A 55,986-nucleotide genomic window follows, 5' to 3' on the forward strand; every position below is an offset into this window, starting at 1 on the left:
GAGGACATGGACGCCTGCCCGGGACCTGCCTACGACGTCGCCCGCACGGCCGTCTCCCACGCCCTGGCGAAGGCCGCCACCGCGTCCTCCTCCGTCTATGCGCTGGCCGCTGCGGAGTCCGAAGCGTGGCTCCTGCTCTTCCCGAAGGCGTTCCCGCTCTACCGTTCCTCGTGGAAGATCCCGGAGAAATGGCGCGGAAAGGACAGCGGGCGTCGGCAGGCCCCCAAAGAGGACCTCGAAGGGCTCTTCTCGAATCCACGCTTCAGAGAGAGCGACGGTCCCCAGATCGCTTCCACGGCCCTGACTCATGGACTGCTTTCGGCGCCTGAGGGTACGAATCGTTCCTACCAGGAGTTCATCTCGGACCTCTCGCAATGGCAGGTTCCGCGTACTCCCAGCCCTTGATGTGCGGGGCCGCTGACCGCGCCGCGGCCTCACTCGTTCACGTCGCCGTGACGGTTGGCCCCGTGCCGGCGCCCCGGGCCGCGGCGGAAGCCGCGAACTTCGCGATCAGCTCGCGGAGCGGTCCGGCTGCATCCTTGGGAGCGAGGCGGGTGTCCAGGCCCAACACCTCGATGACGCCCAGCGGTCCGCGGGGGCCTTCGATCCTCAGGGCGCGTCGGGTGGCGGCGTTCGGTGAGGGGTGGACCACCGAGGCCAGGGCTGAGTTCGGGTCGGTGTAGCCGGCGATGTAGGTGAGGAGCTGGTGCCGGTCCGCGGCTTCGACGTTCTTCTCCCCGTATTTCTTGTACTTCGCGTCCACGACGAGGAAGCGCGTGTCCGCTGGCTGCTCGGCCTGCCGGGGGAAGGCCAGCAACACGTCCGGGACGAACGGCGGATGATTGTTCCCGTGTCCTCCGTGGGTGAAGATGCTGCCTTCCTGCTTTCGCGCGGCCCTGCCGCCCAGGTCGTTCGCCGCGTCGAAGGCCATCCGTTTGACCACCTTCTCCCACAGCACGTTCAGATTGAGCAGCAGGCTCTTGGTGCCGAAGCCGTACGGATCCAGCAGGTCGGACACCCCGCCGCCGCCGAGGACGGATCTGGCCCAGGCGTGGGCGCCCCGGTAGTGGCTGTTCAGCCGGGTGTACTGGCCCCGGGCGAGCAGGGGCACGGCGTCCATCGGCTGGCGGAGGGCGGGGAAGCCGGCCGCCGCGTCGAGCAGCAACCGGGTCAGCTGCGGGTCGGTGGACCGTCGGGCGGCGACGGTCAGCGCGGCTCCGCACACCAGGTTCTCCCAGCCGCCCTCCTCGTACTCGAACGTTCGGAGGTGGAGCCGGTCGACCGCGCCGAAGCACCGTGTCGCCTGTGCTTCGACGTCGAGCCGTCCCCTCAGGACGGTGTCGACGCGGTCGCGGCGCAGGTAGTTTCTGCGCAGTCCGCGCCGGAGCAACAAGCGGCATTCGTGAAGCAGGGCGGTCGGCACCAGCCCCGCGTACCCGTCTGCGCCGAGAGGCCAGTTCCGCAACGTCTCGTCGGGCTCCGGCCGGTTGTTGGCGTAGCAGAGCCAGTCGATCAGCCGCTTTCCTTCGACGGGGAACTTGGGCCGGAGGACCAGGCGGATCCGGTCGAGCTGGAGCACTCCACTGGTGGCCCGCGCCTTCAGCGTGTAGCCGTGGTGGCCGTCGGTGACCGACACCGCCTTGGTCGCCTTCAGCACGTGGAGGTCGTGCGCGGTGAGCCGGGAGTGCGGGACGGTGACGGACGCGTACTCCTCAAGAGCCACGTCCTTCCCGACGGTGCCGTGCTGCCCCGGGCCGCTACGCGGCATCCCAGCCGTCCCCGTGTCCGTCGCCCGCGGCCTCGACGACCACGAACTCGTCCGCCAGCACGCCCGGCAGGTCCTCCGGGCTGGTCTGCACGACCCGGCCCGTCTTGTCGTCCACCAGCGCCCCCAGCACGCTCCGCAGCAGGTCGGGCCGGCCCAGGCAGTAGTCGGCCACCAGCGGCACGATCTCGTGGTGGAAGGCGTTGGAGAGCTGTTCCGCCGTGGCGATGGGCCGGTCCCCAGCCAGCAGGTACGCCTGGCCGAGGAGGTGGTCCTGGTCGAAGGCGGCGTCGAGCTTGGCGTTCAGCCCCTCCAGGAAGGAAGCCAGTCCGAGCCCGCCCACCTCTCCGTCCAACACGTCCGGGTCCGGCTGGACGTCGAGGAAGGCGAACCGCCGCCGGATCGCCGCGTCGATGTGCCCCACGCTGCGGTCGGCGGAGTTCATGGTCCCGATGATGCGGACGTTCGGCGGCACGGTCTGCTGACGGCCGCTGTTGGGCAGGGTGACGTGGACGGAGCCTCGCTTGTCGAGTTCCAGCAGGGTGATCAGCTCGCCCAGGATGCGCGGCAGGTCGCCCCGGTTGATCTCGTCGACGACGATCAGGAAGGTGTCGTCGGGCGTCGCTTCGGCTGCTTTGCAGACGCGCAGGAACAGCCCGTCCGTCATGGCCAGCTTCAGCCCGGCTCCGTCCGCGGCGGTATCGGGCTTGAAGCCCTCGACGAAGTCCTCGTAACCGTAGGACGGATGGAAGGTGACCGCGGTCAGACGGGCCGCCGAGGCCCCGTCCGACACTTTGGACAACTCCGCGAGCACCGCCGCGCGTTCCGCCGGACCCGCCTCGATCTGGTCTGTGCGGCCCGCCAAGGCGAGCGCGACGCTGAACGCCAGCCGCGTCTTGCCGGTGCCGGGCGGCCCCTGCAACACCACCTGGCCCTTGTGGTCGAGGAGGTCGCACACCGCGCGCACGTCGTCGGGCAACTCCGCTTCGGTTGCGGGCGCCGGCTCGACGGCTTCGGAGAGCACCGCCTTCCGGCCCTGCTGGATCTCCCGCCACAGCTTGGGCTTCACCACTGCCAGGGTCGGCTGCCAGGCGTGCCGGGGCGAGTCGAAGTGCTGGGCGTACGCGGTGTCCCAGTCCACCCGCACCGCGTGCCGGTGCGTTTCCACGTCCTCGTCGTACGAGTAGCCGTCGGTGACGGTGCCCACCGCCAGCACCTCCGACTTGCCCCGGTTGGCGACGATCAGATCGCCGGACTGCAGGTCGCGGTAGGCGAGCATCTGCCGGGCGAGCCGGAGGTTTCCACCGGTGCTGTGCGGCCAGTACTGGTCCAGGGTGTCCTTCAGTTCCCGGTCGCTCTCGTACTGGCCGAGGCTGCCGACCTCGTCCCAGGCGATGCGGATGCGGTTGTTCGCGAGGCAGTCGTCCCATAGGTGGGCGCCAGCTCCCGGTGCGACCTTCCAGATCTCGCGGTTCCTCGGCCGCGGATCGTGGAAGGCGTACAGGAACTCCATCACCACGTGCGGGCGCCACCCGGCGAACTCCGGTGTCTGCCGGACGAGGGCGAGTAGTTCGCGGTTCGCGCGCCACGTCCGTACGCCCGACGCGTACTGGTGGGGCAGCCCGCCCAGCAGCGCGGTGAAGTGCCGCACGTGCGAGGCGGAGAACACCGGCAGGAAGTCGCCGGGCGCGTAGACCGTCAGCGTTTTGGTGGTCAGCGCTTGCCCGTAGGAGAGCGACTCCAACTCGTCGATGCGCTCGTACGCGCCCTCGGCTGCCGCTGCGAACGCGGTGTTGAACTCGGTGCGCACCTGCTCCCAGGCCGCGTGCACGTCGATCCCGCGCAGCGCGGCGGGAACCCGCCACTCGCCCGTCCGGTGTTGGAAGATGATGTGCTTCGCCGCGCTGCCGCCGCGAATGCTGCCGATCGCGTTGGTGCCGTACTCCATCAGCCGGCAGAAGGACTGCCGCCGACCGCCGTAGCCCGCCGGCCCCAGGGCGTACCGCTCCAGTGCCAGCTCCGGCCAGTCCTCCAGCGGGAACTCCTTCAGCACCCGCTGCCGTTCTTCCTCGGCACTGTCAGCGCCCTGCTCTGCGGCTTCTCGATCGAAACGGGCGATGCGCTCCGCGAGGCCGTCCCTGAAATCCCCACCCTCAGCCATGGGCGCATTGTTCCGCAGCGCGCGGCGGAGATCACCGCTTTGGGGCAAGCCGTGGAGATCGGTGCTCTGCAAGCCGCCGTGCGACCGGGCGTTCACGACCCGGCCGTCCCCGCCGCCCCCCGCTCCCGCCCCAGGCACTCCTGCCCCCCGCCCCCCTCCGGGACCAGGCAGACGCGGGCCTCGGACGGGTCGACCGCCGAGGACATCGGGGTCACCAGGTAGCGGTCCGCGTCGCGGCGGGCGACTGCCGTGACGTGTTGGTCCTGTTGGCCGGGGACGGACAGGACGACGCGGTCGCCGACCCGGAGGCCGGTCGCCCGCGCCCAGACGGTGCGGCACGTCTCGCCGTAGCGCAGTTGCAGCCGTTGGCCGCCGGACGCGGTGAACGAGCCGAGCGTGGTCATCACGCCGTCCGCGCCGCAGCCCATCAGCGCCGGGTCCTCGCCGGCGCACTGCGGGCCGGTGCAACTGGGCCGGAGCGGGGCGACGATGCTCCATGTCGGGTCGTCCTTGGCGGCGCCGTCGCTGCCGCGCTTCGCTTCGTCGCCGGAGAGCCACCACGCGCCGAGCGCCGTCGCCGCGGTGGCGACGGTCAGCCCGGCGGAGGCGGCGAGCAGGACGGTACGGCGTTTGCCGCGCGGCGCCTCGTCCGGGCCGCCGGCAGGGTTGTCGGCAGGGCTGTCGGCAGGGTCGTCGTCCCGTACGCCCCGGACCTCCGCGTCCGCCGCCGCCCGACCGCTCCACGCCGCGTCCGCCAGCTCCCACAGCGCGAGCAGCCGCGCCGGTGGCTCGCCCGCCAGCGTGCACAGCGCCACCACGGCCTGTCGCGGCAGCGGCTTCGTCCCGTTCAGATAGCGCTGCCAGGACGACTTGCTGTACGGCGTGCGCGCGGCGAGCGCGACCAGGCTCAGGCCCGTGCGGGTACGCAGGGCGCGCAGCTCGCTCGCGAGCCGTTCGCACTCCTCGGCCCGCTGCCCCGCCGCGTCCTCCAACGCGTCGCTCACCTGCGCAGCTCCGCCCAGGTGTCGGGCCCCACGATGCCGTCGGCGACCAGCTTGCGCGCGGTCTGGAACTCCTTCACGGCCGCCTTCGCCCCCGGCCCGTACAGCCCGTCGACCACGCCCGGGTCGAAACCGTGCCGCTTCAGCTGGCACTGCGCCTCGACGACGTGGGGCCCGCTGCCGTTGATGTCGATCAGCGCGTCGGCGGTGGTGCTGTGGCCGGCGTAGGCCGCGTCGTCCTTGCGGCCGTCGTCGCAGTCGTACGTACGGCCGGGCTCGTACGTCACCGCCTTCGCGACCTCGCGCCCGGAGCTTCCGGCGCCGTCTCCGTCCGCGACCAGGAGCCCCGCGGCGAAGGCGAGGGCCGCGGCGGCGAGCGCGCCGGGGAGGGCGTACCGCAGCGGGACCTGGCGCCGGTCGGCGGGCGGCGCGCCCCCGTCCGCGGTGACCGGAGCCGTGTCGGGATCGGCGTACGACGCGTCCGCACCGGCGGCCGGCCGCTCCTCCCGCTCGGCTATCTCGTGCAGCACGAGCAGCTTCGTGGGCTCGGCCCCGCACACCGTTGCCAGCTCCTCGACGGCCTTCCGGGGCACCGGCTGCTTCCCGTTGAGGTACCGCTCCCAGGACGAGCGGCTGTACCCCGTCTTCGCCGCGAGTGCGGTGAGGCCGAGGCCGGAGTGGTCTTTCAGCCGCCGCAGCTGGATCACCAGCTGGCGGTTCTTCTCGGGCAGTCCGGACGGGAGCGATTTCCAACGCGGCATGTCCACCTCATGCGATGCGTGCTTGGGCCTCACCAGGGTTCCACGGCCCTTCCCGTCAACCTTGCTCCCCCCTCGTACCGCCCCCACAACCCTTGGTTCCCCGCGCGTTCACGTGTCGTTGCCATCCGGCCAGCGGTTTCCCACCCCAGCGCGTCCCACGACGTCCCATGGGACGCCGCGTTCCCGCAGGTCAGGGCGGTGTACGTCCCAGAGATGCCCGGTTTCCCGAACTGCTCTGGCGGCGCTCGGAGGTGACGCGGAACAGTCTGTGGTGCACACCGGGCGGCGCGGCCCACCCCGCGCCGCCCCTCCAACACAACGGGGAGCACGAGAAACATGACCATCCACAAGCGCATCGTCCTCGGATCCGCGGCCCTCGCCCTCGGCGGCGGCCTGATGACGGCCCCCGGCGCCTTCGCGTCGCCCCAGGGAGCCGGGAGCGCGCAGACGGCCCAGGCCACCCAGAGCACGTACAAGGCGTCGTGCAGCTATCCCAACGTCTGCTTCATCAAGGGCGGCAAGACGGTCGCGTCGTACAAGGACACGGGCTACCAGAAGCTCGGCGCGAAGGCGCGGTCCGCGACCTCCATCCACAACAGCCGCAAGGACGACGGAGCGAAGCTCTACTACGTCCACAGCAGCGGCAAGAAGGCGACGAGCTGCGCGACGCCGGGTCAGACCCGGAACGTGAACAAGGGCTGGAAGCTGTACGCGCTCGACATCCGCTCCAGCCCGACCTGCAAGTGACCGCGTAGCGGCACCGAAGGGCGTACGGCGGCCCGTCCCCCCACGGGGGAGGGGACGGGCCGCCGTCACCCGTCATGACCCGCTGTTCAGCCCAGTACGTCCTCGATCAGGTCCGCAGCCCGCGGAGTCCCGCCCTCCGCCCGCGCCGCGGCCCGCGCCCGGGCCGAGCGGCCCGCGACCTCCCCGTCCGCGATCAGCTCTTCGAGCGCCGTCCGCAGGGCCTCCGCCGTCGCCGCCTCGGGGTCGACGCGGCGCGCCACGCCCAGCGCCACGAGCTGGTCGGCGTTCATGCCCTGCTCGGAGTTGCGCGGCACCGCGATCATCGGAACGCCCGCCAGCAGGCCCTCGCCGCAGCCGCCCATGCCGGCGTGCGTGACGAACGCGTCCGCGTGTTCCAGGATCGCCCGCTGCGGCACCCAGGGGTGCACCTCGACGTTCGACGGGACGTCCCCCAGCTCCTGCGGATCGGTGTACTTGCCGATCTGGAGCACGACGTGCCAGCCGGGCAGCCCGCCGAACGCGGCCACGCACTGCCGGTAGAACTCCGGATGACGGGTGTCCGCCGACCCCAACGACACCAGCAGCACCTTCTCCGCGCCCGCCGGCCGACTCCAGCCGTCCATGTCCGCGCGCGTGTCGAAGCAGGGGCCGACGAAGGTGACGGCGTCGGTGTCGACGCGGTCGGCGTTCGGCTGCAACGCCCGCGTGATCAGCGCCAACGCCCGCTCCGGCCGCCCCTGGAAGACATCGATGTCGGTCGTGGTCGCCCCGCTGCCGGCGAGCCAGCGCGCGTACTTCTCCCGGTACGCATCCGCCCCCGGCAGCTGCCACACCGCCGCCGCGACCTCCTCCTCGTACCCCTCCCACGCCACGAACGTCGGCGAGAGCTGCACGACGGGCCGCCCCTGCGACTCGGCGAGCGCGCGGGCCGCGTACGCGCCGATGTCGTACAGGTACAGGTCCGCGGGATCGGCGTCGTACGCCGCCCGCAGCTGCGGGAGCGTGCGGATCGCGTCGTCGAGGAAGAGTTCGATCGCGGCGATCGTGTCGCTGGGCCAGTCGTTGTCGGCGACGGGCAGCCCGGAGGTGAGCGGGACGAGTTCGGCGCCGCTCTTCTCGACCAGGTCGGCCACCGCGGGGTCGTTGGCGTACGTCACCCGGTGCCCGCGCGCGACCAGCTCGCGGATCACTTCGAGGCTGGGCAGGACGTGGCTGATGGCGGGGATGCCGACCATGGCGATGTGCGCCGGGCGACGGGTCGTGCTGGACAACTGGTTCACTCGCTTCGGTTGTCGTGGGTGCGGGCGGCGGCTTCGAGGTCGTCGATGCTCCCCGACATGATCGTCCGCACGTGTTCGGTGATGCGCTCCGCGGGCCAGTCCCACCAGGCGACCGCGAGCAGCCGGGCGACGTCCCCGGCGTCGTAACGGGTACGGATGAGACGGGCCGGGTTGCCGCCGACGATTCCGTAGTCCGGCACGTCACCGGTGACCACGGACCCGGCCCCGATGATTGCGCCGTGCCCGATCCGTACCCCCGGCAACACGGTCGAACCGTGCCCGAACCAGACGTCGTTCCCGACGACGGTGTCCCCACGGCTCGGCAACCCGCCCAACAGGTCGAAGTGCTCGGCCCACGACCCGCCCATGGTGGGGAACGGGAACGTGGAGGGCCCGTCCATCCGGTGGTTGGCCCCGTTCATGATGAACCGCACCCCCGTCCCCAGCGCGCAGAACCTGCCGATGACGAGCTTCTCCGGCCCGTAGTGGTACAGCACGTTCCGCGTCTCGAACGCGGTCGGGTCGTCCGGGTCGTCGTAGTACGAGTACTCCCCGACCTCGATCAGCGCCGACGTCACCAACGGCTTGAGCAGCACGACCCGCGGCTGCGCCGGCATGGGGTGCAGGACGGTCGGATCGGCGGGTACTGGCATGGGTGGCGGTTCCTCATCGGTAGCTTCCGGTGTCCGCCCCATGATCACCTCACCCTGATCCGAGGCCCACCGATTTTCCCCGCCGCTGTCGGTGGCACGAACTAACGTGCCGACGGTCCCGCCACCGTGCGGGCGGTCCCGAAGACCTCCGCCCTCCCGAGGAGCCACGATGCCCGGATCCGCGCCCGAACTGCCCGCGAAGGACCTGCGCACCCTGATACCGGAGTACGCGGACCTCGCCCGGGAAACCACCCTCCTCAACCCGGAGCCCGGCGACCCCGACGTACGGGAGAGCTCACTGGGCGGCAGACCGCTGTGGCCCGCGGACGAGCCGTGGCCGTACTGCGCACAGGCAGACCACTGGACGTACGGGCCTGACTGGCGCACCACCACCCCGACCGTCCCGGGCGCGGTCCCGATGGTGCCGATCCTCCAACTGTTCGCCCGGGACGTACCGGGGTTGGAGTTCCCGGAGGGCAAGGACGTGCTCCAGTTGGTGTGGTGCGCGCTGATGCACGAGCAGGACCCCGGACCGGTGATGCCCCGGCTGTACTGGCGCAACGAGGCGGAAGTCGTGGCCGCAGGGCTGCTGTCCGAGATCCCCGAGGCGAGCGGGGGCCAGTACGACGAGGACCATGTGCCGGAACCGTCCACGCTGTCCCCGACCACCGCGGAGGACTTCCCGAGCCGACTCGACCTGCCCGAGGACATGCGGGAAACCTGGGAACCCCGCCTCCGACTGCCTTCGGGCGGCTCCCTGTGGCCACCGGACTCCAACATCATCGCGACCAAGACCGGCGGCTGGCCCGCCTGGACACAGCCGGCCGACTGGCCGAACTGCGAGAGCGGCCACCGCATGGAGCACCTGCTGACCATCACCGGCGACATCCAGCTGGGCGACTGCGGCGGCGTCTACTTCTTCCGCTGCCGCAGCTGCCCCGGCCTTCCGTGGGACTGGCGCTTCGACTGCCACTGACCACCGGGCCCGGCGACATCCCCGGACGAGATGAGCCTTGACACCCCGGTGGTCCGACACCTGCCGGCGCCGGGCCTTCGCCGCAGGAAGATCGCCTCGGTGCTCAAGAGGGGCGGGACGCTCTCCTGCGAGGTGTGCGACGTCGACTTCGGCGAGGTCGACACCGCTGCTCACCCTCCTGACTGGCACGTGGTGGCATGCCCATCCCGGGGTCCGGCCGGGCCGCGGGGCGGCTGGTGCCAGGCCCGCGCTGGTACGGTTGGGGGACGCTTGCAGAGAGCCTGGGCCCGTGCCGGACAAGGTACGGGCCCAGGTCCGTTCAGGGCGCCGAAACGAGGAATCCCCCATGAAGGCGAAGCAATCGGCCTCCGGTCGCTCCGGACCCGGCAGGCCCGACCAGAGGAGGGCCCCGCGGGGCGAGCTCTCGGTGCCGGGGACACGGGCGCCCGACCTCCCGCAGGCCGGCTCCTTCGCGGAGCTGGAGCTGCCGGTCGAGCTGACGGGGGTGCTGGCGGGGCTCGGGATACGGGAGCCGTTCCCGATCCAGGCGGCCACCCTGCCGAGCGCGCTGGCCGGCCGGGACGTCCTCGGCCGCGCGCGGACCGGCTCGGGGAAGACCCTCGCCTTCGGGCTTGCGCTCCTCGCACGTACGGCGGGCCGGCGCGCCGAACCGAAGCGCCCTCTCGCGCTGGTCCTGGTGCCGACGAGGGAACTCGCGCAGCAGGTGAGCGAGGCACTGGCTCCTTATGCGGAGGCGCTCGGGCTCCGCTCGGCGACCGTGGTCGGCGGGCTGGCGATCGGCCGGCAGGTCGCGGCGCTCCGGGCGGGTGCCGAGGTCGTGGTGGCGACGCCGGGACGGCTGGCCGATCTCGTCGACCGGCGGGACTGCCACCTGGACCGGGTGCGGATCGCGGTGCTGGACGAGGCGGACCAGATGTGTGACATGGGTTTCCTGCCGCAGGTCTCGGAGGCCTTGGACCGGACGCCCCCCGGCGGGCAGCGGATGCTGTTCTCCGCGACGCTCGACCGCAACGTCGATCAACTGGTCAGGCAGTATCTGAGTGAGCCGGTGTTCGCCGCGGTCGATCGGGCGGAGGGCTCGGTCGCGACGATGGAGCACCACCTGCTGAACGTCCATCCCGCCGACAAGTACGCGACAGCCACCGAGATCGCGGCCCGGGACGGGCGGGTGCTGATGTTCCTGGACACCAAGCACGGTGTGGACCAGTTCGCCCGCCACCTGCGGAGCAGCGGCATACGGGCGGGTGCTCTGCACAGCGGGAAGTCGCAGCCGCAGCGCACGCACACGTTGGCCCGGTTCAAGGAGGGGGAGATCACGGTGCTGGTCGCCACCAACGTCGCCGCCCGGGGCATCGACGTCGAGCACCTGGACCTCGTGGTCAACGTGGATCCGCCCGCCGATCCCAAGGACTACCTCCACCGAGGCGGGCGCACCGCGCGTGCCGGGGAGTCCGGCAGCGTGGTGACGCTGGTCACGCCCGGCCAGCGCCGGGACGTGAACCGGATGATGTCGGATGCGGGGATCCGGCCCACGGTGGCTCAGGTTCGCTCCGGCGAGGAGAAGCTGACCAGCATCACCGGCGCGAAGCGCCCGCCGGCGCAGGGCGGCGGGACGAAGACCGGGAACGCGGCGTTCCGGGGGCTGGGCACCCGCGCGGGCCGCCCGCCCAAGGAATCCCGCAAGGCCGCGGAGGCGCGCACGATGGCGGAGGCCCGCAAGGCCGCCCGAGCACGCAGGGGCCGCTGACGGGCGGTACGGCCGTCACGGTCGGGAGACACCAGGAGGCACCCACTGCCTCGCACCGAGTGGAGCGTCAAGGAGTGCTGATGGCGAACAGGGTCCAACGAGCCCATGAGGACGCCGAGTTCGAGTTCATCCTGGCGAGGGCGGACGTTCCGGTGCTCGCGTACTTCTCCGGGGTGTGGCCCAAGGCCGCGGCAGCATGCAAGGAAATGGACCCCCTGGTGCAGGAGGCGGCCGACGCCCACCAGGGCCGACTGATCGTCGTGCGGGCCGACATCGCAAGGTGCCCCGGCCCCGTACGGCGGTACGGCGTCACCGGCGCGCCCTCCTTCGTGCTGATCGACCGGGGCGAGGCGATCGCGGCCACGAGCGGCCCGATGTCCAGGACGGCGCTCGGGGAGTTCCTGGACGCCCACCTGTGAGCAGTCCGCATACCGGTCGGCGACGTGGTGCGTGGTCTTTGGATGGGACTGGACAGCAAAGAACCCCCGGGTCGCTGACCTGGGGGTTCATCATGGAGCGGGTGACGAGAATCGAACTCGCGCTCTAAGCTTGGGAATCACCTGGCACTTGAGTGCTCGGATGACCTCTGACCTGCAGGAAGGGCCATAGATCGCAGGATTTCGACCGCCTTTCCGTGCCCGCTGTTGACCGCTGTTCACCGCCCCTACTGGCACGCAGTGGCACGGAACTTCGTCAGCCCTCCTCGTCGCCGGTCGCTGGTGCCCGTCCCACGATGTCGGACAGGGAGCCCTGGTAGGTGGTGCCGAGCTTGTTGACCACACCTACGGTGGGGCCCGGGCCGTTCCTGAGACGGCTCACGTAGTTCTCGGGCAGCAGGACGCGGTCGCCGACTTCGAGCGGATCGCGCCCGCGCCAGCGGTATCCGTACCCGCCGACCTCCACGACCTGGCAGCCGTTGGCCTCGTACACGCGCCGCGTGCTGTCCAACTGCTCCTCAAGCTCCTTGACGCGTCGTTCCAGCCACTCGACGTGAGACTTGGAGAAGCTCGCACCGCTTTCGCTCCCCGCCGTGTAGCCCTCGCTCCACCCGCGCTGGTGGGCCTCGGCCACGGCCTTGTCCTGCTCGGTGGCGTGCGTGCCGCACGCAACGTCCGAACTTGATATCCGGATCTTGCACGGATTGCCTGAGCGGGTCGGTCGTCCACACGTCCGGTTGGGCTGGTAGGTCATGCCTTGCAGTCCTCTCTGGTACCCCTACTGCGTTGCGTCGCAGGTCTGGCAGCGGCTCACGGCCGCCCGCTCGGTGTTGCCCCGCGTGGCGTGGAGCGGGTAGGAGGGCGCGAGGTCACGCCATGCTCCGGGTGAAGGGGTGAGCACCCAGCCGTAGACGGGTGGTCGGATGTCGGCCGGGACGATGTGTCCGCAGCCGGGAAGGTGGGCCTTGCCGCTCTCGTGGATGATGATCGCAGCCGCCGGCCACGCGTCCCATTCGCTGATGGGCGCGCCGCTGCAAGGCGCACGCGGAGTGCAGTCCGCGCAGTTGTGCATCTCGTGGCGTTCGCAGTACTGCATCGTCCGCTCCCCCGTCAGGTCCGACAAGACAGCCTGCGTGTACTGAGTTGGCAGCACGCCGCGGCACGGGCCGAAAGTCTAGTGGCCTCTGTTCGTGGGTGAATGGGGCGAGTCCTGCCGATCCACCGGTAAGCAGCGCAGAGCCCGCGCCAAGGCCGGCCTGCCGGAGGGCTTCCGCTTCTACGACGTCCTCCACACCGACGCACCCCGTCCACCCCGCCCGGCGCAACCATCAGCGTCGGACGAGGCGCGTCCGGACGTGGAAGGCTGACGACTGGTGGGCGGGGCGGACTGGGACGCGGACAAAGTCCGTGACGACGTGCGCCATTACCTGGTCGAGACCATCGGTGACAGACACGGTGTTCTGATCGTTGGCGACACCGGTTTCCTGAAGAAGGGCCTGCGCTCGGCCGGCGTCCAGCGCCACTTTTCCGGCACGGGGTGGGCCGGTCCGGTGTCCGGTCAGCTCGTGGGCATCAGGACGGTGTCGATGATGTAGACGTTGGCGTTGGCGGTCTTGACGTTGCCGCAGACGACCTTGGCTGAGTCCCCGACGGTGTAGGACTCGCCGGAGCCCGAGGTCGTGACCTTCGTCGTTTCCAGGGTGTCGAACGAGCCCTTCGCAAGGTCGGTGGGGGCGAGCTTCTTGCCGACGACGTGGTACGTGAGGATCTTCGTCAGCTGGGCCTTGTCGTTGAGGACCTTGTCCAAGGTGGCCTTGGGAATCTTGGCGAAGGCGTCGTTGGTCGGCGCGAACACGGTGATGTTCTGGGCATTGTTGAGGGTGTCGACGAGTCCGGCCTTCTGGACCGCGGCCACCAGGGTGGACAGGGCGGGGTTGTTGGAGGCGGCGGTGGCAACGGGGTCCTTGGCCATGCCGTCGAAGGAACCGGAGCCCGTTGTGGGCACCGTCGAACAGGCGGGCCCGAAGGGCTTGTCCATGGACGCGGTGCTTTCGGAGCCCGTGCCGGGGTCGTCAGCGGCGGGGGCGGACGCCTCCTGGGCGGAATCGGACTCGTTGGAGTCGCTGCCGTTGTCGGAACAGGCGCTCAGGGCCAGCGGCAGGACGGCCGCGGCGGCCAGGGCGACGGCGGTACGGCGGAGACGGGTGTTCATGGTGTTTCTCCTGTTGGGCCGAGCGGCATGAGCCGCGTTTCGTGGGGGTCGGGTTGGTTGGGCTCGGAGGTCACTGGACGGTGACGACGACGGAGTGCCAGCCACTGGCGCCGTCAGGCACGGTCTTCGTGCGTTCCTGTGTCTGTATGGCTCCGGTGCGGTCGGTGGCGCGCACGGTGAGGGTGTGACCCCCTTTGCTGGCCTGCCAGGGGAAGGACCACTGGCGCCAGGTGTCGGGGCTGTCCTCGGCGGCGAGACGCGCCTGTTGCCAGGGGCCGTCGTCGACGCGGACCTCGACCTTGTCGATGCCGCGGTGCTGGGCCCAGGCAACCCCGGCGACCATCACGGTGCCGGTCTTCGGCCGTGCGAACGGCCTCGGGGTGTCGATCCGTGACTGCGTCTTGATCGGTGCCCGGCGGGCCCAGCCCCGCTTGACCCAGTAGGGGTCGTAGGCGTCGAAGGTGGTCAGCTCGATGTCCTTGATCCATTTGCAGGCGGAGACGAAGCCGTACAGGCCGGGCACGACCATGCGAACGGGGAAGCCGTGGTCGAAGGGGAGGGGCTCGCCGTTCATGCCGAGGGCGAGGAGGGCGTCGCGGCCGTCCATGACGTCCTCGACCGGGCTCCCGAGCGTCATGCCGTCCACGGAACGGGCCACGAGCTGGTCGGCGGGCCCGCCCTTCGACGGCGGTGTCACCCCGCACTCGGCCAGCAGGTCGGCCAGGCGCACGCCGATCCAGCGCGCGTTGCCGACGTAGGGTCCGCCGACCTCGTTGGACACGCAGGTGAGGGTGATGTTCCGCTCGACCAGGTCACGCCGCAGCAGGTCGTCGAAGGTCAGAGTGACCGGCCGGGTGACGCCTTGGCCGTGGATCCGCAGTCGCCAAGCGGTGGCATCCACCTTGGGCACCACCAGGGCGGTGTCGACGCGGTAGAAGGAACCGTTCGACGTGAGGAAGGGGCTTGTGCCGGCGATCCGCAGGTGAGCGCCGCTGGGCACCGGGGCGGCAGGAGATCCGGGCGCCGGCAGGACGATCCGCTCTCGCGAGGCGACCGCGTCCCGGCCGCTGGAACCGTGCAGGAACCGCCCCAGGGCACCGGCTCCGACGGACGCCGTCGCGGCAGCGCTCGCCGCGATGACGAAACCGCGCCGGTCCCAGCCCTCCGTCGGTTCGGCGACGGACTGCGGACCGGCGACCTGGCGCCGTCGGACGAGACGGCCCGTCAGAACGTAAAGTGCAGCCGCTCCGACGGCCGCGCCCAGCAGGGACGGCAGCGCGTCCAGCGTGCTGCTCGAATCGGGCCGCGTGGTGGCGGCCAGCGCCCCGACGAACCCGAAGAGGAGCACGCCCAACGCTCCCACCCGCCGAAACCGCAACGTGACCATTCCCAGGAGCAGCGCGAAGATAGCCAGCACCGCGAGAATCCCGATTTGCAGCACCAGTTTGTCGTTGGTGCCGAAGTTGCGGATCGCCCAGTCCTTGACCGCGGCCGGTGTGCGGTCGATCGCCGCACCGCCGACCGCGACGATCGGACCGGCCTGGGGTCGCACCGCAGGAGAGACCAACTCGGCGGTGGCAAGGGCGGCGAAGCCCGCCAGACCACCGCTCAGCGCGCCAAGCCACAGACCGGCCCCGCAGGCCCGGCCCTGTGCTTTCTGCTCGTCGTCCCTCACACGGGGAATCCGGTTCCGATCGGCTTGCGGATTGGTCTGCCGCCCGATCGGATGAAGTTGCGCTGTTGACCCATCCGAATCGAGTACCCGCTACGGATGCAACCGCCGTGACAGCCTGGGCAGTCCGCCTGGCATGCGGAAGAACGGATAAGCAACGGACGGTGGAAACGACCGGGGGCACGCCGCACATTGCGACGCGCCCCTGCTTTCGTCAGTTCATGCCCCCTCAGGAACCGGCACGTTGCCGACGCCTACCCTTCAGCACCGCCGCTCCCCTCGGATCTCCCGCGGGGCTCGGACCTCTCACGAGGCGAACTTCATCAAGACCAGCGGAGTGGAGGTGGGTTGTGCCGAGCCTCCCTCGGGTTCGACCGTGATCCCCATGCCCGAGGAACGGCTGACGGCGCCCTGCATCAGTACCGTCTGGTCCGTACGGCCGGGGTCGAGCAGACCGGCGGAGCGCATCGCTTCACCGTCGTCGAACCACAGTTGGTACGTCCTCCCGGTGGGAGGGCGAGGCAGACCGGAGGCAACGAACACGGCCCGGTCCCTGCTGCGGGACACGACCACGCTGCCCGTCGCTCCGCCGCCGAGGTCACCGACGTCGACCTTCGCGTCCGGCGCGGACAGCACGGCGGCGACCTCCGACGCTCCCCGTTCCACGGCCTGCGCACGCCTCTCGGCGTCCTCGGCCCTGTCGAACTGCCACCACGCCGTCCCCCCGAGGGCCGCGACGGCGAGACAGGCCGCCAACGCCCAACGCGACAGGAGACGGGCCTGCGTCGCCCCCCTGCCGAGCGGACGCACCGGTCCCGGCGTGCGAGGAGCCTCTTGTCGGACGGTGGTGATCCGGCGCAGCACCTGTTCACGCATCTCATCGCGGGGCACGGCGGAGGCGGCCGACCCCAGGCGGGCCGCGGTGGCGCACAACTCGGCGCTCTCCCGAGCGCAGGGTTCGCACTCCGTCAGGTGCCGCTCGAACGCCTCACGTTCCTCCTCGGGCAGCGCGCCCAGGGCGTGGGCACCCGTGAGCAGGTGCAGATCGTCGGTGGTCACAGCGACACCCCCAGGCAGTCACGCATCCGGATCAGTCCGTCCCGCAGCCGGGTCTTGACCGTCCCCAACGGCAGTTTCAGGGCCTCGGCCACCTGCCGGTAGGTCAGCCCCCGGTAGTAGGCCAACGTCACCGCCTGCCGCTGGATCTCCGTCAGCGTGCGCAGGCAGCGCCGCACCTGCTCCCGCTCCAGCCGTGCCTCGACCTGCTCGACCACCTCGTCGTACTCCGGAGTCCGCGCCAGCAGCGCCGCCTTGTGGTCCCGTACGGCCGCCGCTTCCACGGACCGCACCCGGTCCACCGCCCGGCGATGTGCCAGGGTCAGGACCCAGTTGAGCGCCGTCCCGCGCTCGGGGACGTACCGAGGAGCGGTGCGCCACACCTCCACGAGGACCTCTTGGGCCACCTCCTCGGACTGTGCCCGATCACGCAGCACCGCCCGCACCACCCCCAGCACCCGGCCCGCCACAGCGTCGTACACCTCACCGAACGCCTCCTCGTCCCCCAGGGCCACCCGCCCCACCAACTCCTCCAGGTCCGGCTCGGTCGACGGATTCCTGCCGATGTACACGGCCTCTTCCACACGGTCCTCCGTGGTCAGCACATCTCCAGATGTAATCCGAGCCCCCGCGGCCCAAGGATTGGTCCAAGCGGCCATTCGTCCGGTCCGTAATGAAGGACAAACGGATCGGACGATCCGCGCTGAGAAAACCCGGAGATCGACTCCCTGTCCGCCCGCGCGAACGGCCCGGACGAGGAGTCCAAGGCCGAGTTGGAGCCTTCCAGGGGAGAGGGATCCCAGGTCATCAGATGGGTAACGCGTTGTGCCCGGACGCCTCCGGCAGTGGAGGCCGCGCTGGATCGACGGACAAGGCGTCGCGGCCACCACTGAACAGCTCCACCTGCGGCTCCTCCGCCTCTGTCTGGAGCCGACCTTCGGTTTGGCAGCCAGTACGTCAATGCCATCAGCCCGCCAAGGTCGGGGCCTGGCGAGCGGAACGACAGAAGGTGACCTGTGAGGACGGACCGGATGGCCCCGTCTCCGTGGGCGAGTGGGGCGCCGCCCTGCGTGCACGAGCCTTCGGCCAGAATCGGTGTCCGAGGGCGCTCAACGCCGTGTGGCGGCGTGCTGTGGATCGGGGCGCAATCTGACGCCCCGTTACGGAACTTGTGGCACGTGGATCGGAAAGGTCTAGACGATAAATGAGGCCCAGGTCGAAGACCTGGGCCTCATTCACAGAGCGGGTGACGAGAATCGAACTCGCGCTCTAAGCTTGGGAATCACCGTCGCTCAGTTCGATCATCTGGTGCCTGACCTGCAAAAATGGCATTTGCAGCGGCGTCTCTCGTTACCCCCCAGGACACCTGTGTTACCGCTGTTTACCGCCCTGAAGGGCACGGATGGGGCACGTCCGGAAGCAACTGAGGCGTTGGCGGATTTTGTGGCGGTCGTCGTGAAGTCGGGACCCCGTGCGGCTGCGGTCCCTTCCGCCGCTTGCAGGCGAGACCGGGCATCGAGCGCGGCATTGGGCGGTCCACTCCCCTACGCGCGGGTGAGACGGGTCCGGTGGGCGTACGCGTCTCCGACCGTCCCGCTCGGACCTGGCGTTACCCGAACAGGGTGGCTACGGCGGCGGTGAGGCCCTGAAGGATGGTGACGACGGCGGCTGCCGGCCCGATGGCGAGACCGAGGTCTTCGAGGTTCTCCCTGACCCGGCGCTCGTCGGGCCTGGGGCTGTTCAGCTCCTCGCCGATGCGCGTGGCCGTGCGTCGTGCCAGATCGGGGTTGCTCAGTTCCCCCGAGTGCTCCTCCAGGGCCGTGTCGAGTTCCGAGAGCTTCGCCAGCGCGGCCTGGAGACCGCTGGCGTCCTGGCCCGTGCCGATATACGACTGCTGCTGGTTCCCGCCGACCCGGCCGGTGTTGACCTGGTTGTTGTTGCCTGTGACGTGCATGCCGCCACTCGTCTCGCGGCCTCGCCAGATGCTCAATGGTCATCCCTTCAGCTGTTCGCTGTCGGTCGTGGTGTTCTTTGTCTGATCGCCGTGCACGGTCCCCGTGTTGACCTGGTTGTGGTCGCCGTTGATGAAGATCTTGGTGACGACCTCCTGCGCTTGGCGTCTGAAGTCGCCGGTGTAGACGCCGTGGTCGTCGAGGAAGGCACCGACGGTGCTGAACATGCGCGACTGGAGGATTGCGATGTGCCGGGCCGCGTCCTCGACCTGATGCATGTCCTCCGGGGTGTCGAGGGCGCAATGCTCGCGGAGGCTGACCGGCTCGCCGGAGTCCTTCTGCTCGGTCTTGTCGAGGACAGCCGCCACCTGCCGCTGGGCGGAGCGTCCCAGCAAGCCACCCATGACCATGTCCAAGGCGCGAACGAGGCCAGCGTGGGTGCGCCGTGCCAGCGCGGCGGTGTCGCCCAGAGCGTGTACCGGCGCCAACACGATCTCCTTGGCGAGATCCTGTCCCTTGACGGACTCGGCGCGGGCCTCGTCCTGGAGAGGGGCCAGGACATGCGGCCGGGTCACGAAGTGGAGCGTCTTGCCCTCCAACGCGGCGTGGGCGAAGACGGTGACGACGATGTCTCCGTTCCAGTCGACGACCTGCGCGGCCAGATAGCGACGTGAGTGGTGGCCTGACGGAGCCTTCCTGCCCTCCTCGATCATTTCCCGTGCTTCCGGCCAGGCTTTATCGAGGACTTTGCGCAGGGCACCGGCCTTGCGGCCAGGTCGGCGTGGGAGCTTCTTCCACCGGGACTGCGGAACGGCGAGCGTCTCAAAGATGTCGCAGTGAGGCAGTGCGTGGGTCTCCACGAGGACACCGCTAAGGTGTTCGAGTTCGTCGCGGACTTTGTCCAGCAGTTCGTCGGCCTCGAACTTGCGGATCCCGGTCGCGGTCTCCTCTTTCCGCACGGCTCCGGCCTCAGTGGGTGGATGGGGCTGTGGGGCCGGGCTTGCGCCGTTGCGCTCGCCCTCTTTCCTGTCGTCGGCACGGCCGGCGGCTGTGAGCTGGATGCGTGGTCCGGTGGCGCGCCAGGCGTCGAGACCGGCACCGACGAAGCGGTTGATCCAGCCTTCCTTCCGGTACGGCGTGCTCTGCCAACTCTCGCTCACCTCGCATTCGGCGATCCGGGCAGCCGCCCGTGGAGCCAGGCGCGGGCGGCTGCCCGGCTTCCTGCGCCGAGGGGCCAGAGAGGAGAGGTAGGCCAGGCAGGTCCAGCGGTCCGCGGTATAGACGGCGGTCAGCAGGAGCACGGTCCACACCGCGACGGCGATGGAGTCCCGAACCGCGAATGCGATAACGGGCGTGTGGGGCCGTAGCTGTGCCCAGGCCAGGTATCCACCTGCTATCACAAGGAGCAAGGGAAGGAGCGAGCTGAAACCCCAGCGCAGTAGGGAGCGAAGGAGCCCCGCCTCCAGGAGGTAGTGGCGGAGGAGCGCCAGGACGACCAGCGCCACCGGGCCCCGCGGATGGCGCACTGCTACCAGGCCAATCGCCCCCACGATCGCGATGCCGCGGAGTCGTAGCTGTCGGTTTGCGGCGACGCTGTGCGTAAGGACGACCGGAAGGCCGAAGCCGAACGAGGGGGCAGGGCGCTTGCGAGCGTTGAGAACGTTGGCCAGCGTCCATCGGACAAGTTCCTCACCGGCAAGCGGTCCCAGATGCTGGATGTCCCGTTTGTTGCGGTCCCTGACGCGGTCCTGCCACTGGCCCATGAGATCGCGTGCCTGGCCGATGCGGTTCACGCGCGTGTGCATGGCGCCCGCGAGCATGCGGGTGACCTCATTCGCGGAAGGCGGCTCGTCCCGCTTCGCGTACGTCGTGCGTAGGGCTCGGTGGCCATCGACCTCGACGGTCTTGGCAGGGCCCTTCTGAAGCGGAATGCCCGGCACCGCTTCGGAGTGATCCGACTCGGCGAGAATCTCGCGGGACGGACCGCTCGCGTCCGAGGTTCGCCAAGGCAGCAAGGACATAATAGGCCACCTCCCCCGAGACCCTCTGCTCTTCAGCGGCCCATCCTGCCCACGAATGATCGGGTCAGTCAGGGAAAGCGCGAGACGCGCCACCAGGACGACATGGGCTCTAGCGAGAAGCCTCACTCGGCGGATCGGCATCACGCCAGGTGAGAAGCGTGGACATCCGCAGCGTGGTTCCCGCACGGGCATCATCATCTTGACCGGTTCCCGCCCCTGAAGGCCATGCCGGCGTCGGTCTGCTGCAGGCTGAGCGGCCTCTGAGCAGAAGCGCTGTCAGAGGCATCGGGGAGACTGCCGTACGTGAAGACGCTTCTGGTGCTGGTAGTTGAACTGGCGGTGCTGTTCGCGCTGTCCGTCTTGTTCTCCTACGTGCCTCTGCGCGCCTGGTGGCGCCGGCGCGTGGTCCAGGAGACCAGGCGTCAAAGGCGTCTCCTGGCGTCCCGGAACGCGGAGGTGCTCCTCGCCAAAGCCCGGGAGGTGTTCCCGGACGTTGTGGTGGGCGGGGTCCCGCCGGGTCACGGACTGCCTCCCGTATGGGTGGTGCGATGGTGGTATTCGGCCCAAGTCGCCATTCCGGTCTACCTGGCGAGCTTGGCTGCCCTCGCGCTCCTCGTGTGGAATGCCGGTGACATCTTCTTCCGGAAGCCTCGCGTGGACCGTCCGGTCAGGATCGGGCCGGATCCGTTGGGCGGCCTGGTCGACAGAGTCCTTGCCGTCCCTGGGGCTGTCCGCGACTGGGAAGGGCCCGCCGAAGCCTTCGACGCATTGCGCGGCATTCTGGTGGTTCTGGTCCTTCTGCTTGCAATACCCCTCATCCGTAGGGTGAGCGCGGCGCTCTCTCACAGCCCGGAACGACAGCGACAACGTGAACGGGCCGAGAGAAAGGCTTGGGGCGGCGGTGACTATCTGCGATGCTGGCCAGTGGTGGTCCTGGTGCTCGCAGCGGTGCAATGCGCGCAGGCGCAGAGGCGGTGGCGTACCGGACGACCGGGGGATGATGTCCCCCGAGTCTCGCTCAAAGCAGCGGAGAATGTCATTTGGCGCGCGCCACAGACTCGCCGTGGCGACGTTCGAAAGCATCACGAGCGCGTCGTCAGCGACCATACGGCGCGCGTGGTAGGCGCGCTCCGCAAGGTTGAGGCCCGACAAGACACCGACCCTGAACAGGCGCTGCGAGAACTCGCGGTGCTGCTGGTGACGATCGCGGAACGCTATGCAGAAGGACGAGTCGGCCAGCTGCTCGACGAAGATCAAATAGGTGACGTTGAACCGGTCGTTCCTCGTGAACGACTGCGGCTTGCGGTGGTGGGATCGCTAGTTGTTCTCACCATGGCGAGTGCCTCGTTGTCGGGGCTCCCCGAGGCCGCTCTCGTGGCTCTACTCCCTGTGGTCGTGATTGGGGCGGCAATCGCGGTTAACCGAGGGAAGGTCCCTACGCCAGGGCAACTGACCGACTTGATCATCCCCCGGTGAGTTGGCTGCTTCGCTGCACTGCTACTACACCGATCACGTAGTGGATGGTCGAGCCCATGAGGCGTCGTAGCAGTCCGCGCAAAGCGCTACACACAGAGTGATGGAGGTGTGCCTCGCCTCCGGGGCGCTGAGCTGGTGGGGTCGATACGTCTAGCGCCTCCGTGAGCCCTGCCCGAGGCTCGGCAGGCGCGGGGTCGTCCTGGCGGCTCGCGGTGGATCCAGCGCAAGGGGGCCGGCGGCGCTGGGAGCGGAACGGTCGAAGACGGCCGGAAACGTCGGCACTGAGGCGGGTCGATTGGTTCGGGGTCCACGGCCCACGTCGGTACGCTGGAGTGCATGTCTACTGCCCCGGTCCGCGTTCGTTTCGCCCCGTCTCCGACCGGCATGTTCCATGTCGGTGGTGCACGGTCCGCTCTCTACAACTGGGCGGTGGCACGACAGTCCGGCGGCACGTTCGTGCTGCGGATCGAGGACACCGACGCGGCCCGGAACAAGCCGGAGTGGATCGACGGGATCATCAACGCGCTCGCGGCGATCGGCATCCACGGCGAGGACGCCGCCTTCGAGGGGCCGTACTTCCAGTCGCACAACGCCGACCGGCACCGGGAAGCGGCCCAGCAGCTCTTCACGGCCGGCCGGGCGTACTACTGCGACTGCACCCGGGAGCAGCTGAAGGAGCGCACCGGGTCGGATCACCTCGGGTACGACGGGTTCTGCCGGGACCGAGGGCTGGCCTTTGAGGAGGGCCGCGCGCTGCGGTTCCGGACGCCGGATGAGGGGGAGACCGTCGTGGTCGACCTGGTCCGCGGGGAGCCGGCGTTCCCGAACAGCGCGATCGAGGACTTCGTGATCGCCCGCGGTGACGGGTCCCCGGTCTTCCTGATCGCGAACGTGGTCGACGACCTGGACGAGGGAATCACGCAGGTCATCCGGGGTGAGGAGCACCTGTCGAACACGCCGAAGCAGCAGCTGCTGTGGGAGGCGCTGGGTGCGAAGCCGCCGGTGTGGGCGCACCTGCCCGTGATCGTGAACGAGAAGCGGCAGAAGCTGTCCAAGCGCCGCGACAAGGTCGCGCTGGAGGACTACCTCGCCGAGGGCTTCCTGCCCGAGGCGATGGTGAACTACCTCATGCTGCTCGGCTGGGGCCCCGGCGATGACCGGGAGATCATGCCGCACGACGAGCTGGAGCGGCTCTTCCGGATCGAGGACGTCAACACCGCGCCGGCCTTCTTCGACGTGAAGAAGCTGACGGCGTTCAACGGCGAGTACATCCGGGCCCTCTCGCCGGAGCAGTTCGCAGGCGCCTGCACGCCGTGGCTCGTCGCCCCTTACGCGCCGTGGGCCCCGGAGGCGTTCGACAAGGCCCTCTTCGAGGCGGCGGCCCCGCTCGCCCAGACCCGACTGGCGCTGCTGTCGGAGATCACCAGCTATGTGGACTTCCTGTTCCTCGACGAGCCTGTCTGGGACGAGGCGTCGTGGAGCAAGGCGATGAAGGCGGGTGCCGACGACGTTCTGGCTGACGCCCGCGCCGAGTTTGCCGCCGCTGCTGACTGGCAGGCGGACGCTTTGAAGGCCGTCCTGCTCGCCGTCGGTGAGAAGCACGGGCTGAAGCTGGGCAAGGCACAGGCGCCGATCCGGGTCGCGGTCACCGGCCGAACGGTCGGACTCCCGCTGTTCGAGTCCATGGAACTGCTCGGCCGGGACCGCGTGCTGGCCCGTTTGGACGCGGCGTCCAAGAAGTTGGCTGCCGCGCAGGCGTAGCCGAAGGTCAGGCGACCTTCGCGAGGAGGTCGCCCCAGGCGTTGCCGAAGTAGTTCAGGTCGAACTGGGCCAGGGTCTCGTACGCGGCTTTGGCCTCGGCCTGGCGTGCCGCCGCACGTTCCCGGACTTGGGCTTGCAGGCGGCTGAGGTCCGGAGCCGGCTGGCCGGTCAGTGCGGCGAGGTCACCCAGACCGGCCACCGGGCGGATCAGGCAAGGCAGGCCCAGCAGCAGGGCCTCGGCAGCGCAGCGGCTCCAGCCCTCCCGCATCCGGGGGAGGAAGACGCCGACATCGCACGCCCGCAGCAGCCGCAGGTACCGCTCGCGCTCCACGTCGTAGTGGGTGCCGTCGAAGCCGATGGTGTTGCTGCCGCTGGTGATCACCCGCAGTCCGGGGGCGCCGGCCAAGGCCGCCGAGACCTCTTCCGTTCCCTTCCAGTGCACGGCCTTGCCCGCGTACACGCCGATCACGCCCGAGGACAAGCCGAACTCGGCGCGGCATTCGTCCCGGTCGAATCCGCGCGCCCGCTCGATCTCCGTCATGTCGAAGGCGTTGTAGATCACCCGTATGTTGCGGACGCCTCGGGCGTGGAGGAAGTCGGCCCAGTACGGGGCGACGCACACCACGGCGGCGCACTGCGGCAGTACCCGGAACAAGTGTTCCCAGAGCATGGCCTCGACGGGGGCGGAGTCGTGCTGCAGGGGCTCGTAGTGGTGGAGGACGAACACCGTGCGCGCCCGCATCTCGGGCGTGAAGAGCAGCAGAGTCAGGTCGTCCCACACGAAGGTGCCGGTGGCACCGTTCAGCGCCCGGACCGTCGGGGCCAGACGGGCGAGGTGGCGGACCTTGCGCCAGCGGCGGGTCCGGTAGGTGCGCTTGTGGTCCGGAACCGTGCGCCACTCCACGTCGTCGGCCATCGCCTCGTGGAGCATCCGCAGGTAGACCCGGCCGCCGGTCCGGCCCACCGGCTCCATCGAGTAGACGACCCTCTTCACGAACCCTCCTGCTGGTGTCGGACGTACTCCGCGTGGAGCAGCGCGTGCATGGCGTCCAGATGAGGGCTGAGGCCGCGGGCGGCCTCAGCGAGCGGGAGGTGGAAGTCGCTCAGGCCCTGGAGGAACCGTCGGCGCCGGTCGATCTTGGGGGAGGCGGCGAGATCCCGCAGGTTGTGGACGCGGTCGGCGAGCCGGACGAGGAGATCCTCGGGCGGGAGCTCGGCCTGCTTCGCGCGCCAGCGGGTCTCGTCGCCGGCGACCTTGGGGCGCTGTTCGAGGCGGTGGTCGGCCGTCATGGCGCGTAGGCGCGCGGTGAACGGGAAGCCGAGGTGTTGGACGAGCAGCGCTTCCGACTCGGGGGCCACCTCCAAGGCGTCGTGGAGGAGGGCCAGGAGGAGGGTCTCGGGGTGGTTGACCCTGATCTCGGTGCGCAGCAGCGTGACGACGGCCAGCGGATGTTCCAGGTACGGGGTGCCCTGGTCGCGGGCGTGACTGTCGTAGACGGTGAGGGCGATGCTGCCGGCGACGCGGGCGCGGGACCGATCGTCCGTGCCCCACGTCGCGGCGCCGAGCACGGTCAGGACGCGGTCCAGGTCGATGGGGTTCATCGGCATCACCTCGTACGGAGGGCCGTGGCACGGCGGTCGGGCACGTCCTCGGCGAGTAGCAGGGTGTCACCGACCGCGAGGGCGTCGAGGCCAAGGTCCGCCGCTGCTGCCACGGCCTGCTCGGCGGTCCTCAGGATCGGGGCGCCCTTGCGGTTGAAGGAGGTGTTCAGCAGCAGCGGCAGTCCGGTGCGCTCGTGGAACCGTTCCAGGAGTTGGCGCAGGCCCTGATGGTCGGCGGCGACAGCCTGGACACGAGCCGTGCCGTCGTGGTGGGTGACCGCGGAGATGCGGTCGGTTCGGCATCGGCGGACGCGGGCGACACGGTTCATGAACGGGTCGCCCGCCGTCATGAACCACTTCGTGGCGTCCTCGGCGAGGACGGCCGGGGCGAAGGGTCGGTAGGCGGCTCGCCTCTTGATCGTGTTGAGCCGGTCTCGCGTGGCGGCGTGGCCGGGGTGGGCGAGGATCGAGCGATGGCCGAGTGCCCGCGGCCCGAATTCGAGCGGGCCCTGCACCCAGCCGACGATGCGGTGCTCCGTGAGCAGCGCGGCCACCGTGGGCGCCAGCGCCGGCCCCAGGTCGGTCAGGGCGCGGTAGCCGGACGGCACCGCTGGCAGGCTTCCCGGGCGTGGGCCCCAGGCCGCATCGGTCGGCACCGGCAGCCGCTCCTGCCCGAGCTGGTAGTGCCAGCCGTACAACGCGGCTCCCACGGCCGTGCCGGCGTCGTGTGGGGCTGGCGCCACGAAGAGGGTGTCGAAGCCACTGTCAGTGGCCAGTTGACCGTTGAGGTGGGAGTTCAGGGCGCACCCGCCGGAGAACACCAACGTCGAAGCGCTGGTGAGCCGTCGCAGGTGGCGGGCGATGTGGATGACCGACGTGGCGAAGACCTCCTGGACGGCGGCGGCCAGGTCCGCCCGGTCGTGTTCCGGCTGCTCCGCGACGTTGTCGGCGGACCAGGCGCGGCCACCGAGTAACAGCGGCGTGCCGCTGTCCGCGGAACCCCAGGGGTGGCTGATGCGGATGTCGCCGTCGTCACCGAGCCGTACGAGTTCGCGGAGCTGGGCTCCGTAGCGCTGGGGATCGCCGAAGGCCGCGAGCGCCATCATGCTGCCCTCGGGCTCGTCGCCGGGCGGGATCACCCGCCGGGCGAGGTTCCGGTAGAAGTGCCCGAGGGAGGAGTGGACGCGCCGGGGTCCGACCGGGCCGGGCACGACGGTCGGCATGCCCTGGTGGAGGCGGTCGATGCGATCGGGCCGCAAGTCGTACCCGGTGATGCGCTCGCGGCCCGGACCGAAGTCGGAGCCGAGGGATGAGCCGCCGGCGTCGATGACGAGGCCCGCCGTGTGCTCGTGGCCGGAGAGCAGGTAGCCGGACAGCACGTGGGCCGTGTGGTGGGAGAGGAGACGGAGGTGCTCGCCGAGCGGGACGGGCAGGAGGGCGGCGAGTTCGTCGCGCTCCTCGGCCAGCCACCAGCCCGCGGCGGGGTTGGGGCGCATGGAGGCGGCCCAGACGGCGTCGACGTCCTCCGGTTGGAGGCCGGCGGCCTCCAGGCACCATTCGAGCGCGCGGGTCGGGGAGGTGAGCGTCCCCTTGCGGGTGGGGTGGTTGTGCTTCACGCCGCTCCAGCGTTCCTCCTCGGCCGCGTAAAGGCGGCCGTCGACGACCAAGGCGGCGCTGGTGTCGTGGTGGAAGTTCAGTCCAAGGACTGCAGGCATGGTTGTGTACCTCCGGTCTGGGAGGGGGCTCAGAGAGTGAGGGCCGGGGCGGGGAGGACGGCGGCGCCGGAGTCGGTGTACTCGTGGCAGCGCAGGCAGAACCGGAAGTGGTGGCTGCGGGGAGCGAAGACCTTGGTCGCGAAGTCCTCGTCCCAGATGCTGAACTCGCTGTCGTCCTTCGCCATGGCGTTGAAGCAGCGGTAGCAGGAGCCGTCCATCTCGATCATCAGGTGCTGGTCGAGGTAGCGGTCGCAGATGCCGTGCAACTCGTTGGCCGGCTGGCCGACGTCGATGTGGTGCACGTGGTTGGTGACGTGGATGGCGCCGTACGTGTCGCACAGCGTCGCGAGCTGCGTGAGGCGGGAGGGGCTGATGCCTTCCAGGACGCTGTTGATGACGACGGTCTTGTCGGCTTCGCGAAGGCGGGGCACGACGGAGTGGACCTCGTCGTAGTTCTCGTGTTCGTCGTCGCAGCCGATGAGGATCTGGTCGTACGAACGGAGGGTGGCCTCCATGATCCGTTTGTTGCGGGCCAGGGTGATGGCGTTCGTGCCCAGGACCATGACCTTGCCCGGCAGACGGGTGCGGGCCGCCTCGCTGAGGGCGGCGAAGTCCCGGTGCACGGTGGGCTCGCCGCCGTTGATGTGCAGCTGCTGGAAGGAGATGGTCTCCAACCGGGTCAGGACGGTGGAGAACAGCTCCTGGGACATGTTCTCGCCCTGGGCACCGTTGGCGAAAATGCAGAAGTCGCAGGACCGGTTGCACTTCGTCGTGATCTTGATCTTGGCCGTCTTCAGGGTTCGGGGCATGGGCACGCGCGTGGGCATGGCGGGATCCTTGTGTCAGAGGTGAACGTCACCGGGGGCGAGGCTGAGGAAGTCCTGCACGATGGACATCTGCCGGTGCCAGATTGCGAGGGTCGAGCGCAAGGTGCCCGCGGTGGTCGGTCCGGTGGGGATCAGCGCAGCCATCCGAGCGGCCAGTCGCCGAGCGGCAGTGGTCCTGTCTGCCGCGAGCGCGTTCAGGGTTCGTGCAGCGGCTCGGAGTTCCTTCGCCTCGCGCCGGATCAGGTACTCGGTCGCTACACCGGGCGGCGGGTCGAGGTAGTACAACCAGCGGGCGACGCGTACGCGGAGCATCCCGGCGGTCATCACCCAGTCTGTTCGGTCGTGCTCCTCAGCCGGGTCGACAGGGTGGCCTGCCTCGGGGACTCGGCGCATGGCCGCCTCCAAGGCGACATGGGCCGTGCGGAGCAGATGACGCGGGCCGGGCGGACGAGCGTTGGCTCCGTCGTCGGCGTGCCTGAGGAACAGCTCGGCGTACCCGTCCAGCCCGTCCGGCCGCCACTGCGTGAGGGCGGCCGTCTTACCGGGGCAGCGGGTCCGCGTCGCGAGCGCCGCGGCGGCGAACCAGCACGGAGCGAGGTAGTGCCAGGCCACGCAATGGCGCAGATACGCAGCGATGTCCTCCGCCACGTTGTCCGTACTGTCCGCTGCCAACTGGTACCGGCCGCCCAGCCGCCCCCGGAGAATTCCCCGGTAGAACCGTTCGTCGACCTCGCACCACGGCGCCATCTGGGCCCGGGACTTCCAGCGCTGGAGGTCCCGGGCGCTCCCGCTGACCAGCGACCAGGTGGCGAGCTCGGGGGCGGAGACGAGCCGTCCGTCCGCCTCGGCCACGGTGAAGGCGAAACCGGGCGGATGCTCCAGCAGACGCCGGTGGGAGACCTCTTCGCCGACCGCGGCGCCGTGCGCGGTCGCCAGGCGGTGGTTCCACTCCTCCCAGTCCGCCGGCGCGTGGGCGAGGAGCACCCGTACGTCGATGTCGGAGTGGGGAGCCAGCAGGTCGGCCGGCTGCCACTTGTGGGTGAGCATCACCGCGCCGACGCCGTGGGTCTCCAGCGTGCGTTCGTACAGCGCTCCGAGACCCAGGTAGAGGGGCGGCGCGTCGGTCACCGTCATCACCGCTCCCCGGTGGATGCGCGGGCGCAGGCGGGCCGGGCCGTGTCCGTGGCGAGGAGGGGCAGCACAGGCAGGACGGGGGCGCCTTCGGGGCGCTCCATGCGGTCCCAGCGCAGGTCGTAGTCGACGTAGTGGAAGCCCTGCCAGGCGTCGTTGGTGTTGCGGTCGAGCATGGCCTGGAAGAGGTGGGCGAAGGCGTCGCCGAGGGTGCCGTCGGCGAGGTGCGGCTTCAGGGGGATGTCGCGGTTGTGGAGGATGCAGGGCCGGGCGACGCCGGTGGGGGTGATCTTGATGCGGTTGGCGTCGGAGCAGGTGGCGCAGCTGGAGTTGGAGATGAAGCCGATCGAACCCGCCCAGCCGTCGGGGCGGAGGTACCGCCCCGGACTGCGGACGCCGAGTTCGGCCCTGCGGACCTCGCCGGCGTTCGTGAACCAGTCGTGGAGGCGTTCGCGGACCTCTGCCTCGGTGATGAACTCGGTGTCGAAGAGTGCCCGTGCGGGGCCGATGTTCTGGAGTTCGATCAGGCGGACCGCGATGGGGAGGTCGCGGGCGAGTTCGGCCACGGCGAAGGCGTCGTCCAGGTAGGTGCGCTGGAGAACGCAGTTGATCTTCACACGCAGGCCGAGGGAGAGGGCGGTGTCGAGGGTGCGCCGGGTGACGCGCGGGTCGCCGCCGCCCATGATCTCGGCGGAACGGGCCGGGTCGAGGCTGTGGAGGCTGAGGTTGAGGTACGTCAGGCCGGCCCGGTGGAGCTTCTCGACGCTCAGGCCGCGGCGCAGGTTGCCGTGGCTGGTCATGCCGATCGCGGCGCCGGGCCCGAGGCCGTCGGCCAAGCCCTCGATCACGTCGAGGATGTCCGCTCGGAGGGTCGGCTCGCCGCCGGAGCAGTGCGCCTTCCTGACCTTCCAGGCGCCGGCCTCGGCGGCGATGGCCGCGTAGTCGGAGGCGGTCAGGGGACGATCCTTGTGCCCGTAGTCCGGCATGCAGCGCGGCTTGCAGAACACGCAGTCCAGGTTGCAGAGCGAGTTCAGGGTGAAGGCCAGGTAGGGGTGGTTGCGGCCGGTCGCGGCGAAGGCGGCGGCCAGGTCGCGATGGTGTGTGGTGGACATCGGTCAACCTCCTACGAGGGGAGAACGGGCACCTCGGCCAGGCCGTCGAGCGGCTGGCCGGTGAGGTGCCGACGCAGGTTGTGGGTGAAGAACGCGACCGCCTCGTCCATGTACGTGCGGCTGAGCGTGGAGCTCTTCGGCGTGAGGACGACCCGTGGGTGGCGCCGCAGCGGATGGCGGGTGGGCAGCGGCCTCGGGTCGAAGACGTCCAGAGCGGCGCCGCGGAGGCGGCCGTCGCTGAGGGCGGACAGGAGGGCCGATTGATCGACGGTCGTCGCACGGCCGAGGTTGAGAAAGAGGGACCCGGGCTTGAAAGCGGTGAAGAGGTCGTGGTCGAAGAAGCGGTCTGTGGCCGACGTGGCGGGCAGTAGATCGACGACCACGTCTGCGACGGCGACCGCCTGGCGCACGGCTGACGTGTGCATCCACGTGATCCCGCCCTCGGCAGCGACCGGCGGCGTCCGCCGTACGCCGATGACGTTCATTCCGAAGGAGTGGGCCGCACGAGCGAGGTGCTTCCCGATGCTGCCGCAGCCGACGACGGTCATCGTCGCTCCCGCGAGATCGAAGAACTCCTTGGCCAGGTCGTCCTTCCACCAGGTCCGGTGACGTTGCACGCGGTGGCTCGTGAACAGTCCGCGGGAGAAGCCCAGGATCAGGCCCATGGCGTGCTCGGCCATGGGCCTGCCGTGAAATCCGTACGAGCGGGTCAGAGCCACCCCGACGGAGTGGGCCTCCGCAACGGGCAGGTGGTCGGTGCCGGCGGCCGGGGACGCGATCCACCTCAGACGAGGCGCGTTGGACAGCCACGACGGCTCGAACCTCCAACCGAAGTAGACGTGCGCCTCGGCCAGATGGTGCGGCACGACGTCCTCGGCCGCCGTACGGAACTCGACACCGGGGAAGGCCGCGGCCAGCGCTCGCTCGTGCTCGGCGGACAACCGCCAGAAGGAGTGCGGGGACTCCAGACTGATCAACACCACCTGCTGGTTCATCGCGCTCTGCCCTCTGTGGCGGGGGACGGCGCCAGGGCCCACGGGGCGATGCGTTCGATCACGGAGCCGATGCTGGCCTCGTAGTCGTGGCGCGAGCGCACCAGGATCGCCCCGGCTCTTCGGAGCCGGTCGCGTTCTCGCGGCAGGGCGGTCAGGGCGCGGTGGAGTGCGGACGCCAGGCCCCTGGCGTCCCGCGGTGCGGCGGTGAAACCGGTCTTGCCCTCGACGACGGTCTGGGCCAGCCCGCCGGCGGTGGTCGCCACCACCGGGCCCGCTCCGGCCGCGAATGCCTCCAGGGGGATGCGCCCGAAGGGTTCCTCCCGCGAGGGAACGACGACCGCGCGCAGGGCCGGGCTGTGCAGCCAGGCGCGGATCGCGGGTGTGAAGCGCGTGATCAGGGTCGCGTCCAGTCCGTACGCGCGGATGCGGGCCGCTAGGTCCTCCTGGTACGAGGTCGGGCGCTCGTGTTCGTCCGAGGCGACGGCTGCCAGGAGGAGGTGCGGAGCGCGGACCTCTTGCTTCTTGAGGATGTGCAGCGCCTTCAGGAGGTCGTCGAAGCCCTTCGTCGGCACGGCACGGCCCATGGCGAGAAGGAAGCCGGCGCGGGCTTTGAAGGGGAGGGGCGGGGCACTGGCCGGCTTGGCCGTCTCCTCCTGGATCAGCCCGTTCGGGATGCTCACGATGCTGCCTCGGGGGACTGCGTAGCTGGCGACGAGGTGGCTTCGCATGTGGGAGGAGATGGCGCCGATCCGCCCGCCACGGACGGCCGCTGCCCGCAGGGCGTCTCGCTCCCAGCGGATCCGAGACGTGTCCTTGGGCCTCGTCAGCGCCGTCGTCGTGCGGGGTACGAGTAAGAGATCCGTGGTCGGCGACGTGCAGGGGGCCAGCCCGAGGAACGGAATGTCGAGGCCGACGAGGAGGCACCGGCTTGCGCGGTCGGCGATGCGTCCGGCGCTCTCACCCGCCAGGTCGCACAATTGCACGGAGCCGGGGATGGAGTCCGGCGCCGCTCGGACCTCCGGGATCGAGATGACGTCGGCCTCGACCTGTCGCAGCATCTGCTGGACCTCGCTGGCCCACCGCCGGTCGTGCGCTCCTGCCGTCTCCGGCACGTGCGGGGCGATCACAGCGAGGCGGCCCGGCGGCAGCAGGCGGGCGAGGGCTGTGAGGAAGGCTCGGTTGCTGAAGCCGGTGCCCGACGCCGCGCCGTAGAAGCCCTCGTGGAGGGCGACGACGACACGGGGCCGGCGGGCCGGCTCCGGTACGGCCGTGGGCGAGGGTGGTGAAGTCGCATGGTCGATGCGCACCGTGTGGTGCCTCCTTCAAGGACGGGCTGTCGCGGACGTGGACGTCAGGTGCTGGCCGTCGAAGGGCTGGACCCGCGTGCGATTCGGCACCAGGCACGGGTGCCTTGGGTGCCGGTCGTCAACGACCAGGCGTCGGCCAGGGCCTCGACGATGACCAGACCTCGTCCCGATTCGGCCTCGTCACCAGCAGGTGGAGGAGTGGACGGTGCGAGGTGAGAGCAGCCGCCGTCGGACACGGTGATCTCGACCTCCAGGCCGCCGGTGGTCGGGTTCGTGCGGTCGACGCACAGGACCAGGGGCGGGCTGCCCGAGGCGTACGCGTTCGTCGCCAGCTCCGACGTGATGAGGCGGGCGTCATCGAGGAGGTCCGGCTCGGTGCCGTGGAGTGCGACCGCCACCGCGTCCCGAGCGACCTCGGCGGCCTTCGGCCCGTACGGCAGATCCGTGATCAGCGTGGTCGCGCCGACGTCGCCCTCTTCGGTGACGGAGGGCGGTGGTCCGGCTTCGCGCTCCAGCACATTGCACGTACGGCCTCGGGAGGTGCTCTTGTGGCGTCTCAAGGCCCCACCTCTTTCTCCGTCGACGCCGAAGGGGGCGCCGTCCACCGGGATCCAAGAACACCTGAGGAGGCCGGTGGCGAGGGACCTGATCAACAGGTCAACTCGGTCAACTTCCTTGAGAAGGCGGTGATCCGCCGCCTGAGGGCGTCACCATGAGGGACCTTGAGAAGTGATGGACGAACCACTGAAACAAGAGGTGGTCGCACGTGGCACCGCAGGCAGGGGAACCCAACGACGCACTGGCGGAGTGCCTCGACGAACTCGGGTGGAGCCCGAAGGCGCTCGCTCGCAAGCTCAACAGGGTTTTCGGATCGGGGACGGTGGCCGAGTCGGCGCCGTACCACTGGCGGGACGCCGGTTCCCTGCCGCGCTCGCCGTTACCGACGATGGCCGCCTACGTTCTCTCGCAGGAATTGGGTAGACCTGTCTCGGTGGCCGAACTCTGGCAGGGCCGTGCGGGCGATTCATCGGCGCTCGTACCGGCCGACACGGACCTGGCACGGCCCTGGACCGTGCAGGGCATGGAGGCGATCGTGGAGGACTGGGTGAGGGGAGGGCTGGTCGACCGACGTCGGTTCCTCGCGATCTCGGGCTCGGGCCTCCTCGCCATCGTCGCCCAGTACCTCGACGGCACGGCGGGCCGTGGCCAATACGCTCCTCGGATCACGCCGTCCGTGGGCGCCGATCCGCTCGTGGACCAGGTCGAACAACACCTGCCCATGCTCTCCGCGCTCGACGACGAGCACGGCGGCGCGCGTCATCTTCCCTACGTGGGCGCCCAGTTCCGTGCGGTCGGCTTGCTCATCCGGGAAGGCGGTCACGCTCCCGCCGTCGCGAGCCGCCTCATCCGCGCACTCGCGGAGATCGGCCAGTTGGCCGGCTGGATGGCCTTCGACGCAGCCGATCACGGTCTGGCACAGCGCTACTTCGCCACGGCGCTCCGGGCGGCGCATCAGGTCAACGACCTGCCCTTGTCCGCCCACATCCTCGGCGACCTCTCCTTCCAGGCGGCGAGCCGGGGCCATCCCGCGGACGCCATCGCCCTCGGTGAGGCCGCCCGCCGCGCCAGCGACGCCGCCCCGCCAGCCGTACGGGCATCCGTTCTGTCCCGGCTCGCGTACGCGTACGCCACCGCTGGCCGCGACAACGACTTCGCCCACACCCGCGGGGCCGCCCGCGAACTGATCGCCAGCAGAGACGGCGGCCGTGAGGAACCCCGCTGGATGTACTTCCTCACCGACAACCACTTGGACTGCCAAGCCGGTTACGGCCTCATCCAGATGGGGCGTGCCCAGACGAAGGCGGGCGGTGGCATGAGGGGACGTCGCTTCCTCGCCCAGGGAGCGGAGATGCTCCGGTCCGGAGCGTACGACGTTCCGCGCGGCGACCCCAGCCAGCGCAGGGCCATGTTCGAAGGGGCCTGGCTGGCCCTGGGCCACAGTGCCCACGGTGACCTGGAGGCCGCCTGCGAGGTCGGCCAGATCGTCGCTGACCGCCTCGACGTCGTGCGCTCGCCGCGCAGCGCGGCCCTGCTTCACCAACTCGCCGCAGACCTGCGCCGCCGACAGCGAAACGCCCACGTGCGCAGCTTCCTGCCGGCCCTGGAGCACGCCCTCGTTCAGCACGCCTCGTCGACGTCACCTGGCCATTAGGGTCAGGACCATGACCGCAGGGGAGCGCGTTGTCGTTGCCGGGGCCGGGGTGGCGGGGCTCACCACCGCCGTCGTCCTCGCCGAGGCCGGAGCCTCGGTGCACGTGATCGCCGAGCAGATTCCGGGCGGCACTTCGTTGGCAGCCGGGGCGATGTGGGGGCCGTATCTGGTCGAGCCGAAGGACAAGGTCGACGAGTGGGGCCAGCGGTCCCTGGAGGTCTTCCGTGAACTGGCCGAGGACCCAGCCACGGGCGTTCGGCTCACCAGCGGCATCGAGGCGTCCCGCACGGCTGAGTCCCCACCGGACTGGGCCACCGCTCTTCCGGGCTTCCAGCCGTGCGAGTCGACCGAACAGCCGACCGGTTTCACCGCCGGGTACCGGTTCACCGTGCCGCTGATCGACATGCCCACCTATCTCGACTACCTCCTGAGACGGCTCGATGCCGCTGGAGGAACCGTCGAACAACGACGCCTGACCTCGCTCGCGGACGCCGGCCCGGCCACCGTGATCGTCAACTGCACGGGCCTCGGCGCCAAGGTTCTGGCCCCCGACTCCGACCTTCGGCCCATCCGCGGCCAGCACGTCGTCGTCACCAACCCGGGGCTGACCGAGTTCTTCTCCGAGGACACCGGCTCCTCGCAGGACCTCCTGTGCATCTACCCTCACGGCGACACCGTGGTCCTGGGCGGCACCGCCATCGACAGCGAAGGAGACCTCGCCCCCGACGATAAGGTGGCGGCCAGCATCCTGGCCCGCTGTGCCGAGGTTGAACCCCGTCTCGCCGAGGCCCGCGTCCTGGAGCACCGGATCGGTGCTCGTCCGACGCGTGACGCAGTCCGTTTGGAAATGGAGCGGGCGGAGGACGGCACCGTGGTCGTTCATAACTACGGGCATGGAGGTGCTGGCGTCACGCTTTCCTGGGGCTGCGCCGAAGAGGTTGGGGCGTTGCTGTCGGCCACGTGACCACGGCTCTCGCTGCTACTCGGTGAGCATTCCGTCAGACGGAACTGCGGATGCCCGGTGGACGATTAGGGCCGTCCACCGGGCGCTTCCACTGCTTAGTTGGTGACCACCTCGCCTCTTGTCAGATGGAGTACGTGCCAAAAGGGCGAGCGGGTTCGGTCATGAACCCGAGTAGACGATTGAATTCGGTCCGCTCGTCCTCCGTCATGAGTGCGTGGGCGTTACCGAGGTTCTTCTCTTCGAGCTGGTCCATGAACGGGGCGAGGAAACGCTGGATGGCTTCGGGTGCTTCTTCGTACGGTCGGACGTACTCCAGGTAGTGCGAGTGCTGTGCCTTCAGTTCTTCGAGGTCGGCGCGGGTGGCCTGGGAGATCAGGGCCTCTTCCTCCTCGGTGAAGGGGCGGCCGTCCCGGTGGGACCAGGCGCCGGTCTCGCGGAAGTGCTTGAAGTTCGCGTCCCGGAGCAGGGCGACGATCTCGGGGCGGATTTCGGGCTGAGGCATACGGGTTCTCCTTGAAAGGGTGGGCTGGGTGCCGACGTTTCTATGGTCTGGAGAATCCCCGGTTAGGCTAACCGGGGATCGTCGGCTATGTTGTTCTGTTCGGATTTGCGGTCAGCGTCGCCGTGGGGAGCTATTCGCGAGCCTGGTTCCGGTTTGTGCTGCCTGGTTCGGTGAGGCGACCGCGTGCTTGCCACGGGCGCGCTGGCCTTGGGAGTTCTGGGGATCTGCGGGGAGGTCTGCCATTCGTCGTAGCCGCCACAGGAGCACGTCGCTGATCCGCTCTACCGTGTCCAACTCCCTTCGTGCGGCTGCCTGGGTGAGCAGGGTGGTGGGGTTGTGTCCGGCGGTTCGGGCTTCGTCGAGGGTGGCCGCGAGGGCGGGCCAGCCCTGCTCGGCGAAAATGCAGTCGGCCAGCTCCGGCAGGGCTTGGCGTACGGCGGTGGTGTGGTGGCGCATCCAGGAGGGGGCCAGGCGGCTTCCTCGCTGGTGGAGCAGGGCCATGGGGCGTTCGGCGGCGGCCTGGTAGGCGGCGCGGAGGTGTTCGGCGGCCTGTTGGGCGGCTTCGGCCTGTTGGGCGTGCTGCTTCTTGGCGTGCCAGGTTGCGGCGGCGATGGTGAGGAAGATCAGCATGTCGATGGCCATGGCCGTGGTGGCGCTGTCCTCTCCGCGGCCGAGGGCTGGGCCGCTGTGGACGAGGTCGCGGGCGGCTTGGCGAAGGGCGTGGTCGTGGCCGCGTGCGGCGCGGGTGTGGGAGCGGGAGGCGCGCTCGAACGCGGTGGCGGCTGCTTGTAGTTCGTGGCGGGTGTGGGCGGCGGAGGTCTTGGCTAGGGCGTCGAGGACTTCCCCGGTGGCAGCGATCTGGGCGGCGACCACGCTGTCGTCGCCGTGGTCGATGACGAGCAGCGCCTGCCAGGCGGCGTTGGTGGCGTGTCGGCGTGCGGAGGCGGGTCCGGTCGCGGACGGCAGGACCGGCTGCTGGGTGGTGTCGTCCGAGGTTGGGGTCCAGCGTTCGCGGATGCGGGGCAGGGAGAGGTCCGGGGCGAGCTTGGAGCCGGAGTAGAAGACGGGTTCGCCCTTTGCGTTGCGGTCACCGGGGAGGGCGACGGTGTAGCCGAGGGTGTCGCCCGACGGTGCGATACGGCGCCGGGTGAGCAGGCCGGCCGCGGCGAGGCGGTCGAAGAACTCGTCCTCGCCCGCCGCGCCGGCCACCGAGCGGCGGACCGCCTCGCGCAGTTCCTCGCGCGGGATGCGCTGCCGGCGATGGCGGTCGGCTTTGTGGCGCTCGGCGCTGGTGGGGCGCTTCGCGGCGGTGCCATCACCCGGGCTGACCCGGCGCAGCCCGTAGTCGGCCTCAATCGCGCGGGCCTCGGCCTGGGCGCGGCGGGCTTCGTTGTTCAGGCGGGGCCGTCGTCCGTCGTCGCGGACGAGGGTGGCGATGATGTGGATGTGGTCGTCGGCGTGCCGGACGGCGGCCCACCGGCATGCCGTTTGGTCGCCGTCGGGGGCGATGCCAGTGGCGGCGACCATGCGACGGGCGATGGCTGCCCAGTCCTCGTCCGACAGGACCGGGTCCTCGGGCGCGGCCCGCACCGACAGGTGCCACACGTGCTTCTTCGGGCGTCGGCCGGCGGGCAGGGCGTTGACGGGCTGGTCGAGCAGTCGCTGGAGCTGCTTGTGGGTGGCCTGCGGGTCGCGGCCGGGGTCGGGGGTGAGCGGGTCGAAGGCGGCGACCAGATGCGGGTCGGTGTGTTCCTCGTGGGTGCCGGGGCCGTAGAGGTACCGGATCAGTCCGATCGTCTCGCTCCCGCGCTTGTGGATGCGGGGGATCACGCCGGGGCGCCGCCGTCGCGGTGGGCGAGCAGGGCATCGGCGGCATCCTCCATACGACGGGCCGCGCCCAGGACGGCCTGAGCGGTGGCGTCGAGGTGGGGTGCGTCGGCGCCGGAGTTGAGGGCCTTGGCGACCTGGTTGAACAGGCCGTGGATGCGACCCAAGTGTCGGCGGGCGGCGAACAGCTCGTCGATGACCTCCCGTTCGGTTGCGATCTCGGCGGCGGTGCGGTTCAGGTCACGGGCCGCCTTGTCGACGGCGTACGCGAGGAAGGAGGCGTTCGTCATCTGACACTGGGCGGCTGCGTCGGTGAAGCGCTTGAACTCAGCGTCGTTCATCCGGCAACTGGGCTGGTTCAGACGCTTGCGGTGCTTCGGCTGTCGGGCACGCTGACGACGCCGCGAAAGGGACTCAGCAGGCCGTTCCCCTCCAGACTGCGGTCCGCCCTCGGCCGCAGCCCGCCCGTCCTGCGCCCCCTGGCGCTGGGACGCTCCCGCCACCCCCGGGGCGGGAACTCCGGGAGCATTGCTCCCGGGACAACTTGCTCCGCCGGGGGTTGGGGCAGAGGCCGAGTGCTGCTTGGTGTGAGGGGAGTTGTGGGGTGACTGTTCGTGCATGTGTGGGCTTTCTGACGGTGCGGCGGGGGCAGGGGACGGGGTGCTCGCCCCAGGGTGTTCCTGGGGCGAGCAGCAGCAGGTTGGGGTGAGGGATCGGGCTTATGCGGCGTCGGCCTCGGCGCTGTCGAGTTCCTCCTGGAGGAAGTCCTTGACCTGGTCGAGACGGGGGCGGCCGATGCCGAAGCCTTTGTCGCGGATGGCCTTCTCGACGTTGCGGCGGGATATGCGCCCGCCACGACCCAAGGGCGCTGTGCGTCCGATCTCGACCGCCTCTTCGAAGGTGGCCATCGGCTTCTCGCCTCGATGCTGGGCGGACGGCTGCTTGCGCTGAGCCACTTGGTCGGCGGGGCTCTGAGCCACGTCGTTGTCGGATGACGGCGCGTTTGTGGCTGTTGCTGCGGCACGTTCTGGAGCGGTAGCCACTGTGTTGTGGCACGCGTTTTCTCGTGGCTCCGCCTGTGAGGGGCGGCGCTGGACGAGGAGATAGAGGTGGACGGCGCCGGCGAGGGCGAGGGGGGCGATGGCGGAGATGAGGCCGACGGTTACGTGGTCGAGGGCGAGCCCGTTGTGGCGGGACTGCTGGTTGAGGCGGATGGCGTGCAGGACGTTGGCCCAGATGCTGGTGGCGGTGGCGACGCCGACCAGGGCTGAGACGTACAGGCGGGGGCGCAGGGGCGCGGCACGCAGGATGAGGAGGGCGCCGATGCCGATGGCGATGAAGCCGTCGATCACGAGAGGGAAGGTGTAGGTGAGCAGCCAGTGGATGTGGCTGGCGGCGGCCATCTGGCGTAGGGCGTCGTAGGAGAGCGCGAAGGCGGCCACGGCGAGGAGGACCACGCCTGTGCGGATCAGGACCGGGAGGGAGGCTGGGGTTGAGGCGGGCGGGGTGGTGGTGCTGGGTGAAGGCAAGGGGAAGGCGCTCCAGGAGGTCGAGGAGGGCAGGTTCGGCCGTGGCGGGTGGTGACCCGTCGCGACCCGTCGCATGCCTGGTCAGAGCAGATGCAGGTCAGGGGGATGACATCGGGTCGACCCGTCACGTGCGGGTGACCCGTCCCCGCCCTGACCTGCGAGGGGACGGGTGGGGACGGGTCGAGTAGTGTCAGGCGCCGGTCGTGGGGCCTGGCAGGTGCAGTCCGGTGTTCGGTGTGGCCTCGGGGCAGTAGCGGGCCCAGGCGTCGGTGAACTGCTCGCGAGCGAAGCCTCGGGCCTGGAAGCCGTCAGGGAAGCGGTGGCTTGTTGCGCTGATGCCGTAGCCCTTCAGCAGGATCTGCACGCCGCGGGCGGTCAGACCCTTGTCCTTGTACTCCGGCCAGGGCGACTCGGTGTCCTCGTTGAGGATGCTGAGCAGGCGGCCGGTGCGGAGCAGCGCCGGGTTGCCTTCGCAGGCGAAGGCGCGCCGAATATCGGCGAGGAGCCGGATGTTCATGGCGCTGTTGTCCTGGTCCTGCTCGGCCTCGTGCTGCGTCATGGTCAGGCAGGCGGCGCGGGCTGCCTCGGGCCACGGTCCGCCGGCGAGGTCGGCTATGGCGATCAGCGGCTGCCACGTGTCGGCGGCCCGGTCCTCCACGGGCATCGACGGGGTGAGCTCCATCGCGGTGTCGTGGAGGGGGCCGAGCCAGGCCACGAGCCGGTCCCGGACGGCGTGCAGGGCGGGGGTGTCGCGTGCGGTGCGGAACTCGGCGACCTTCTCGCCCGGTCCTCGGCGTCGCATCCGGACTACGACCGACCGGTCCATGATCGTGTCGGGAAGGTCTCCGATCCCGGCAAGGGCGGCCATGGCGAAGGTGGGGAACTTCGACACCTCGTGGTTCGGGCCGGAGACTCGCAGTGTAGGTCGGTTGCGCTGGTGGCCGGCGTTGAGCAGGCCGCGCATCTCCTCGTTCTTCTCCGCGACCTTGGTTGACCCGAAGAGGGTGTCGGCCTCGTCAACCAGCAGCGTCGGCGGGTTCTCCGTTATCGATCGGAACACGGCGGCGGCGGAGGCGTTGACCGTGATCAGTGGGTCGTGCACCGTCTCGGTGACCACGTCCAGCAGGCGGGACTTGCCGCATCGCTTCGCGGGACCGACGACCGCGAGCCTCGGGGCGTGCTGCCAGGCCGTCTGGAGGTGCGTGGCGGTCACCCATAGGGTCACCGCCGTCAGTGCGTCCTCGCTCGGCAGCACCACGTACCGCCGAAACTGTGCTCGCAGGTCGGACAGCGCCAGCTCGCCCTCGGACGGCGGAGCGGGCTCGGGCGCGGTCCGTCGACCAGGGACGGCAACCGGCGGCCACTCGACTGGGCGCGATGGCGGGTTCGGGGTGGCTTCGTCCATACTGGACATCAAGCTCCTCAATCTGCGGGTCATATGGGACGGCAATCCCGGCCACGCAGGTAGTCGTTCAGGGATGGGCGGTGTGAGGTTTGCGCTGTGAGCCCCTCGGTGTTGGTAGCACCGGGGGGCTTTCTGTATGCCGGGCTAGGCGATGACGGTCTCCAGCGGATCCCAGGGGTGCGGCACATCTACAACTATGCACTATGCATAGCTGCTTTGCAAGTGGCAGAAGATGGTGTACAGTTTTTCTGTCGCTGCGAATCGCAGGGGCATGCTGCGAGAGGGAGGAGGGCGATGTCTGGCGACGAGCACGAGGAGGCGCCCGACGGCGTGCTGCTCAAAGGCGAGGACAACGCCGCCAAGCGGATCAGGGGCGAGCGGGACAGGCGGGGCTGGAGCACCACGACCCTGTCCGACCGCCTCAATGAGGCCGGCTACGAGATGAATCCGTCCGCGGTGTGGCGGATCGAGAACGGCAAGCGCCGCATCAACCTCGATGAGGCGATCGGCTTCGCCGAGGTCTTCGGGGTCTCCCTGTCCAACCTCGTCGGCCCACCGGCCCTTGCCGCCGCAGGCCGCGCCATGGAGCTGATCGACACCGTCGTGGCCGCCAACCTGGCCGCCCAGCGCACCCAGCACGCGTACGTCCGGGCCACTGGCGAACTCGTCAGCTACCTCGATGAGCACCCGGACATCCGCGAGGAGGCCGACGTGATGGTCAGCAACGCCATCGCCGAGAACACCATGAAGATCAACCAAGAGGAGTTCGGCCTGCCGCCGCAGCCGTAGTCCGCTCCTTTGCTGGCCCTGGACCGCAAACCCCAGGCCCGGCCTGCTTCACAAGTCCATCCCATCCCTGAACGACACCGGCCCGGTCGGGGTTGCCGCCCCATCAACCGAGGCCAGGAGAGGAACCTGCTTGCGCCACACGGCGATATCCCACGCCTCCGTGCAACCGAGTGCGGCGAAGGGGGTGAACAAGAGCGACCGCCTGCTCACGGTCAACGAGACCGCCGAACGCCTCGGCACCGGCGTGCGCTTCGTCCGGCGCCTCATCTCTGAGCGCCGCATCAGTTACGTCAAGCTCGGCAAGCACGTCCGGATCTCGGAGAGTGTGCTGGCCGCTTTCGTCGAGGAGCGGACGGTTGAACCTGTCCGCAGCCGACGGGCGGGCTTCGGGTTGGTGGCCTGAGATGACGCGATCTCGCAGGAAGGCACCGCGCCGTAGCTTCGGTGCGATCCGCAAGTTGCCCTCGGGGCGTTACCAGGCCCGCTATCCCGGGGCGGGCGGCACGCTGCGCGCGGCACCGCAGACGTACGAGACCAAGCGCGAAGCCGAGCTGTTCCTCGCCCAAGTCCAGGCCGACCAGGCCCGCGGCGACTGGATCGACCCGGCCGCCGGCGAGGTGCTGTTCGCCGAGTACGCCAAGCGTTGGATCGACGAACGAGGCGTCGCAGCCACCACCGAAGAGCTCTACCGCCGGCTCCTCCGCCTCCATCTGGAGCCGACCTTCGGTAGCCAGTACGTCAACGCCATCAGCCCCGCCAAGGTCAGGACCTGGCGCACGGAGCGGCGGAAGGTAACCGGCGCCACCACGACCGCCAAGTCCTACCGCCTGCTGAAGGCCATCATGCAGACGGCGGTCGAGGACGATCTCGTCCGGCGCAACCCCTGCTCCATCCGCGGAGCCGGCCGAGAGGACGCGGACGAACGGCCCGTGGCCACCGTCCAGCAGGTCTTCGCACTCGCAGAGGCCATCGGGATCCGCTGGCGGCTGATGGTCCTCCTCGGTGCCTTTGCCTCGATGCGTCCGGAGGAACTGGCCGAGTTGCGCCGAGCCGACATCGACTGCGACGGCGGCTCGGTACGGGTGCGGCGGGCCGCGCCGGAGCTGAACACCGGCCGCAGGGTGATCGGCGACCCCAAGTCCCGGGCGGGCAAGCGGGAGATCATGCTGCCCGACTTCATCCTCCTTGACGTCCGACGGCACTTGGAGTGGTTCGCACAGGACGGACCGGACGGCCTCGTCTTCGTGGGCGAGAAGGGCGCCGCCCTGCGCGGCACCACCTTCGGCCGGAAGTGGCGCAAGGCCCGCGACGCGGTCGGCATGTCGAAGGAGTTCCGCTTCTACGACCTGCGGCACACCGGCAACACCCTTGCCGCCGACACTGGCGCCAAGCTGAAGGACCTCATGGTCCGCGCCGGCCAGTCCTCGGAGCGGGCCCAGCTGATCTACCAGCACTCCACCAAAGAACACCAGCGCAGGCTCGCCGATGACATCGACGCCGACGTCCGCCGACAGCGCGCGGCAGCGGCCCGGAGCCTGGGAGCTGGCACGACTGCCGTCGTTCACCAACTCCCGCGCTCGCTGCCGGCTCCGCCCGAAAACGCAAGGGGGAGGTGACACGGATCACTGGGCACGCGTCTCGATGCCCGAGAGCGCTCAACGTCGTATGGCAGCCCTCTGTAGATCGAGGCGCAATCTGACGCCCCGTTACGGCACTTATGGCACGCGAATGGCACGCGGGCTCGAAAAGGTCTAGACAACAAACAAGCCCCAGGTCTCTGACCTGGGGCTTCGTTGTGGAGCGGGTGACGAGAATCGAACTCGCGCTCTAAGCTTGGGAAGCTTATGTTCTACCATTAAACTACACCCGCGCATCGGAACCGATCTCGATGATCGACAACCGTGGCGCCCACTGTACCCCATCCCAGCCCCCCGGCGAACGGCGCCGTGGGGCTTTGTCGTTGCGGCCCGCGGTCGTCCGCGTCGGACGTGGCTGCGGCGCAAGGGAGTTGGGGCGTAGCGTGGCAGACGGAGTGCCGGTCGTCGGTGGAGATGGTTCATACCCTAATGTGGCGTTCGTCCGCATTAGTTGGGGAAGGGACCTGATGGACTTGATGGCACGCACCGTCGTCCGCTGTGCCGAAGGGCACGTCTTCACTACCGGCTCGTTTCCGATGCAGCAGCTCGGTGCGGGACGGATCGGACCGGCGAGGCTCGTCCGGTGTCCGCGTTGTGCGCGGTTGCGGAACGTGGTGCCCGTGGCGGCAGTGAAGTAGCCGAGGGAGCGTAGGCGGGCGCAGACGCGCACGGGCCGTCGAGCCGTCCGGTTCGATGGGGTCCGTGCGCTCTGCGTATCCTCGGGGGGTGCTTCTCTCAGACAAGGACATCCGGGCCGAGATCGACGCCGGGCGGGTGCGCATCGACCCGTTCGACGAATCCATGGTGCAGCCGTCCAGCATCGACGTGCGCCTCGACCGCTACTTCCGGGTGTTCGAGAACCACCGGTACCCGCACATCGACCCCGCCGTCGAGCAGGCGGACCTGACGCGGACCGTGGAGCCGGAGGGGGACGAGGCGTTCATCCTGCACCCGGGCGAGTTCGTGCTGGCGTCCACGTACGAGGTCATCAGCCTCCCGGACGACCTCGCCTCCCGGTTGGAGGGCAAGAGCTCGCTGGGGCGGCTCGGCCTGGTCACCCACTCGACCGCGGGGTTCATCGACCCCGGCTTCTCGGGGCACGTCACGTTGGAGCTGTCGAACCTCGCGACGCTGCCGATCAAGCTGTGGCCGGGGATGAAGATCGGGCAGCTGTGCATGTTCCGGCTCAGCTCGCCGGCCGAGCACCCCTACGGCAGCGAGCGGTACGGCTCCCGCTACCAGGGGCAGCGCGGGCCCACGGCCTCCCGTTCGTTCCAGAACTTCCACCGGACGCAGGTGTGACATGAGTGACGTACGGGAGAACCTGACGTACGAGACGTTCGGGACCGCGGTCCGCGAGCTGGCGCAGACCATCGCGGACGACGGCTTCGAGCCCGACATAGTGCTGTCGATCGCGCGTGGCGGGGTCTTCGTCGCCGGCGGGCTGGCGTACGCGCTGGACTGCAAGAACATCCACCTGGTCAACGTCGAGTTCTACACCGGCGTCGGCGAGACGTTGGAGATGCCGGTGATGTTGGCGCCGGTGCCGAACGTCGTGGACTTCTCCGACAAGAAGGTCCTGATCGCGGACGACGTCGCCGACACCGGCAAGACGCTGAAGCTGGTGCACGACTTCTGCCTGGACCACGTCGCCGAGGTGCGCTCCGCGGTCATCTACGAGAAGTCGCACTCGCTGGTGAAGTGCGAGTACGTGTGGAAGCGCACGGATGACTGGATCAACTTCCCGTGGTCCGTCGAGAAGCCCGTGGTGCGCCGCGAGGGCCAGGTCCTCGACGCCTGAGCCACAGCAAGCCGTACGCGTGACGGAAGGGGCGCCCCCGAGCGGGGGCGCCCCTTCCGTCATGTGCGTACGACTCAGATCGTGCCCAGCTTGATGATCGACAGCAGTGCGATCAGCTGGATCGCCGACGCCCCCAGCGCCTTCGGCCACGGCAGGTCGTGCGACTTGCTCACCATCACCGTGAACAGCGCGCCCGCCGCCAGCCAGGTCGCCCAGCCCAGGAGCTGGACGAAGGAGTTCTGGCCGCCGAGGAAGAGGGCGAAGAACAGCCGCGGGGCGTCCGTGAGGGTCATGATCAGCATGGAGAGGCCGACCGTGGGCTGCCAGGAGCCGGTGCCGCCGAACTGGCGGGCCAGGGTGTGGGTGACCGCGCCCAGGATCGTGCCGCCGATGACGAACGCGATGCCCGTGATCAGTACGGCCGGGATCGCCGCCGACAGCGTCGCGTTGATGACCTCGTCGCGCGGCTCGTCGAGGCCGAAGATCGCCAGCATGCCGTAGAGGAACGTGACGACCAGCGACGGGCCCCACACGGGGTAGTCCCGCATCTGGAGGAAGGTCTGCGCCGGTCGGGTGACGATGCCGGTCAGCAGCTCCTTCCAGTGCAGCCGGGGGCCGACCGGGGCCGCGGGCGCGCTGCCCGCCTGGTAGGTCGAGCCCTGGCCGTAGGGGTCGTCGACGGAGAACGCCTGGGTGTGGCCCGCGTTGTTGGCGTACGGGTCGTGGTGCGGCGGCGGCGCCTGGTGCTGGTGGGGATGGGGGTGCGGGGGCTGCGGGGGGCGGCCCTGCTGCTGGTACGGGTCGCCGAAGTACTCCGGCTCGCCGTACGCGGGAGGCTGGCCGCCCTGGTAGCCGCCGCCCGCCGGGGGCCACGGCTGCTGCTGTCCGTACGGCTGCTGCTGTCCGTACGGCGGCGGTGCCTGCTGCGGTTGCTGCTGCTGCGTGCGGTTGTCCCGGCCGCGTCCGATCCTGAATCCAGCCACGCCTTCGAACGTACCCGCTCTCGGGGAGTCACGGTGTCATCACGGGCGCGAGCAGGGGGTTTGCGGCTGAGCTGTGACATCCCCTAGGGGAGCCCCGGGGGGTTGTCCCCACCCTGGGGAAACGGATGAGGGCCGGGCGCTCAAGCACCCGGCCCTCATCCCGTACGGACGTCCCGTACGGACGTACGGAGCTACTTCACCGGCTCCGGCTCCGGCGCACCCTCCGGCTCCTCCATCGGCTCGCCGTCCGCCGGCGGCGTCTTCACCGAGTCGAGCAGCAGCTGCGCCACGTCCACGACCTGGAGCGACTCCTTCGCCGTGCCGTTGTTCTTCTTCCCGTTGACGGAGTCGGTGAGCATCACCAGGCAGAACGGGCAGGCGGTGGAGACGATGTCCGGGTTGAGCGACAGCGCCTCGTCGACCCGCTCCTCGTTGATGCGCTTGCCGATGCGCTCCTCCATCCACATCCGCGCGCCGCCGGCGCCGCAGCAGAAGCCGCGCTCCTTGTGGCGGTGCATCTCCTGCTGGCGCAGGCCGGGGACGGCGGACATGATCTCGCGCGGCGGGGTGTACACCTTGTTGTGCCGACCCAGGTAGCAGGGGTCGTGGTAGGTGATCAGGCCCTCGACCGGGGTGATCGGGACCAGCCGGCCCTCGTCGATGAGGTGCTGGAGCAGCTGGGTGTGGTGGATGACCTCGTACTCGCCGCCGAGCTGCGGGTACTCGTTCGCGATGGTGTTGAAGCAGTGCGGACAGGTCGAGACGATCTTCTTCGCCGACTTCGGCTTCTTCGTCGCCGGTTCGTCGTCGTCCTCGCCGAAGGCCATGTTCAGCATGGCCACGTTCTCCTGGCCGAGCTGCTGGAACAGCGGCTCGTTGCCCAGGCGGCGCGGGGAGTCACCGGTGCACTTCTCGTCGCCGCCCATGATCGCGAACTTCACGCCCGCGATGTGCAGCAGCTCGGCGAACGCCTTCGTGGTCTTCTTCGCCCGGTCCTCCAGGGCGCCGGCGCAGCCGACCCAGTACAGGTAGTCGACCTCGGACAGGTCCTCGACGTCGCGGCCCACGATCGGGACCTCGAAGTCGACTTCCTTCGTCCACTCGACGCGCTGCTTCTTCGCCAGGCCCCAGGGGTTGCCCTTCTTCTCCAGGTTCTTGAGCATCGTGCCCGCCTCGGAGGGGAACGCGGACTCGATCATCACCTGGTAGCGGCGCATGTCGACGATGTGGTCGATGTGCTCGATGTCGACCGGGCACTGCTCCACGCACGCGCCGCAGGTGGTGCAGGACCACAGCACGTCCGGGTCGATGACGCCGTTCTCCGCCAGCGTCCCGATCAGGGGCCGCTCGGCCTCGGCGAGCGCCGCGGCCGGCACGTCCTTCAGCGCCTCCTCGGACGCCTTCGCCCCACCCTCGGAGCCCTCCGCGCCTGTCCCGCCGCCCGCCAACAAGTACGGCGCCTTGGCGTGCGCGTGGTCGCGCAGCGACATGATCAGGAGCTTGGGGGAGAGCGGCTTGCCGGTGTTCCAGGCGGGGCACTGCGACTGGCAGCGACCGCACTCGGTGCAGGTGGAGAAGTCGAGGATGCCCTTCCAGGAGAAGTGCTCGACCTGCGAGACGCCGTAGACGTCGTCGTCGCCCGGGTCCTCGAAGTCGATCTCCTTGCCGCCGGACGCCATCGGCTGGAGCGCGCCGAGGGCCGACGCCCCGTCGGCGTTCCGCTTGAACCAGATGTTCGGGAAGCCGAGGAAGCGGTGCCAGGCCACGCCCATGTTGGTGTTGAGCGAGACGGTGATCATCCAGATCAGCGAGACGCCGATCTTGATCATGGCGGTGAAGTAGATCAGGTTCTGGAGGGTGGCGACGCTCAGGCCGTCGAAGAGGGCGACGAGGGGGTACGAGACGAAGTAGCCGGCCTCGTAGCCGTCCACGTGGTGGATCGCGCCCTCCAGCCCGCGCAGCACCAGGATCGCGAGGCCGATGGTGAGGATGACGTACTCGACGAAGTACGCCTGCCACGCCTTGGAGCCGGCGAAGCGGGACTTGCGGCCGGCCCGGGAGGGCAGGCTGAGCAGTCGGATCACGATCAGGGCGACGATGCCCACCACGGTCATCAGACCGATGAACTCGGTGTACATCTCGAACGGCACCCAGGTGCCGATGACCGGCAGCACCCAGTCGGCCTGGAACAGCTGGCCGTACGCCTGGAGCAGGGTGGGCGGCAGGGTCAGGAAGCCGACGGCGACGAACCAGTGGGCGAATCCGACGATGCCCCAGCGGTTCATCCGGGTGTGGCCGAGGAACTCCTTGGCCAGGGTGATCGTGCGCTGCTTGGGGGCGTCGGTGCGGCTGCCCGCGGGCACGGCCTGGCCGAGCCTCACGAAGCGGTAGATCTGCGCCACGGCTCGGGCGATGAGCGCGACGGCGACCACGGTCAGGACCAGCGACACGACGATCGCGGCGAGCTGCATTTCGGGACTCCTCGGGCCTGCGAGGGGGGACGTTCCAGCACTTCCGGTGTACTGCGGGGCGAGCCGCGGTGGTGGGCCCCGATGGACCCGTCGCGACTACTAAGCGGTAACTTAATGGGTTCGTGCTGACATTACCCACTTACGTCGCCGCACTGTAGCCACGCGGGCGGTGATCTGTGTCGCTCAGGCTTGCCTCAGCCCCTGCGGACGCGGTACGCGCGGCTCCTGGTCCGGCGCCGTGGCGGCGCCCCGCAGCCGGCGCGGGCCGAGGCCGCGGGCGGCGATCGTGGCCGTGCGCACCAGGATCGCCAGGTCCGTCCCGAGCCAGTGCTCGCGCACGTAGTGCAGGTCCTGGACGGCCATCTCCTCCCACGGCAGCCCGGACCTGCCGCCGATCTGCCAGGGGCCGGTGATGCCGGGGCGGACCGCGGTGCGGGCGCGGGCGGCGCCCGTCAGGGGGTGGTCGACGGGCAGCGGTCGCGGGCCGACCAGCGACATCTCACCGCGTACGACGTTGATCAGCTGCGGCAGGTGGTCCAGGTAGTGGCGGTGCAGCAGCCGGCCCGCGCGGGTGGCGGGGTCGGTGCGGAACGTCAGCATCGGGAAGGGGTGGCCGCCGGCGCCGGCGCGCCGCCGGGGGACGAGGACCGGGCCGCGGGAGGTGGCGGCGACGGCGGCGGCGAGCGCCAGCAGTGCGGGGGTCAGGAGGAGGAGCAGGAGGGTGCCGCCCACGACGTCGACGGCTCGCTTGGAGGTGGACATCCGCGTCTCCCGTGGGAGTGGTTCGCTGCTTCTTGGTGTTGTTGCTACGGGATGAGCTTTTTGAGCTGCTGTGTTGGTGTTTGTCGACTTCCGTGGGGGACGACTTTCGCAGACGCTCCGGCTCGGGGGCGGTGCGCCACGCGCGGTGGCGGCGGCGGGGCGCCGCGGGCGCCAAGGCTGCGGATAAGCGTGGGGTAAAAGTTGAGTGGGGTGGGCTCAGGTCTGTTGACTCCACCCGGACCGTCGGGCATGCTGTGAGTCAGATCCACTCAAGTAGTTTCAGCTGGAGGAATTGACATGGCACGTGCGGTCGGCATCGACCTGGGCACGACTAACTCCGTCGTCAGCGTTCTGGAGGGCGGCGAGCCCACCGTCATCACCAACGCCGAGGGAGCCCGGACCACGCCGTCCGTCGTCGCCTTTGCGAAGAACGGCGAGGTGCTGGTCGGCGAGGTCGCCAAGCGCCAGGCGGTCACGAACGTCGACCGGACGATCCGCTCGGTCAAGCGCCACATGGGCACGGACTGGAAGATCGAGCTCGACGGCAAGAACTTCAACCCGCAGCAGATGAGCGCCTTCATCCTGCAGAAGCTGAAGCGGGACGCCGAGGCGTACCTGGGCGAGAAGGTCACCGACGCGGTGATCACCGTCCCGGCGTACTTCAACGACTCCGAGCGCCAGGCCACCAAGGAGGCCGGCGAGATCGCGGGCCTGAACGTCCTGCGCATCGTCAACGAGCCGACCGCCGCCGCCCTCGCCTACGGCCTGGACAAGGACGACCAGACCATCCTCGTCTTCGACCTCGGCGGCGGCACGTTCGACGTGTCCCTGCTGGAGATCGGCGACGGCGTCGTCGAGGTGAAGGCCACCAACGGCGACAACCACCTCGGTGGCGACGACTGGGACCAGCGCGTCGTCGACTACCTGGTCAAGCAGTTCCAGAACGGCCACGGCGTCGACCTGGGCAAGGACAAGATGGCCCTCCAGCGGCTCCGCGAGGCCGCCGAGAAGGCGAAGATCGAGCTGTCGTCCTCCACCGAGACGACGATCAACCTGCCGTACATCACCGCCTCCGCCGAGGGCCCGCTGCACCTGGACGAGAAGCTCACGCGCGCCCAGTTCCAGCAGCTCACCTCGGACCTGCTGGAGCGCTGCAAGACCCCGTTCAACAACGTCATCAAGGACGCGGGCATCGCCCTGTCCGAGATCGACCACGTCGTCCTGGTCGGCGGCTCCACCCGCATGCCCGCCGTCGCCGAGCTCGTCAAGGAGCTGACCGGCGGCAAGGAGGCCAACAAGGGCGTGAACCCGGACGAGGTCGTCGCCATCGGCGCCTCGCTCCAGGCCGGCGTCCTCAAGGGCGAGGTCAAGGACGTCCTGCTGCTCGACGTCACCCCGCTGTCCCTCGGCATCGAGACCAAGGGCGGCATCATGACCAAGCTCATCGAGCGCAACACCACGATCCCGACCAAGCGCTCCGAGATCTTCACCACGGCCGAGGACAACCAGCCGTCCGTGCAGATCCAGGTCTACCAGGGCGAGCGCGAGATCGCGGCGTACAACAAGAAGCTGGGCATGTTCGAGCTGACCGGTCTGCCGCCGGCGCCCCGCGGCGTCCCGCAGATCGAGGTCTCCTTCGACATCGACGCCAACGGCATCATGCACGTGACCGCCAAGGACCTGGGCACGGGCAAGGAGCAGAAGATGACCGTCACCGGCGGCTCCTCGCTGCCGAAGGACGAGGTCGACCGGATGCGCCAGGAGGCCGAGCAGTACGCGGACGAGGACCACCGCCGCCGCGAGGCCGCCGAGACGCGCAACCAGGGCGAGCAGCTCGTCTACCAGACGGAGAAGTTCCTCAAGGACAACGAGGACAAGGTCCCCGGTGAGGTCAAGGCCGAGGTCGAGACCGCGCTCGGCGAGCTGAAGGAGAAGCTCAAGGGCGAGGACTCCGCCGAGATCCGCACCGCCACCGAGAAGGTCGCCGCCGTCTCGCAGAAGCTGGGCCAGGCCATGTACGCCGACGCCCAGTCGCAGCAGGCCGCGACCGGTGACGCCCCCCAGGGTGACGCCGGCCAGGCCAAGGCCGACGACGACGTGGTCGACGCCGAGATCGTCGACGACGAGAAGCCCAAGGGCGGTGCCGCGTGACGGAGGAGACCCCGGGCTTCGACGAGAAGCCCGACGTTCCCTCCGGCGCCACCTCTGACGACGCCGCCGAGACCGCCGGCTCCTCCGAGAAGGAGGGCCGCGCGGCCCCGGCAGGGGACGCAGCCAAGACCGCCGGCCTGACGGCTGAGCTGGACCAGGTGCGCACGGCGCTCTCCGAGCGCACCGGCGACCTCCAGCGCCTCCAGGCCGAGTACCAGAACTACCGCCGTCGCGTCGAGCGCGACCGGGTGTCGGTCAAGGAGATCGCCACGGCGACCCTCCTGGCCGAGCTGCTGCCCGTGCTCGACGACATCGGCCGCGCGCGGGACCACGGGGAGTTGGTGGGCGGCTTCAAGTCCGTCGCCGAGTCCCTGGAGACCGCCGCGGCGAAGATGGGCCTCCAGCAGTTCGGCAAGGAGGGCGAGCCCTTCGACCCGACGATCCACGAGGCGCTGATGCACAGCTATGCGCCGGACGTCACGGAGACCACGTGCGTCGCGGTGCTCCAGCCGGGGTATCGCATCGGCGAGCGGACCATCCGCCCCGCGCGGGTGGCCGTGGCCGAGCCCCAGCCGGGCGCGGCCCCGTCGACCTCCGGCAAGGAGTCCGCGGAGTCCTCGGACGCCAAGGGTGCCGCTGCCGAGGACGGTGCGGCGGACGCCGAGGGAGCGAAGGGTGCGAAGGCTGACGGCGAGGAGAGCGGTGGCCCGGACAAGGGCTAGGGAGTGTCTTCAAAGTGGCGTCGTCCGCCCTTTGGGCGCAGACGGGACTTTGAAGACACGACCTAGCGCACGGGCGCCGATGAAGGTGACGGGGCGGAAGGAGGGACGTCGATGAGCACGAAGGACTTCGTCGAGAAGGACTACTACAAGGTCCTCGGCGTCCCCAAGGACGCCACCGAGGCCGAGATCAAGAAGGCGTACCGCAAGCTCGCCCGCGAGTTCCACCCGGACGCCAACAAGGGCGACGCCCGGGCGGAGGAGCGCTTCAAGGAGATCTCCGAGGCGAACGACGTCCTCGGCGACCCCAAGCGGCGCAAGGAGTACGACGACGCCCGCGCCCTCTTCGGCAACGGCGGCTTCCGCGCCGGTCCCGGCGGCGCCGGCGGCAGCTTCAACTTCGACCTGGGCGACCTCTTCGGGGGCGCCCAGGGCGGGGCCCCCGGTGGGGGCGGAGGTGCCGGCGGCTTCGGCGGCGGGATCGGGGACGTCTTCGGCGGCCTGTTCAACCGCGGCGCGGGCGCGGGCACCCGTGTCCAGCCCCGCCGCGGCCAGGACGTCGAGTCCGAGGTGACGCTCAGCTTCACCGAGGCGGTCGACGGGGCCACGGTCCCGCTGCGGATGTCCAGCTCCGCACCGTGCAAGGCGTGTTCGGGCACCGGCGACAAGAACGGCACGCCCCGCGTGTGCCCGACCTGCGTCGGCACCGGTCAGGTCTCGCGCGGCGGCAGCGGCTCCTTCTCGCTCACCGACCCGTGCGTGGACTGCAAGGGACGCGGGCTGATCGCGCAGGACCCCTGCGAGGTCTGCAAGGGCAGCGGGCGCGCCCGCTCCTCGCGCACCATGCAGGTGCGGATCCCGCCGGGCGTCTCCGACGGCCAGCGGATCCGGCTGCGCGGCAAGGGCGCCCCGGGCGAGCGCGGTGGACCGGCCGGCGACCTGTACGTCGTCGTGCACGTCGGCGCGCACCCGGTCTTCGGTCGCAAGGGTGACAACCTCACCGTCACCGTCCCCGTGACGTACGCGGAGGCGGTGCTCGGCGGCGAGGTCAAGGTGCCCACGCTCGGCGGGCCGCCGGTCACCTTGAAGCTGCCGGCCGGCACTCCCAACGGTCGGACGATGCGCGCCCGCGGCAAGGGCGCGGTCCGCAAGGACGGCACCCGGGGTGACCTGCTGGTCACCGTCGAGGTCGTGGTTCCCAAGGATCTGAGCGACAAGGCGAAGGACGCGCTGGAGGCGTACCGCGAGGCCACCACGGGCGAGGACCCGAGGGCCGCGCTGTTCGAGGCCGCGAAGGGAGCATGAGGACGATGGACGGAAGGCGCCGCAACCCCTACGAACTGACCGACGAGTCACCGGTGTACGTGATTTCGGTGGCGGCCCAGCTCTCCGGTCTGCACCCGCAGACCCTGCGTCAGTACGACCGGCTGGGCCTGGTCTCCCCCGACCGCACGGCGGGGCGGGGCCGGCGTTATTCCGCCCGGGACATCGAGCTGCTGCGCACCGTGCAGCAGCTGTCCCAGGACGAGGGCATCAACCTCGCCGGCATCAAGCGCATCATCGAGCTGGAGAACCAGGTCGCCGCGCTCCAGTCCCGGGTCGCCGAGCTGTCGGCCGCGGTCGAGGGCGCGGCGGTGGCCATGCAGCAGCGCGAGGCCCAGGTGCACGCCTCCTACCGGCGCGACCTCGTGCCGTACCAGGACGTGCAGCAGGCGACCGCGCTGGTGGTGTGGCGCCCCAAGCGGGGCGAGTAGTGCGCACCGCCGTCGTCCGTGCGACGACGGCGATGCGGGCGCCGACGTGGTGGAGAGCCATCACCCCTTCCCGGGGCGATGGCTCTCTTCACGTGTTCCGGTCACGTGTTCTGGGCGTCGTGGTCGAGGATCCCCGACTGGGCGATCAGATAGCCGAGTTGGGTGCGGCTCCCGCTGCCCAGGGACGAGCCCAGCTTGGCGACGTGGGCGCGGCAGGTGCGGACGTTCATCCCCAGCCGCCGCGCGATCGCCTCGTCGACGTGCCCCTCCACCAGCAGTTTGGCGATGGAGCGCTGGATTCCGGTGATCCCGTCGAGATCGGGGCCGTACGAGATGGGCTCCTCCCACGGCAGCCCGTGCAGCCAGAACTGCTCGAAGACGCCGACGAGGTACTCCACGATCCCCTTGTGCCGCAGCTCCAGCGCGAAGAGCCGGTCGCTGCTGGCGGGGATGAAGGCGACCTTGCGGTCCACGATGATCAGCCGGTCGATGATCTCCTCCAGCGTGCGCACCTCCACCCCGGCGGGACCGACCTTCTCCATGTAGGAGAGCGTGGCGGGGTGGTGGCGTGCGGTGTGCTGGTAGAGCGTGCGCATCCGCACCCCGCGTTTGATCAGCGGCTCCACCCGGCGCAACGCCTTCTCCAGGGAGTGGGGTTGGCGTCCGCTGCCGGGTTGGACGGTGAGGAGTTCCTGTGTGCAGTCCGCGGTCACCTGGTCGAGGGTCGCGTTGATGCGGTTCAGTCCTTCGAGGACGGTTATCCCCTGCGGGACGGTGGAATTCTGAGCGGTGTACGCCATGAACGGTTCGAGGGCGTCGGTGAGGGCCACGGCCCGGCGGCGGCGTTCCTGGATTTCCCGCTCGATGGGGTGAATGAGTTGTGAGAGCGCGGAGGCAGGCGGAACCGGTCGCAACCACTGCGCGTCGTACGGGTCGGGGTCGAGCAGGGCGAGGTCGAAGAGACAGGGCGCGGACTCCGCTTCGGAGCGGGCGATGCGCCCGGTGCGCAGGGCGGTGATGTAAAGACCCTTTCCCGCCTCGCACAACTTTCCGTCTGCGTGAGGGTGTCCGAGTTCGCCCCCATTAGACGCCATATATACCCCCTCATGTTCCTGCAATACAGGAACATGATGCCTGCCGTCGCTGGTGCAAGCGTTCGGAGTGAGACATCGTCTAATGCGCGGGGGAGGAGGAATGATCAAATGAGGTGGAGATCACCCATGTCTAGGACGCTTCGTGCTCTCTGTGCTCTGGCCCTGGCGGCAGCCGCGCTGGGCGCGGCGGCATCCGTCGGTGAGCCCTCCTGGGAACGCGTCCCGGCGAGTTCGCTGGCGGCGACCCAGGGTGAGCCCTCGTGGGAGTCCAGCCCCCTTGGCGCGACCACGGCTGGCGAACCCTCCTGGGAAGACACCCCTGCGCACGCCCTTGAAGGTGTGGCATGACCATTCCCCCGGACGACCGGTCCTTCCGGCGTGAGATGGCCACGGCCTACCGCTCGGGGTGGCACTTCATCGACCTCGTCACGGCAATCCCCCACCGCGGCGATTCGTTGATGGTCACCCTGTTCGGCGAACCGATCGTCGTGGCGCGCGAGGAGGACGAGGACGTTCGAGCGTACCGGTGCCTGCGACGGCCGCGAGGGGCGCCGCAGCCCGTCCGGTGCGCGATCCGGTACGGCATGATCTTCGTCAATCTGGATCAGCGCGATCAGGAAATGGTCGAGCCCGACACCACCACCGCCACCCCCCGCAGTGCCTGAGCGATTCCCCCGTCGTTCCAAATCGCTCCGGCACTTCCCCCACACAGCGGCGCCATCGCGGACCTGAAACGCGATGGCGCCGCTGTGCGTCTGCGTACGGTACGGATGAGGCGCAAGGTTCCCGACCCCGGGCGCGCGGCGGGTCAGGCCCGCCCCAGGGCCCGCTCGACGGCGATCTCGATCACCACGCGGTCGGGGTTCGGCCGGGGCGTGCGCCCGTAGCGCTCCGCGTACCGGCGTACGGCGTCCGCCACCACCGCCGACTCCGTGCGCACCCGCGCCTGGCCCTCCAGGGTCGCCCAGTGCCTGCCGTGCATCTGGCAGACCGCGACC

52 protein-coding genes, 1 tRNA gene and 1 pseudogene (2 of these 54 only partly in view) are annotated in these 55,986 nt (G+C 69.7%); 20 read left to right on the forward strand and 34 right to left on the reverse strand.

Annotated features, from left to right (window positions below; genetic code table 11):
- On the forward strand, positions 1–405 hold the 3' portion of the coding sequence (locus AB0E05_RS30095; protein WP_361969214.1) for a hypothetical protein. It extends 228 nt beyond the left edge of the window; 405 of the gene's 633 nt are visible here — the last part of the coding sequence; its start codon lies off the left edge, out of view; its stop codon occupies positions 403–405.
- 37 nt (positions 406–442) lie between these two features.
- On the opposite strand, the gene AB0E05_RS30100 is transcribed toward AB0E05_RS30095, so the two are convergent.
- The 4 genes from AB0E05_RS30100 to AB0E05_RS30115 form a co-directional block, all read right to left on the reverse strand.
- Positions 443–1,768, reverse strand: a complete 1,326-nt coding sequence (locus tag AB0E05_RS30100) for a PE-PGRS family protein (RefSeq protein WP_361969217.1) — start codon at positions 1,766–1,768, stop codon at positions 443–445.
- Positions 1,758–3,926: an AAA family ATPase gene (locus tag AB0E05_RS30105; RefSeq protein ID WP_361969220.1), complete on the reverse strand. Its 2,169-nt coding sequence runs from the start codon at positions 3,924–3,926 to the stop codon at positions 1,758–1,760. Before AB0E05_RS30105 ends, AB0E05_RS30100 begins: the two co-directional genes overlap by 11 nt.
- Positions 3,927–4,018: 92 nt before the next feature.
- A complete protein-coding gene (locus tag AB0E05_RS30110) occupies positions 4,019–4,930 on the reverse strand; it encodes a DUF2690 domain-containing protein (protein WP_361969222.1) in 912 nt (303 codons plus the stop codon).
- On the reverse strand, positions 4,927–5,688 hold the full coding sequence (locus tag AB0E05_RS30115; RefSeq protein WP_361969225.1) for a peptidoglycan-binding protein: 762 nt from the start codon (positions 5,686–5,688) through the stop codon (positions 4,927–4,929). The genes AB0E05_RS30110 and AB0E05_RS30115 overlap by 4 nt, the downstream gene beginning before the upstream one ends.
- Positions 5,689–6,024: 336 nt before the next feature.
- Here AB0E05_RS30115 and AB0E05_RS30120 point away from each other — a divergent pair, with 336 nt between their 5' ends.
- Positions 6,025–6,435, forward strand: a complete 411-nt coding sequence (locus AB0E05_RS30120; RefSeq protein WP_361969228.1) for a hypothetical protein — start codon at positions 6,025–6,027, stop codon at positions 6,433–6,435.
- An 86-nt stretch (positions 6,436–6,521) separates the two neighbouring features.
- On the opposite strand, the gene AB0E05_RS30125 is transcribed toward AB0E05_RS30120, so the two are convergent.
- Both AB0E05_RS30125 and AB0E05_RS30130 read right to left on the reverse strand, forming a co-directional pair.
- Positions 6,522–7,670: a macrolide family glycosyltransferase gene (locus AB0E05_RS30125; RefSeq protein ID WP_361969376.1), complete on the reverse strand. Its 1,149-nt coding sequence runs from the start codon at positions 7,668–7,670 to the stop codon at positions 6,522–6,524.
- 41 nt (positions 7,671–7,711) lie between these two features.
- The gene (locus tag AB0E05_RS30130) at positions 7,712–8,368 is read right to left on the reverse strand and encodes a CatB-related O-acetyltransferase (RefSeq protein ID WP_361969230.1); all 657 of its coding nucleotides are present in this window, start codon (positions 8,366–8,368) and stop codon (positions 7,712–7,714) included.
- A 169-nt stretch (positions 8,369–8,537) separates the two neighbouring features.
- Here AB0E05_RS30130 and AB0E05_RS30135 point away from each other — a divergent pair, with 169 nt between their 5' ends.
- From AB0E05_RS30135 to AB0E05_RS30145, 3 genes are all read left to right on the forward strand, one after another.
- Positions 8,538–9,344 carry a DUF1963 domain-containing protein gene (locus AB0E05_RS30135; protein WP_361969233.1) on the forward strand — a complete coding sequence of 269 codons (807 nt, stop codon included), beginning with the start codon at positions 8,538–8,540 and terminating at the stop codon, positions 9,342–9,344.
- Between the two features lie 346 nt (positions 9,345–9,690).
- Entirely contained in the window at positions 9,691–11,112 is a 1,422-nt protein-coding gene (locus AB0E05_RS30140) for a DEAD/DEAH box helicase (protein ID WP_361969236.1), read from the forward strand.
- An 80-nt stretch (positions 11,113–11,192) separates the two neighbouring features.
- On the forward strand, positions 11,193–11,531 hold the full coding sequence (locus tag AB0E05_RS30145; RefSeq protein WP_361969239.1) for a thioredoxin domain-containing protein: 339 nt from the start codon (positions 11,193–11,195) through the stop codon (positions 11,529–11,531).
- 274 nt (positions 11,532–11,805) lie between these two features.
- Here the strand turns inward: AB0E05_RS30145 and AB0E05_RS30150 are convergent, their stop codons facing one another.
- Positions 11,806–12,303: a hypothetical protein gene (locus AB0E05_RS30150; RefSeq protein WP_361969242.1), complete on the reverse strand. Its 498-nt coding sequence runs from the start codon at positions 12,301–12,303 to the stop codon at positions 11,806–11,808.
- 24 nt (positions 12,304–12,327) lie between these two features.
- Entirely contained in the window at positions 12,328–12,672 is a 345-nt protein-coding gene (locus AB0E05_RS30155) for a hypothetical protein (RefSeq protein ID WP_361969245.1), read from the reverse strand.
- A gap of 244 nt (positions 12,673–12,916) precedes the next feature.
- Between AB0E05_RS30155 and AB0E05_RS30160 the strand changes: the two are divergent.
- Positions 12,917–13,084, forward strand: a pseudogene (locus AB0E05_RS30160) (transposase); the annotation flags it as partial.
- Between the two features lie 23 nt (positions 13,085–13,107).
- On the opposite strand, the gene AB0E05_RS30165 reads toward AB0E05_RS30160, so the two are convergent.
- The 6 genes from AB0E05_RS30165 to AB0E05_RS30190 form a co-directional block, all read right to left on the reverse strand.
- Positions 13,108–13,761: a fasciclin domain-containing protein gene (locus AB0E05_RS30165; protein ID WP_361969248.1), complete on the reverse strand. Its 654-nt coding sequence runs from the start codon at positions 13,759–13,761 to the stop codon at positions 13,108–13,110.
- A gap of 70 nt (positions 13,762–13,831) precedes the next feature.
- Positions 13,832–15,436, reverse strand: coding sequence for a sulfite oxidase (locus tag AB0E05_RS30170; RefSeq protein ID WP_361969251.1), 1,605 nt, complete (start codon positions 15,434–15,436; stop codon positions 13,832–13,834).
- A 303-nt stretch (positions 15,437–15,739) separates the two neighbouring features.
- A complete protein-coding gene (locus AB0E05_RS30175) occupies positions 15,740–16,492 on the reverse strand; it encodes an anti-sigma factor (protein ID WP_361969254.1) in 753 nt (250 codons plus the stop codon).
- Positions 16,489–17,073, reverse strand: coding sequence for a sigma-70 family RNA polymerase sigma factor (locus AB0E05_RS30180; protein ID WP_361969257.1), 585 nt, complete (start codon positions 17,071–17,073; stop codon positions 16,489–16,491). The genes AB0E05_RS30175 and AB0E05_RS30180 overlap by 4 nt, the downstream gene beginning before the upstream one ends.
- A 1,025-nt stretch (positions 17,074–18,098) precedes the next feature.
- On the reverse strand, positions 18,099–18,443 hold the full coding sequence (locus tag AB0E05_RS30185; protein WP_361969260.1) for a hypothetical protein: 345 nt from the start codon (positions 18,441–18,443) through the stop codon (positions 18,099–18,101).
- Positions 18,444–18,482: 39 nt separating this feature from the next.
- Positions 18,483–20,462 (reverse strand): hypothetical protein, encoded by a 1,980-nt coding sequence (locus AB0E05_RS30190; RefSeq protein ID WP_361969263.1) that lies wholly within the window; start codon positions 20,460–20,462, stop codon positions 18,483–18,485.
- A 303-nt stretch (positions 20,463–20,765) separates the two neighbouring features.
- Here AB0E05_RS30190 and AB0E05_RS30195 point away from each other — a divergent pair, with 303 nt between their 5' ends.
- On the forward strand, positions 20,766–21,938 hold the full coding sequence (locus AB0E05_RS30195) for a hypothetical protein (protein WP_361969266.1): 1,173 nt from the start codon (positions 20,766–20,768) through the stop codon (positions 21,936–21,938).
- A 384-nt stretch (positions 21,939–22,322) separates the two neighbouring features.
- Positions 22,323–23,699, forward strand: coding sequence for a glutamate--tRNA ligase (gene gltX, locus AB0E05_RS30200; RefSeq protein WP_361969379.1), 1,377 nt, complete (start codon positions 22,323–22,325; stop codon positions 23,697–23,699).
- Between the two features lie 7 nt (positions 23,700–23,706).
- On the opposite strand, the gene AB0E05_RS30205 is transcribed toward gltX, so the two are convergent.
- Genes AB0E05_RS30205 through AB0E05_RS30245 form a run of 9 tightly spaced genes read right to left on the reverse strand, consistent with a single transcriptional unit; the run spans position 23,707 to position 32,948 of the window.
- Positions 23,707–24,693, reverse strand: coding sequence for a glycosyltransferase (locus tag AB0E05_RS30205; protein WP_361969268.1), 987 nt, complete (start codon positions 24,691–24,693; stop codon positions 23,707–23,709).
- A complete protein-coding gene (locus AB0E05_RS30210; protein WP_361969271.1) occupies positions 24,690–25,301 on the reverse strand; it encodes an HD domain-containing protein in 612 nt (203 codons plus the stop codon). The genes AB0E05_RS30205 and AB0E05_RS30210 overlap by 4 nt, the downstream gene beginning before the upstream one ends.
- A gap of 5 nt (positions 25,302–25,306) precedes the next feature.
- On the reverse strand, positions 25,307–27,016 hold the full coding sequence (locus AB0E05_RS30215; protein WP_361969274.1) for a carbamoyltransferase C-terminal domain-containing protein: 1,710 nt from the start codon (positions 27,014–27,016) through the stop codon (positions 25,307–25,309).
- A gap of 29 nt (positions 27,017–27,045) precedes the next feature.
- The gene (locus AB0E05_RS30220; protein WP_361969277.1) at positions 27,046–27,843 is read right to left on the reverse strand and encodes a radical SAM protein; all 798 of its coding nucleotides are present in this window, start codon (positions 27,841–27,843) and stop codon (positions 27,046–27,048) included.
- Between the two features lie 15 nt (positions 27,844–27,858).
- Positions 27,859–28,977 carry a hypothetical protein gene (locus tag AB0E05_RS30225; RefSeq protein ID WP_361969280.1) on the reverse strand — a complete coding sequence of 373 codons (1,119 nt, stop codon included), beginning with the start codon at positions 28,975–28,977 and terminating at the stop codon, positions 27,859–27,861.
- Positions 28,977–30,086: a GTP 3',8-cyclase MoaA gene (locus AB0E05_RS30230; protein WP_361969283.1), complete on the reverse strand. Its 1,110-nt coding sequence runs from the start codon at positions 30,084–30,086 to the stop codon at positions 28,977–28,979. Before AB0E05_RS30230 ends, AB0E05_RS30225 begins: the two co-directional genes overlap by 1 nt.
- A gap of 11 nt (positions 30,087–30,097) precedes the next feature.
- Complete coding sequence (locus AB0E05_RS30235; RefSeq protein WP_361969286.1) at positions 30,098–31,081, reverse strand: D-2-hydroxyacid dehydrogenase; 984 nt, start codon at positions 31,079–31,081, stop codon at positions 30,098–30,100.
- Entirely contained in the window at positions 31,078–32,388 is a 1,311-nt protein-coding gene (locus AB0E05_RS30240; protein ID WP_361969289.1) for a glycosyltransferase family 4 protein, read from the reverse strand. The genes AB0E05_RS30235 and AB0E05_RS30240 overlap by 4 nt, the downstream gene beginning before the upstream one ends.
- 44 nt (positions 32,389–32,432) lie before the next feature.
- Positions 32,433–32,948, reverse strand: a complete 516-nt coding sequence (locus tag AB0E05_RS30245; RefSeq protein ID WP_361969291.1) for an ATP-binding protein — start codon at positions 32,946–32,948, stop codon at positions 32,433–32,435.
- 206 nt (positions 32,949–33,154) lie between these two features.
- Here AB0E05_RS30245 and AB0E05_RS30250 point away from each other — a divergent pair, with 206 nt between their 5' ends.
- Entirely contained in the window at positions 33,155–34,600 is a 1,446-nt protein-coding gene (locus tag AB0E05_RS30250) for a carph-isopro domain-containing protein (RefSeq protein ID WP_361969293.1), read from the forward strand.
- Positions 34,601–34,610: 10 nt separating this feature from the next.
- On the forward strand, positions 34,611–35,564 hold the full coding sequence (locus tag AB0E05_RS30255) for an FAD-dependent oxidoreductase (RefSeq protein WP_361969296.1): 954 nt from the start codon (positions 34,611–34,613) through the stop codon (positions 35,562–35,564).
- Between the two features lie 121 nt (positions 35,565–35,685).
- Here AB0E05_RS30255 and AB0E05_RS30260 read toward each other — a convergent pair whose 3' ends face one another.
- From AB0E05_RS30260 to AB0E05_RS30280, 5 genes are all read right to left on the reverse strand, one after another.
- Positions 35,686–36,066, reverse strand: a complete 381-nt coding sequence (locus tag AB0E05_RS30260) for a hypothetical protein (protein WP_361969299.1) — start codon at positions 36,064–36,066, stop codon at positions 35,686–35,688.
- Positions 36,067–36,177: 111 nt separating this feature from the next.
- Positions 36,178–37,896 (reverse strand): mobilization protein, encoded by a 1,719-nt coding sequence (locus tag AB0E05_RS30265; RefSeq protein WP_361969301.1) that lies wholly within the window; start codon positions 37,894–37,896, stop codon positions 36,178–36,180.
- Positions 37,893–38,234 (reverse strand): plasmid mobilization relaxosome protein MobC, encoded by a 342-nt coding sequence (locus AB0E05_RS30270; protein ID WP_361969304.1) that lies wholly within the window; start codon positions 38,232–38,234, stop codon positions 37,893–37,895. The genes AB0E05_RS30265 and AB0E05_RS30270 overlap by 4 nt, the downstream gene beginning before the upstream one ends.
- 378 nt (positions 38,235–38,612) lie before the next feature.
- Entirely contained in the window at positions 38,613–39,422 is an 810-nt protein-coding gene (locus AB0E05_RS30275; RefSeq protein WP_361969307.1) for a DUF2637 domain-containing protein, read from the reverse strand.
- Positions 39,423–39,612: 190 nt separating this feature from the next.
- On the reverse strand, positions 39,613–40,827 hold the full coding sequence (locus tag AB0E05_RS30280; RefSeq protein ID WP_361969382.1) for a DUF3631 domain-containing protein: 1,215 nt from the start codon (positions 40,825–40,827) through the stop codon (positions 39,613–39,615).
- Positions 40,828–41,121: 294 nt separating this feature from the next.
- On the opposite strand from AB0E05_RS30280, the gene AB0E05_RS30285 reads away from it, so the two are divergent.
- The 3 genes from AB0E05_RS30285 to AB0E05_RS30295 all read left to right on the forward strand — a co-directional run bounded on the left by AB0E05_RS30285 (position 41,122) and on the right by AB0E05_RS30295 (position 43,232).
- Entirely contained in the window at positions 41,122–41,616 is a 495-nt protein-coding gene (locus AB0E05_RS30285) for a helix-turn-helix transcriptional regulator (RefSeq protein ID WP_361969310.1), read from the forward strand.
- A 184-nt stretch (positions 41,617–41,800) separates the two neighbouring features.
- Positions 41,801–42,019 (forward strand): helix-turn-helix domain-containing protein, encoded by a 219-nt coding sequence (locus tag AB0E05_RS30290; protein WP_361969313.1) that lies wholly within the window; start codon positions 41,801–41,803, stop codon positions 42,017–42,019.
- Between the two features lies 1 nt (position 42,020).
- Positions 42,021–43,232: a site-specific integrase gene (locus AB0E05_RS30295; protein ID WP_361969316.1), complete on the forward strand. Its 1,212-nt coding sequence runs from the start codon at positions 42,021–42,023 to the stop codon at positions 43,230–43,232.
- 180 nt (positions 43,233–43,412) lie between these two features.
- On the opposite strand, the gene AB0E05_RS30300 is transcribed toward AB0E05_RS30295, so the two are convergent.
- A tRNA-Gly gene (locus AB0E05_RS30300) sits at positions 43,413–43,486 on the reverse strand.
- A gap of 493 nt (positions 43,487–43,979) precedes the next feature.
- Here AB0E05_RS30300 and dcd point away from each other — a divergent pair.
- Together dcd and AB0E05_RS30310 are read left to right on the forward strand one after the other, a co-directional pair.
- A complete protein-coding gene (gene dcd / locus AB0E05_RS30305) occupies positions 43,980–44,555 on the forward strand; it encodes a dCTP deaminase (protein ID WP_361969319.1) in 576 nt (191 codons plus the stop codon).
- Between the two features lies 1 nt (position 44,556).
- Positions 44,557–45,054, forward strand: a complete 498-nt coding sequence (locus AB0E05_RS30310; RefSeq protein WP_361969322.1) for a phosphoribosyltransferase — start codon at positions 44,557–44,559, stop codon at positions 45,052–45,054.
- A 74-nt stretch (positions 45,055–45,128) separates the two neighbouring features.
- Here the strand turns inward: AB0E05_RS30310 and AB0E05_RS30315 are convergent, their stop codons facing one another.
- From AB0E05_RS30315 to AB0E05_RS30325, 3 genes are all read right to left on the reverse strand, one after another.
- The gene (locus tag AB0E05_RS30315; RefSeq protein WP_361969325.1) at positions 45,129–46,037 is read right to left on the reverse strand and encodes a Yip1 family protein; all 909 of its coding nucleotides are present in this window, start codon (positions 46,035–46,037) and stop codon (positions 45,129–45,131) included.
- 191 nt (positions 46,038–46,228) lie between these two features.
- Positions 46,229–48,508 carry a (Fe-S)-binding protein gene (locus AB0E05_RS30320; RefSeq protein WP_361969328.1) on the reverse strand — a complete coding sequence of 760 codons (2,280 nt, stop codon included), beginning with the start codon at positions 48,506–48,508 and terminating at the stop codon, positions 46,229–46,231.
- Between the two features lie 183 nt (positions 48,509–48,691).
- Positions 48,692–49,270, reverse strand: coding sequence for a sugar transferase (locus AB0E05_RS30325; RefSeq protein WP_361969331.1), 579 nt, complete (start codon positions 49,268–49,270; stop codon positions 48,692–48,694).
- 297 nt (positions 49,271–49,567) lie between these two features.
- On the opposite strand from AB0E05_RS30325, the gene dnaK reads away from it, so the two are divergent.
- From dnaK to AB0E05_RS30345, 4 genes are all read left to right on the forward strand, one after another.
- Positions 49,568–51,421 carry a molecular chaperone DnaK gene (gene dnaK, locus AB0E05_RS30330; RefSeq protein ID WP_361969334.1) on the forward strand — a complete coding sequence of 618 codons (1,854 nt, stop codon included), beginning with the start codon at positions 49,568–49,570 and terminating at the stop codon, positions 51,419–51,421.
- Entirely contained in the window at positions 51,418–52,143 is a 726-nt protein-coding gene (grpE, locus tag AB0E05_RS30335) for a nucleotide exchange factor GrpE (RefSeq protein ID WP_361969337.1), read from the forward strand. Before dnaK ends, grpE begins: the two co-directional genes overlap by 4 nt.
- Positions 52,144–52,254: 111 nt before the next feature.
- The gene (gene dnaJ, locus AB0E05_RS30340; protein WP_361969340.1) at positions 52,255–53,445 is read left to right on the forward strand and encodes a molecular chaperone DnaJ; all 1,191 of its coding nucleotides are present in this window, start codon (positions 52,255–52,257) and stop codon (positions 53,443–53,445) included.
- 5 nt (positions 53,446–53,450) lie between these two features.
- Positions 53,451–53,894, forward strand: coding sequence for a helix-turn-helix domain-containing protein (locus AB0E05_RS30345; RefSeq protein ID WP_361539258.1), 444 nt, complete (start codon positions 53,451–53,453; stop codon positions 53,892–53,894).
- 101 nt (positions 53,895–53,995) lie between these two features.
- On the opposite strand, the gene AB0E05_RS30350 is transcribed toward AB0E05_RS30345, so the two are convergent.
- On the reverse strand, positions 53,996–54,988 hold the full coding sequence (locus AB0E05_RS30350) for a helix-turn-helix transcriptional regulator (protein WP_361969344.1): 993 nt from the start codon (positions 54,986–54,988) through the stop codon (positions 53,996–53,998).
- A 344-nt stretch (positions 54,989–55,332) separates the two neighbouring features.
- On the opposite strand from AB0E05_RS30350, the gene AB0E05_RS30355 reads away from it, so the two are divergent.
- A complete protein-coding gene (locus AB0E05_RS30355) occupies positions 55,333–55,653 on the forward strand; it encodes a (2Fe-2S)-binding protein (RefSeq protein WP_361539264.1) in 321 nt (106 codons plus the stop codon).
- A 143-nt stretch (positions 55,654–55,796) separates the two neighbouring features.
- Here the strand turns inward: AB0E05_RS30355 and AB0E05_RS30360 are convergent, their stop codons facing one another.
- Positions 55,797–55,986, reverse strand: the final stretch of a protein-coding gene (locus AB0E05_RS30360) for a TIGR03618 family F420-dependent PPOX class oxidoreductase (RefSeq protein WP_361969347.1). 221 nt of this gene lie beyond the right edge of the window; only the last 190 of its 411 coding nucleotides appear in the window; the start codon falls outside the window, past its right edge; the stop codon is at positions 55,797–55,799.

This window comes from Streptomyces sp. NPDC048057, from assembly GCF_040653095.1.
Classification (GTDB): domain Bacteria; phylum Actinomycetota; class Actinomycetes; order Streptomycetales; family Streptomycetaceae; genus Streptomyces.

Coding starts and splice junctions, on each gene's coding strand:
- AB0E05_RS30100 (WP_361969217.1), bottom strand. CDS start 1,768: ATGCCGCGTAGCGGCCCGGGGCAGCACGGCACCGTCGGGAAGGACGTG.
- AB0E05_RS30105 (WP_361969220.1), bottom strand. CDS start 3,926: ATGGCTGAGGGTGGGGATTTCAGGGACGGCCTCGCGGAGCGCATCGCC.
- AB0E05_RS30115 (WP_361969225.1), bottom strand. CDS start 5,688: ATGCCGCGTTGGAAATCGCTCCCGTCCGGACTGCCCGAGAAGAACCGC.
- AB0E05_RS30120 (WP_361969228.1), top strand. CDS start 6,025: ATGACCATCCACAAGCGCATCGTCCTCGGATCCGCGGCCCTCGCCCTC.
- AB0E05_RS30125 (WP_361969376.1), bottom strand. CDS start 7,670: ATGGTCGGCATCCCCGCCATCAGCCACGTCCTGCCCAGCCTCGAAGTG.
- AB0E05_RS30130 (WP_361969230.1), bottom strand. CDS start 8,368: ATGCCAGTACCCGCCGATCCGACCGTCCTGCACCCCATGCCGGCGCAG.
- AB0E05_RS30135 (WP_361969233.1), top strand. CDS start 8,538: ATGCCCGGATCCGCGCCCGAACTGCCCGCGAAGGACCTGCGCACCCTG.
- AB0E05_RS30140 (WP_361969236.1), top strand. CDS start 9,691: ATGAAGGCGAAGCAATCGGCCTCCGGTCGCTCCGGACCCGGCAGGCCC.
- AB0E05_RS30145 (WP_361969239.1), top strand. CDS start 11,193: ATGGCGAACAGGGTCCAACGAGCCCATGAGGACGCCGAGTTCGAGTTC.
- AB0E05_RS30150 (WP_361969242.1), bottom strand. CDS start 12,303: ATGACCTACCAGCCCAACCGGACGTGTGGACGACCGACCCGCTCAGGC.
- AB0E05_RS30165 (WP_361969248.1), bottom strand. CDS start 13,761: ATGAACACCCGTCTCCGCCGTACCGCCGTCGCCCTGGCCGCCGCGGCC.
- AB0E05_RS30185 (WP_361969260.1), bottom strand. CDS start 18,443: ATGCACGTCACAGGCAACAACAACCAGGTCAACACCGGCCGGGTCGGC.
- AB0E05_RS30190 (WP_361969263.1), bottom strand. CDS start 20,462: ATGTCCTTGCTGCCTTGGCGAACCTCGGACGCGAGCGGTCCGTCCCGC.
- gltX (WP_361969379.1), top strand. CDS start 22,323: ATGTTCCATGTCGGTGGTGCACGGTCCGCTCTCTACAACTGGGCGGTG.
- AB0E05_RS30210 (WP_361969271.1), bottom strand. CDS start 25,301: ATGAACCCCATCGACCTGGACCGCGTCCTGACCGTGCTCGGCGCCGCG.
- AB0E05_RS30215 (WP_361969274.1), bottom strand. CDS start 27,016: ATGCCTGCAGTCCTTGGACTGAACTTCCACCACGACACCAGCGCCGCC.
- AB0E05_RS30220 (WP_361969277.1), bottom strand. CDS start 27,843: ATGCCCACGCGCGTGCCCATGCCCCGAACCCTGAAGACGGCCAAGATC.
- AB0E05_RS30225 (WP_361969280.1), bottom strand. CDS start 28,977: ATGACGGTGACCGACGCGCCGCCCCTCTACCTGGGTCTCGGAGCGCTG.
- AB0E05_RS30230 (WP_361969283.1), bottom strand. CDS start 30,086: ATGTCCACCACACACCATCGCGACCTGGCCGCCGCCTTCGCCGCGACC.
- AB0E05_RS30235 (WP_361969286.1), bottom strand. CDS start 31,081: ATGAACCAGCAGGTGGTGTTGATCAGTCTGGAGTCCCCGCACTCCTTC.
- AB0E05_RS30255 (WP_361969296.1), top strand. CDS start 34,611: ATGACCGCAGGGGAGCGCGTTGTCGTTGCCGGGGCCGGGGTGGCGGGG.
- AB0E05_RS30260 (WP_361969299.1), bottom strand. CDS start 36,066: ATGCCTCAGCCCGAAATCCGCCCCGAGATCGTCGCCCTGCTCCGGGAC.
- AB0E05_RS30270 (WP_361969304.1), bottom strand. CDS start 38,234: ATGAACGACGCTGAGTTCAAGCGCTTCACCGACGCAGCCGCCCAGTGT.
- AB0E05_RS30280 (WP_361969382.1), bottom strand. CDS start 40,827: ATGGACGAAGCCACCCCGAACCCGCCATCGCGCCCAGTCGAGTGGCCG.
- AB0E05_RS30285 (WP_361969310.1), top strand. CDS start 41,122: ATGTCTGGCGACGAGCACGAGGAGGCGCCCGACGGCGTGCTGCTCAAA.
- AB0E05_RS30295 (WP_361969316.1), top strand. CDS start 42,021: ATGACGCGATCTCGCAGGAAGGCACCGCGCCGTAGCTTCGGTGCGATC.
- AB0E05_RS30310 (WP_361969322.1), top strand. CDS start 44,557: ATGAGTGACGTACGGGAGAACCTGACGTACGAGACGTTCGGGACCGCG.
- AB0E05_RS30320 (WP_361969328.1), bottom strand. CDS start 48,508: ATGCAGCTCGCCGCGATCGTCGTGTCGCTGGTCCTGACCGTGGTCGCC.
- AB0E05_RS30325 (WP_361969331.1), bottom strand. CDS start 49,270: ATGTCCACCTCCAAGCGAGCCGTCGACGTCGTGGGCGGCACCCTCCTG.
- dnaK (WP_361969334.1), top strand. CDS start 49,568: ATGGCACGTGCGGTCGGCATCGACCTGGGCACGACTAACTCCGTCGTC.
- dnaJ (WP_361969340.1), top strand. CDS start 52,255: ATGAGCACGAAGGACTTCGTCGAGAAGGACTACTACAAGGTCCTCGGC.
- AB0E05_RS30345 (WP_361539258.1), top strand. CDS start 53,451: ATGGACGGAAGGCGCCGCAACCCCTACGAACTGACCGACGAGTCACCG.
- AB0E05_RS30350 (WP_361969344.1), bottom strand. CDS start 54,988: ATGGCGTCTAATGGGGGCGAACTCGGACACCCTCACGCAGACGGAAAG.
- AB0E05_RS30355 (WP_361539264.1), top strand. CDS start 55,333: ATGACCATTCCCCCGGACGACCGGTCCTTCCGGCGTGAGATGGCCACG.